Source organism: Pseudomonas sp. Pse35, from assembly GCF_024519715.1.
In the GTDB taxonomy this organism is placed as follows: Bacteria; Pseudomonadota; Gammaproteobacteria; order Pseudomonadales; family Pseudomonadaceae; genus Aquipseudomonas; species Aquipseudomonas paracarnis.
Map to the genome: position 1 here is coordinate 167,629 of NZ_JALJRP010000005.1, position 56,437 is coordinate 224,065.

At 61.3% G+C, this 56,437-nt stretch carries 54 protein-coding genes, 1 pseudogene and 1 riboswitch (2 of these 56 running past the window's edge); of the genes and pseudogenes, 36 read left to right on the forward strand and 19 right to left on the reverse strand.

Going from position 1 to position 56,437, the window contains the following annotated elements; translation table 11 throughout:
• From OC445_RS06520 to madM, 15 genes and pseudogenes are all read left to right on the forward strand, one after another.
• Positions 1-1,328: the 3' portion of a methyl-accepting chemotaxis protein gene (locus OC445_RS06520; protein ID WP_198790984.1), read on the forward strand. Its footprint begins 724 nt before the window's first position; 1,328 of the gene's 2,052 nt are visible here — the last part of the coding sequence; its start codon lies beyond the left edge, outside the window; it ends in the stop codon at positions 1,326-1,328.
• A gap of 175 nt (positions 1,329-1,503) precedes the next feature.
• Positions 1,504-7,323 (forward strand): Hpt domain-containing protein, encoded by a 5,820-nt coding sequence (locus tag OC445_RS06525; protein WP_198790985.1) that lies wholly within the window; start codon positions 1,504-1,506, stop codon positions 7,321-7,323.
• On the forward strand, positions 7,316-7,771 hold the full coding sequence (locus OC445_RS06530; RefSeq protein ID WP_003195048.1) for a chemotaxis protein CheW: 456 nt from the start codon (positions 7,316-7,318) through the stop codon (positions 7,769-7,771). The genes OC445_RS06525 and OC445_RS06530 overlap by 8 nt, the downstream gene beginning before the upstream one ends.
• 288 nt (positions 7,772-8,059) lie before the next feature.
• Positions 8,060-8,443 (forward strand): polymorphic toxin type 44 domain-containing protein, encoded by a 384-nt coding sequence (locus OC445_RS06535; RefSeq protein ID WP_044269533.1) that lies wholly within the window; start codon positions 8,060-8,062, stop codon positions 8,441-8,443.
• Positions 8,421-8,840 carry a hypothetical protein gene (locus OC445_RS06540; RefSeq protein WP_054897569.1) on the forward strand — a complete coding sequence of 140 codons (420 nt, stop codon included), beginning with the start codon at positions 8,421-8,423 and terminating at the stop codon, positions 8,838-8,840. Before OC445_RS06535 ends, OC445_RS06540 begins: the two co-directional genes overlap by 23 nt.
• A 200-nt stretch (positions 8,841-9,040) precedes the next feature.
• A pseudogene (locus OC445_RS06545) lies at positions 9,041-9,277 on the forward strand (DUF6124 family protein); the annotation flags it as partial.
• A gap of 248 nt (positions 9,278-9,525) precedes the next feature.
• Complete coding sequence (mdcA, locus tag OC445_RS06550; protein WP_034128931.1) at positions 9,526-11,196, forward strand: malonate decarboxylase subunit alpha; 1,671 nt, start codon at positions 9,526-9,528, stop codon at positions 11,194-11,196.
• Positions 11,197-12,030, forward strand: coding sequence for a triphosphoribosyl-dephospho-CoA synthase (locus OC445_RS06555; RefSeq protein WP_054897568.1), 834 nt, complete (start codon positions 11,197-11,199; stop codon positions 12,028-12,030). It begins immediately after the preceding gene.
• Positions 12,030-12,329, forward strand: a complete 300-nt coding sequence (locus OC445_RS06560) for a malonate decarboxylase subunit delta (protein ID WP_054897567.1) — start codon at positions 12,030-12,032, stop codon at positions 12,327-12,329. Before OC445_RS06555 ends, OC445_RS06560 begins: the two co-directional genes overlap by 1 nt.
• The gene (locus OC445_RS06565) at positions 12,322-13,164 is read left to right on the forward strand and encodes a biotin-independent malonate decarboxylase subunit beta (RefSeq protein ID WP_198790986.1); all 843 of its coding nucleotides are present in this window, start codon (positions 12,322-12,324) and stop codon (positions 13,162-13,164) included. Before OC445_RS06560 ends, OC445_RS06565 begins: the two co-directional genes overlap by 8 nt.
• Positions 13,161-13,931 (forward strand): biotin-independent malonate decarboxylase subunit gamma, encoded by a 771-nt coding sequence (gene mdcE / locus OC445_RS06570; protein WP_054916897.1) that lies wholly within the window; start codon positions 13,161-13,163, stop codon positions 13,929-13,931. The genes OC445_RS06565 and mdcE overlap by 4 nt, the downstream gene beginning before the upstream one ends.
• Positions 13,925-14,521, forward strand: coding sequence for a malonate decarboxylase holo-ACP synthase (locus OC445_RS06575; protein ID WP_198790987.1), 597 nt, complete (start codon positions 13,925-13,927; stop codon positions 14,519-14,521). The genes mdcE and OC445_RS06575 overlap by 7 nt, the downstream gene beginning before the upstream one ends.
• A complete protein-coding gene (mdcH, locus tag OC445_RS06580; protein WP_198790988.1) occupies positions 14,518-15,417 on the forward strand; it encodes a malonate decarboxylase subunit epsilon in 900 nt (299 codons plus the stop codon). The genes OC445_RS06575 and mdcH overlap by 4 nt, the downstream gene beginning before the upstream one ends.
• 67 nt (positions 15,418-15,484) lie before the next feature.
• The gene (gene madL / locus OC445_RS06585; RefSeq protein ID WP_057976496.1) at positions 15,485-15,877 is read left to right on the forward strand and encodes a malonate transporter subunit MadL; all 393 of its coding nucleotides are present in this window, start codon (positions 15,485-15,487) and stop codon (positions 15,875-15,877) included.
• Between the two features lie 5 nt (positions 15,878-15,882).
• Positions 15,883-16,647 (forward strand): malonate transporter subunit MadM, encoded by a 765-nt coding sequence (madM, locus tag OC445_RS06590; RefSeq protein ID WP_032897715.1) that lies wholly within the window; start codon positions 15,883-15,885, stop codon positions 16,645-16,647.
• A gap of 124 nt (positions 16,648-16,771) precedes the next feature.
• Here the strand turns inward: madM and OC445_RS06595 are convergent, their stop codons facing one another.
• Entirely contained in the window at positions 16,772-17,686 is a 915-nt protein-coding gene (locus tag OC445_RS06595; protein WP_014720307.1) for a LysR substrate-binding domain-containing protein, read from the reverse strand.
• 145 nt (positions 17,687-17,831) lie between these two features.
• Here OC445_RS06595 and trhA point away from each other — a divergent pair, with 145 nt between their 5' ends.
• Positions 17,832-18,449: a PAQR family membrane homeostasis protein TrhA gene (gene trhA, locus OC445_RS06600; RefSeq protein ID WP_003195019.1), complete on the forward strand. Its 618-nt coding sequence runs from the start codon at positions 17,832-17,834 to the stop codon at positions 18,447-18,449.
• Between the two features lie 31 nt (positions 18,450-18,480).
• Here the strand turns inward: trhA and OC445_RS06605 are convergent, their stop codons facing one another.
• Positions 18,481-19,383 carry a LysR family transcriptional regulator gene (locus tag OC445_RS06605; RefSeq protein WP_034128925.1) on the reverse strand — a complete coding sequence of 301 codons (903 nt, stop codon included), beginning with the start codon at positions 19,381-19,383 and terminating at the stop codon, positions 18,481-18,483.
• A gap of 107 nt (positions 19,384-19,490) precedes the next feature.
• On the opposite strand from OC445_RS06605, the gene OC445_RS06610 reads away from it, so the two are divergent.
• Genes OC445_RS06610 through OC445_RS06620 form a run of 3 tightly spaced genes read left to right on the forward strand, consistent with a single transcriptional unit; the run spans position 19,491 to position 22,021 of the window.
• Positions 19,491-20,732 (forward strand): D-amino acid dehydrogenase, encoded by a 1,242-nt coding sequence (locus OC445_RS06610; RefSeq protein ID WP_054922343.1) that lies wholly within the window; start codon positions 19,491-19,493, stop codon positions 20,730-20,732.
• A gap of 10 nt (positions 20,733-20,742) precedes the next feature.
• Entirely contained in the window at positions 20,743-21,093 is a 351-nt protein-coding gene (locus tag OC445_RS06615) for a RidA family protein (RefSeq protein WP_034128923.1), read from the forward strand.
• Between the two features lie 25 nt (positions 21,094-21,118).
• A complete protein-coding gene (locus tag OC445_RS06620; RefSeq protein ID WP_089041465.1) occupies positions 21,119-22,021 on the forward strand; it encodes a transporter substrate-binding domain-containing protein in 903 nt (300 codons plus the stop codon).
• A gap of 135 nt (positions 22,022-22,156) precedes the next feature.
• Here the strand turns inward: OC445_RS06620 and OC445_RS06625 are convergent, their stop codons facing one another.
• Positions 22,157-22,876 carry a 16S rRNA (uracil(1498)-N(3))-methyltransferase gene (locus tag OC445_RS06625; protein ID WP_054897560.1) on the reverse strand — a complete coding sequence of 240 codons (720 nt, stop codon included), beginning with the start codon at positions 22,874-22,876 and terminating at the stop codon, positions 22,157-22,159.
• 137 nt (positions 22,877-23,013) lie between these two features.
• Positions 23,014-24,420 carry an adenosylmethionine--8-amino-7-oxononanoate transaminase gene (locus tag OC445_RS06630; RefSeq protein ID WP_034128920.1) on the reverse strand — a complete coding sequence of 469 codons (1,407 nt, stop codon included), beginning with the start codon at positions 24,418-24,420 and terminating at the stop codon, positions 23,014-23,016.
• A 272-nt stretch (positions 24,421-24,692) separates the two neighbouring features.
• Between OC445_RS06630 and OC445_RS06635 the strand changes: the two genes are divergently transcribed.
• A complete protein-coding gene (locus OC445_RS06635) occupies positions 24,693-25,244 on the forward strand; it encodes a cytochrome b (protein ID WP_014720299.1) in 552 nt (183 codons plus the stop codon).
• A 32-nt stretch (positions 25,245-25,276) separates the two neighbouring features.
• Positions 25,277-25,876, forward strand: coding sequence for a YceI family protein (locus OC445_RS06640; RefSeq protein WP_014720298.1), 600 nt, complete (start codon positions 25,277-25,279; stop codon positions 25,874-25,876).
• Between the two features lie 142 nt (positions 25,877-26,018).
• Here OC445_RS06640 and OC445_RS06645 read toward each other — a convergent pair whose 3' ends face one another.
• From OC445_RS06645 to ahcY, 5 genes are all read right to left on the reverse strand, one after another.
• Positions 26,019-27,902 carry a DEAD/DEAH box helicase gene (locus tag OC445_RS06645; protein WP_054897559.1) on the reverse strand — a complete coding sequence of 628 codons (1,884 nt, stop codon included), beginning with the start codon at positions 27,900-27,902 and terminating at the stop codon, positions 26,019-26,021.
• A 222-nt stretch (positions 27,903-28,124) separates the two neighbouring features.
• Positions 28,125-28,928: a substrate-binding periplasmic protein gene (locus tag OC445_RS06650; protein WP_034128918.1), complete on the reverse strand. Its 804-nt coding sequence runs from the start codon at positions 28,926-28,928 to the stop codon at positions 28,125-28,127.
• A 63-nt stretch (positions 28,929-28,991) separates the two neighbouring features.
• Positions 28,992-30,074, reverse strand: coding sequence for a hypothetical protein (locus OC445_RS06655; protein ID WP_054922347.1), 1,083 nt, complete (start codon positions 30,072-30,074; stop codon positions 28,992-28,994).
• Between the two features lie 79 nt (positions 30,075-30,153).
• Complete coding sequence (gene metF, locus OC445_RS06660; RefSeq protein ID WP_034129073.1) at positions 30,154-30,999, reverse strand: methylenetetrahydrofolate reductase [NAD(P)H]; 846 nt, start codon at positions 30,997-30,999, stop codon at positions 30,154-30,156.
• A 178-nt stretch (positions 31,000-31,177) separates the two neighbouring features.
• The gene (gene ahcY / locus OC445_RS06665; protein WP_034128916.1) at positions 31,178-32,587 is read right to left on the reverse strand and encodes an adenosylhomocysteinase; all 1,410 of its coding nucleotides are present in this window, start codon (positions 32,585-32,587) and stop codon (positions 31,178-31,180) included.
• Between the two features lie 21 nt (positions 32,588-32,608).
• A riboswitch (S-adenosyl-L-homocysteine riboswitch) is annotated at positions 32,609-32,715 on the reverse strand.
• A 198-nt stretch (positions 32,716-32,913) separates the two neighbouring features.
• Between ahcY and OC445_RS06670 the strand changes: the two genes are divergently transcribed.
• Both OC445_RS06670 and OC445_RS06675 read left to right on the forward strand, forming a co-directional pair.
• Positions 32,914-33,318: an acyl-CoA thioesterase gene (locus tag OC445_RS06670; RefSeq protein WP_034128915.1), complete on the forward strand. Its 405-nt coding sequence runs from the start codon at positions 32,914-32,916 to the stop codon at positions 33,316-33,318.
• Between the two features lie 76 nt (positions 33,319-33,394).
• Positions 33,395-34,282: a formate/nitrite transporter family protein gene (locus OC445_RS06675; protein WP_034128914.1), complete on the forward strand. Its 888-nt coding sequence runs from the start codon at positions 33,395-33,397 to the stop codon at positions 34,280-34,282.
• On the opposite strand, the gene OC445_RS06680 is transcribed toward OC445_RS06675, so the two are convergent.
• The gene (locus OC445_RS06680; protein WP_262020025.1) at positions 34,276-35,535 is read right to left on the reverse strand and encodes a cation:proton antiporter; all 1,260 of its coding nucleotides are present in this window, start codon (positions 35,533-35,535) and stop codon (positions 34,276-34,278) included. The two genes, OC445_RS06675 and OC445_RS06680, sit on opposite strands and share 7 nt — an antisense overlap.
• A 103-nt stretch (positions 35,536-35,638) precedes the next feature.
• Between OC445_RS06680 and OC445_RS06685 the strand changes: the two genes are divergently transcribed.
• Positions 35,639-36,472: an EamA family transporter gene (locus OC445_RS06685; protein WP_054899037.1), complete on the forward strand. Its 834-nt coding sequence runs from the start codon at positions 35,639-35,641 to the stop codon at positions 36,470-36,472.
• Between the two features lie 29 nt (positions 36,473-36,501).
• Positions 36,502-36,888: an MAPEG family protein gene (locus OC445_RS06690; protein WP_034128911.1), complete on the forward strand. Its 387-nt coding sequence runs from the start codon at positions 36,502-36,504 to the stop codon at positions 36,886-36,888.
• Positions 36,889-37,012: 124 nt separating this feature from the next.
• Here OC445_RS06690 and OC445_RS06695 read toward each other — a convergent pair whose 3' ends face one another.
• On the reverse strand, positions 37,013-38,206 hold the full coding sequence (locus tag OC445_RS06695) for a murein transglycosylase A (protein WP_054922350.1): 1,194 nt from the start codon (positions 38,204-38,206) through the stop codon (positions 37,013-37,015).
• Positions 38,207-38,334: 128 nt separating this feature from the next.
• On the opposite strand from OC445_RS06695, the gene OC445_RS06700 reads away from it, so the two are divergent.
• Complete coding sequence (locus OC445_RS06700) at positions 38,335-38,784, forward strand: c-type cytochrome (protein ID WP_034128909.1); 450 nt, start codon at positions 38,335-38,337, stop codon at positions 38,782-38,784.
• Positions 38,785-38,790: 6 nt separating this feature from the next.
• On the opposite strand, the gene OC445_RS06705 is transcribed toward OC445_RS06700, so the two are convergent.
• The 5 genes from OC445_RS06705 to OC445_RS06725 form a co-directional block, all read right to left on the reverse strand.
• Positions 38,791-39,186 (reverse strand): DUF1090 domain-containing protein, encoded by a 396-nt coding sequence (locus tag OC445_RS06705; RefSeq protein ID WP_198790990.1) that lies wholly within the window; start codon positions 39,184-39,186, stop codon positions 38,791-38,793.
• A 36-nt stretch (positions 39,187-39,222) separates the two neighbouring features.
• A complete protein-coding gene (gene ligB, locus OC445_RS06710) occupies positions 39,223-40,887 on the reverse strand; it encodes an NAD-dependent DNA ligase LigB (protein ID WP_057976502.1) in 1,665 nt (554 codons plus the stop codon).
• Positions 40,888-40,982: 95 nt separating this feature from the next.
• Positions 40,983-41,333 (reverse strand): DUF1090 family protein, encoded by a 351-nt coding sequence (locus OC445_RS06715; RefSeq protein WP_057976504.1) that lies wholly within the window; start codon positions 41,331-41,333, stop codon positions 40,983-40,985.
• A 212-nt stretch (positions 41,334-41,545) separates the two neighbouring features.
• Entirely contained in the window at positions 41,546-42,736 is a 1,191-nt protein-coding gene (metK, locus tag OC445_RS06720; protein ID WP_003194964.1) for a methionine adenosyltransferase, read from the reverse strand.
• 19 nt (positions 42,737-42,755) lie between these two features.
• Positions 42,756-43,751 (reverse strand): ArsR/SmtB family transcription factor, encoded by a 996-nt coding sequence (locus OC445_RS06725; RefSeq protein WP_054899040.1) that lies wholly within the window; start codon positions 43,749-43,751, stop codon positions 42,756-42,758.
• Between the two features lie 259 nt (positions 43,752-44,010).
• Here OC445_RS06725 and tkt point away from each other — a divergent pair, with 259 nt between their 5' ends.
• From tkt to fba, 6 genes are all read left to right on the forward strand, one after another.
• Positions 44,011-46,008 (forward strand): transketolase, encoded by a 1,998-nt coding sequence (gene tkt, locus OC445_RS06730; protein ID WP_034128906.1) that lies wholly within the window; start codon positions 44,011-44,013, stop codon positions 46,006-46,008.
• 138 nt (positions 46,009-46,146) lie between these two features.
• The gene (gene epd / locus OC445_RS06735; RefSeq protein WP_003194958.1) at positions 46,147-47,202 is read left to right on the forward strand and encodes an erythrose-4-phosphate dehydrogenase; all 1,056 of its coding nucleotides are present in this window, start codon (positions 46,147-46,149) and stop codon (positions 47,200-47,202) included.
• Between the two features lie 17 nt (positions 47,203-47,219).
• Positions 47,220-48,383 (forward strand): phosphoglycerate kinase, encoded by a 1,164-nt coding sequence (locus OC445_RS06740; RefSeq protein WP_054898179.1) that lies wholly within the window; start codon positions 47,220-47,222, stop codon positions 48,381-48,383.
• Positions 48,384-48,414: 31 nt separating this feature from the next.
• Positions 48,415-48,642, forward strand: a complete 228-nt coding sequence (locus tag OC445_RS06745) for a hypothetical protein (protein ID WP_003194953.1) — start codon at positions 48,415-48,417, stop codon at positions 48,640-48,642.
• A 60-nt stretch (positions 48,643-48,702) separates the two neighbouring features.
• A complete protein-coding gene (locus OC445_RS06750) occupies positions 48,703-49,035 on the forward strand; it encodes an MliC family protein (protein ID WP_054898180.1) in 333 nt (110 codons plus the stop codon).
• A gap of 275 nt (positions 49,036-49,310) precedes the next feature.
• A complete protein-coding gene (gene fba / locus OC445_RS06755; protein ID WP_003177554.1) occupies positions 49,311-50,375 on the forward strand; it encodes a class II fructose-bisphosphate aldolase in 1,065 nt (354 codons plus the stop codon).
• A gap of 312 nt (positions 50,376-50,687) precedes the next feature.
• Here the strand turns inward: fba and OC445_RS06760 are convergent, their stop codons facing one another.
• Positions 50,688-51,353, reverse strand: a complete 666-nt coding sequence (locus OC445_RS06760; RefSeq protein ID WP_003194947.1) for a polysaccharide lyase family 7 protein — start codon at positions 51,351-51,353, stop codon at positions 50,688-50,690.
• Positions 51,354-51,665: 312 nt separating this feature from the next.
• Between OC445_RS06760 and OC445_RS06765 the strand changes: the two genes are divergently transcribed.
• The 3 genes from OC445_RS06765 to OC445_RS06775 are packed head-to-tail and all read left to right on the forward strand — an operon-like array spanning position 51,666 to position 54,628.
• Entirely contained in the window at positions 51,666-53,771 is a 2,106-nt protein-coding gene (locus tag OC445_RS06765; RefSeq protein ID WP_054898181.1) for a putative bifunctional diguanylate cyclase/phosphodiesterase, read from the forward strand.
• A gap of 42 nt (positions 53,772-53,813) precedes the next feature.
• Positions 53,814-54,314: a M48 family metallopeptidase gene (locus OC445_RS06770; RefSeq protein ID WP_034128904.1), complete on the forward strand. Its 501-nt coding sequence runs from the start codon at positions 53,814-53,816 to the stop codon at positions 54,312-54,314.
• A 17-nt stretch (positions 54,315-54,331) separates the two neighbouring features.
• Positions 54,332-54,628: a helix-turn-helix domain-containing protein gene (locus OC445_RS06775; protein WP_014720272.1), complete on the forward strand. Its 297-nt coding sequence runs from the start codon at positions 54,332-54,334 to the stop codon at positions 54,626-54,628.
• Between the two features lie 88 nt (positions 54,629-54,716).
• Here OC445_RS06775 and OC445_RS06780 read toward each other — a convergent pair whose 3' ends face one another.
• The gene (locus tag OC445_RS06780) at positions 54,717-55,169 is read right to left on the reverse strand and encodes a GNAT family N-acetyltransferase (protein ID WP_054898182.1); all 453 of its coding nucleotides are present in this window, start codon (positions 55,167-55,169) and stop codon (positions 54,717-54,719) included.
• Between the two features lie 197 nt (positions 55,170-55,366).
• Here OC445_RS06780 and OC445_RS06785 point away from each other — a divergent pair, with 197 nt between their 5' ends.
• Positions 55,367-56,104 (forward strand): substrate-binding periplasmic protein, encoded by a 738-nt coding sequence (locus OC445_RS06785; protein WP_054898183.1) that lies wholly within the window; start codon positions 55,367-55,369, stop codon positions 56,102-56,104.
• A gap of 106 nt (positions 56,105-56,210) precedes the next feature.
• Here OC445_RS06785 and yccS read toward each other — a convergent pair whose 3' ends face one another.
• On the reverse strand, positions 56,211-56,437 hold the end of the coding sequence (yccS, locus tag OC445_RS06790; protein WP_034128901.1) for a YccS family putative transporter. The gene runs 1,957 nt beyond the window's last position; only the last 227 of its 2,184 coding nucleotides appear in the window; its start codon lies beyond the right edge, outside the window; it ends in the stop codon at positions 56,211-56,213.

Here is a 56,437-nt window from a genome sequence, read left to right on the forward strand (position 1 = left end):
ACGCCCGGGCGCGGCTGGCGGACATCGCCGAGCTGTTCGAATTTGTCTCCGGCTCCGTGGATGAAATTCTTGAGACCTCGCCGCAGTTGTTCCAGGTGCGCGCCTCGGCGAGCAATATTTTCAACCTGTCGCAAACCCTGCTCGATGAAGCCTCGCACCTGGCCACGGGTTTTGAAAACCTCGCCAGCGGGCGCAGCTTCGACACCATCGGCGGTTACGTGCTGGGCTTGCTGGCGCTGGCCTCGATCATCCTGATCGGCCTGGTCATGGTGCGCGAGACCAACCGCCAACTGCATGAAACCGCGCAGAAGAACGAGCGCAACCAGAACGCGATCATGCGCCTGCTGGATGAAATCGAAGACCTGGCTGACGGCGACCTCACCGTCACCGCCTCGGTCACCGAAGACTTCACCGGCACCATCGCAGACTCCATCAACTATTCCGTGGACCAACTGCGCGACCTGGTCGCCACCATCAACCTCACTGCCGGGCAGGTCGCCGGTGCGGTGCAGGACACCCAGGCCACCGCCATGCACCTGGCCCAGGCGTCGGAGCATCAGGCCCAGCAGATTGCCGAAGCGTCCACGGCGATCAATCAGATGGCGCAGTCCATCGACCAGGTGTCGGCCAACGCGGCCGAATCCTCGGCGGTAGCTGAACGTTCGGTAGAGATCGCCAACAAAGGCAACGAGGTGGTGCACAACACCATCTACGGCATGGACAACATTCGCGAGCAGATCCAGGACACCGCCAAGCGCATCAAGCGTTTGGGCGAATCGTCCCAGGAGATTGGCGACATCATCAGCCTGATCGACGACATCGCCGACCAGACCAACATCCTCGCTCTCAACGCCGCGATCCAGGCCAGCATGGCCGGTGACGCCGGGCGCGGTTTTGCGGTGGTGGCCGATGAAGTACAACGGTTGGCCGAACGCTCCTCGGCGGCCACCCGGCAGATCGAAACCCTGGTGCGCACCATTCAGGCCGACACCAACGAAGCGGTGATTTCCATGGAGCAGACCACCACCGAAGTGGTACGCGGCGCACGCCTGGCCCAGGACGCCGGGGTGGCGCTGGAAGAGATCGAAGGCGTGTCGAAAACCCTGGCAGCGCTGATCCAGAGTATTTCCAACGCGGCGCAGCAACAGACCTCATCGGCGGGGCAGATTTCCCTGACCATGAACGTGATCCAGCAGATCACCACCCAGACGTCGTCGGGTTCCACCGCCACCGCAGAAAGCATTGGTAACCTGGCGAAGATGGCCAGCCAGTTGCGCAGGTCGGTATCGGGTTTCACCTTGCCGCCGCCCAAGCAGGTCGATGATTGAAATACGACCTGAAGAACACCACAGTCCAACTATGGCAGCTGGCTTGCCTGCGATAGCGGTCTGTCAGATACAGAAATAGTGCTGACCCACCGCTATCGCAGGCAAGCCAGCTCCCCCATTGGATCTCCATTGTTTGTGAGATACCAGCAACTCATGAATTCTAAGCGGAGCAGTTATGGTTGATCGGCACGACTATGTGGCCCTCGAATGGGTCAAGGGCGATATTGCCGAAACCCTGAAGCAGGCCCGGTCGGCCCTGGACGCGTACGTTGAAACCCATGACGACGACGCTCTCAACGAATGCCTGGCCGGTATTCACCAGGTACATGGCGCGCTGCAAATAGTCGAGTTCTACGGCGCGGCGCTGCTGGCCGAAGAGATCGAGGAACTGGCCCTGGCACTACAGGCCGGGCACGTTGGCCAACGCGATGAAGGTATCCGCCTGCTGCAACAAGCCCTCGGCCAACTGCCGCTGTACCTCGACCGCGTGCACAGTGCCCGCCGCGACTTGCCGCTGGTGGTGCTACCGCTGCTCAACGACCTGCGCAGCGCCCGTGGTGAAAGCCTGCTATCGGAAACCAGCCTGTTCAGCCCGCAACTGCTATCGATCGAACCGTTGCCTGAGCAAGCCCTGGCCCAACGGGCCACGCCGGATCTGCATGAGCAGTTGCGCCAATGGCGCCACCTGCTGCAACAAGCCCTCGCCGGATTGCTGCGTGAAGACCACGGCCCCAGCAACCTGGAAGACATGGCGCGGGTGTTCGCACGCCTTGAAGCGCTGTGCCAGGGTGCGCCGCTGCTGCCGTTGTGGCAGGTCACCTCGGCGTTGGTCGAAGGCATGCTCACCGGCGTGGTCGCCAACAGTCCGGCGCTGCGCAGCCTGCTCAAGGCCAGCGACAAGCAACTCAAGCGCTTGCTGGTTCAAGGCATCAATGGCATCAACCAGCCGGCACCGGACGAGTTGCTCAAGAGCCTGTTGTTCTACGTCGCCAAAGTCACCCGGCCGACGCCGCGCATGCAGAGCCTGAAGGAGCGCTACGGCTTGGACGAAGCCTTGCCCGACAGCGCCGTGGTCGATGCTGAACGTGCACGGCTGGCCGGGCCGGATCGCAATGCCATGGGCTCGGTACTCGGGGCGTTGTGTGAGGAACTGGTGCGGGTCAAGGAACGCCTGGATCTGTTCGTGCGCAGTGATCGCCAGCACACCCAGGACCTCGAGCCGTTGCTGGCGCCCTTGCGGCAGATCGCCGATACCCTCGCGGTGTTGGGTTTCGGCCAGCCGCGCAAAGTGATCATCGACCAACTCGCCGTGGTGTTGAGCCTGGTCCAGGGGCAGCGCGAACCCAATGACGCGGTGTTGATGGATGTGGCCGGCGCGTTGCTGTATGTCGAAGCGACGTTGGCCGGGATGATCGGCACCGTCGAACCGCAAAGCCGTGAAGACAGCCGCTTGCCCACCACCGACCTGACCCAGATCCATCAGTTGGTGATTCGTGAATCGTGCCAGTGCCTGCGCCAAGCCAAGGAGCTGGTGATCGACTGCATTGAGGCTGATTGGGATCGTCAGCGCCTGGAGTCCTTGCCCGAGCTACTGAGCCAGGTGCGTGGTGCCCTGGCGATGATTCCCTTGCCGCGTGCGGCGAGCCTGATGCGCGGTTGCACCGATTACGTCGACGAGCAATTGATAATCAACGAGGCCGCCCCTTCGGCGACACAACTGGCGCATTTCGCCGAGGTGGTCAGCAGCCTGGAGTACTACCTCGAGCGCATGCTTCAAGACCCTGACGCGGCAGGGGAAAAAGTGCTGGAGTTGGCCACCCAGGGCTTGAATGCATTGGGCTACCTGCCGGTGGAAAAACCCTGGCGGCAGGCCCTGGCTGCGCCCGAGGGGGCGCTGTCCACCGAGGCTGCGCCAAACCAATCCCAGTTCGATGCCTTGGCCAGCCCTGCATCACGTCTCAACCCTCCAGCCTTGCAGCGTCCCGGTAGCCTGTTGCCGCCGCCGGCCGGTGAAGAACCGATTGACGATGAACTGCGCGAAGTCTTCCTTGAAGAAACCGATGAAGTCCTCGACGTGTTGCATCGCTACCTGCCCGACAGCGCGGACAAAGCCGCCCAGGGCGAAATGCGCCGGGCTTTCCATACCCTCAAGGGCAGCGGCCGCATGGTGCGCGCCCTGGTGCTGGCCGAGCTGGCCTGGGCCGTGGAGAACCTGCTCAATCGCGTGCTGGAACGCAGTGTAGTCCTTGGCCCTGAGGTGCGGCAGGTGTTGGATGAGGCCGTGGCCCTGCTGCCGGAGCTGATCGCCGATTTCGCTAGCGACGACCAGCGCCAGCGCGATGAAGTCGACGCCTTGGCCGCCCGTGCCCATGCCCTGGCCAGTGGCGCTGCAACATCGACCACCGAGCCCCATGACCCAATGCTGCTGGAGATCTTTCGCAACGAAGCCCAGGGCCATCTGGACAGCCTCGACCACTTCCTGCAACAGGCCGCCGAGCAGGTGCCGCTGCAGGTCAGTGATGAACTGCAACGCGCCTTGCACACCCTCAAGGGCAGCGCCTACATGGCCGGCGTGTTGCCCATTGCCGAACTGGCGCGCCCGCTGGATCACCTCACCCGTGAGTACAAGGCCCACCGCGTGCCGCTGGACAAGGACGAAGTGGCGTTGTTGCTTGAGGCACAAGGGCTGTTCCAGCGCGGGGTGCGTGACCTGGACAACAATCCCCTGGCGCCGATCCACGGCGCGGCCAGCGTGATCAGCCGCACCCAACACCTGCTGGAGCATCAACTGGCCGCCTTGCTCGACGCCCCCACGGCCGGCCTGCGCGTCAAGCGTGACCCGCACTTGATCACCAACTTCCTGGCCCAGGGCATGGACATCCTGCTCGACGCCGAAAGCCTGCTGCGTCGCTGGCAGCAACACCCCGGCGACCGTCAGGAACTCACGGCGTTGCTGGACGAACTGACCACCCTGGGCGAGGGTGCGCACCTTGCCGACCTGCATCCTATCGACGCGTTGTGCGAAGCCTTGCTCGACCTGTATGGCGCGGTAGAGGAAAGCAGCCTGGCGGTCAGCGCCCGGTTCTTCCAAGAGGCTGAACAGGCCCACGACGCGCTGATCAACATGCTCGACCAGTTGGCCGCCGGCCAGGAAATCAGCCCCGCGCCTGCACGGCTGCAGGCGTTACGCGCGTTGCTGGACGAAGCCTTGGACCCGTCCGCCACAGGCCTGATCAAAAGCGACGGCAGCCGCGCCCTGAGTATCTCCGAGTTGGGCGCGGCCACTGCGCAGCTGGATCACGCCACCGCGATGGACGACGAGATTGTTGAGATCTTCCTTGAGGAGGCCGTAGACATCCTCGACAGCGCCGGCCAGTCGCTCAAGCGATGGTTACTGGAGCCCGACAGCGCTGCGCCCTTGTCCTCGTTGCAGCGGGATCTGCACACCCTCAAGGGCGGCGCGCGCATGGCCGAAATCGACCCGGTGGGCGACTTGGCCCACGAGCTGGAATGCGTTTATGAGGGGCTGGTGGACCGCCGCTATAGCTACTCTGTCGAGCTATCCCAGGCACTGATGGCCAGCCACGAACGCTTGGCTCAACAATTGGAAGAGCTGCAACAACAGCAACCCCTGAGTGACGGCGCCGAACTGGTCGAAAGGCTGCGGGAATTGCGCCAGGCCAGCAGCCCGGCAGCGCCGGCTGCGGTGGCGCCAGCCTCGGGTGCCGACCCGGAATTGCTGGATATATTCCTCGAAGAAGCAGCTGATATCCTCGACAGCTCAGGCAGCGCGCTTTTGCGCTGGCAGGACGAGCCGGGCAATCGCCAGGAAGTGGAAACCCTGCTGCGTGACCTGCACACCCTCAAGGGTGGTGCACGCATGGTCGAGATCGGGCCGATCGGCGATCTGGCCCATGAGCTGGAGTTTCTTTACGAAGGGCTTTCCGCCGGTTTGCTCGCGCCGACCCCTGAGTTGTTCGCACTGCTGCAAGGTTGCCATGATCGCCTGGCGCAAATGATCGACGCCGTGGCCGAGGGATTGCCGGTGGGTTCGGTGGATAAACTCATCGAGCGCATCAAGAGCCTGGTGCACCCCAGTGATGAGCCGGTCACACCGGTGGCGCTGCCGGCGGGCAAGGCCGAAGCGGTCGCCGACCCGGCCGCCGACATGGTGAAAATCTCTGCCGACTTGCTCGATGACCTGGTCAACCTGGCCGGCGAAACTTCGATCTTCCGTGGGCGTATCGAGCAGCAAGTCAAGGATGCGCGCATTGCCTTGAGTGAGATGGAAACCACCATCGAGCGCATGCGCGACCAATTGCGCCGGCTCGACAGCGAAACCCAGGGCCGCCTCTTGAGCCGCCAGCAAGCCGAGGCCGAACGCCTGGGCTACGAAGAGTTCGACCCGCTGGAAATGGACCGCCACTCGCAGCTGCAACAGCTGGCCCGTGCGCTGTCCGAATCTGCCTCCGACCTGCTCGATCTCAAAGAGACCCTTGAGCGTCGCAACCAGGATGCCTACAACCTGCTGCAGCAACAGGCACGCATCAACACCGAATTGCAGGAAGGCCTGATGCGCACGCGCATGGTGCCTTTCGAGCGCATGTTGCCACGCCTCAAGCGCATCGTGCGGCAAGTGGCGGGCGAGTTGGGCAAGGACGTGGAGTTTATCGTCGGCAATGCCGAAGGCGAGATGGACCGCAATGTGCTGGAACGCATGGCGGCCCCCTTGGAGCATATGCTGCGCAACGCGGTCGACCACGGCCTGGAGTCCCGCGAAGTGCGGCTGGCTGCGGGTAAACCGGAGAAGGGCCGCATCACCCTGGACCTGACCCACGAAGGCGGCGACATCGTCTTCGACATGCGTGACGACGGCGCGGGTGTGCCCCTCGAAGCGGTGCGACGCAAGGCGATCAAGCGCGGCCTGCTCGCCCCCCATCAAGAGATCAGCGACCGTGACGTGTTGCAGTTCATCCTGCAACCGGGCTTTTCCACTGCCGAAAAAATCACCCAGATTTCCGGGCGCGGCGTGGGCATGGACGTGGTGCATGAGGAAGTGCGCCAGCTCGGCGGCTCGATGGTGATCGACTCGACGCCGGGCATGGGCGTGCATTTTCGCATTCGCCTGCCGTTTACCGTGTCGGTCAATCGTGCGCTGATGGTGCACTGCGCGGACGACCAATACGCGATCCCGCTCAACACCATCGAAGGCTTGGTGCGCGTGCTGCCCCACGAATTGGCGGGGCACTACCAGCAAGACCCGCCGCACTATGAATACGCCGGCCAGCGCTACGAGTTGTTCTACCTCGGTGACCTGCTGCACACCGCCAGCCGCCCTAAACTGCTGGGCCAGTACCAGCCGGTGCCGGTGCTGCTGGTGCACTGCAATGAACGCCGCGTGGCGGTACACGTGGATGCCATGGCCGGAACCCGCGAGATCGTGGTCAAGGGCCTGGGGCCGCAGTTCTCCGGGGTGCAGGGCGTGACCGGCGCGACCATCCTGGGCGACGGCCATGTGGTGCTGATCATCGACCTGCTGGCGCACATCCGCGCTCGGCAACCGGCCTTGCCGGCCCAGGCAGTGGATGCGCCGCTGATCCTCAACGACCCACTGAAAAAACGCCCGCTGCTGGTGCTGGTGGTGGACGACTCGGTCACCGTACGCAAAGTCACCAGCCGCCTGCTGGAGCGCAACGGCATGAACGTGCTTACCGCCAAGGACGGTATCGACGCCCTCGCCATCCTGGAAGAACACACCCCGGACCTGATGCTGCTCGACATCGAAATGCCGCGCATGGACGGCTTCGAAGTGGCCATTCAGATACGCAATGACCCGCGCCTGATGCGCTTGCCGATCATCATGATCACCTCACGCACCGGCCAGAAACACCGCGACCGCGCCATGGCCATTGGCGTCAACGACTACCTCGGCAAGCCGTACCAAGAGTCGGTGCTGCTGGAGAGCATCGCCTACTGGAGCAAGTCCCATGCTTGAACACCGCACCAGCCAACTCACCGGCCTGCTGCTGCCCCTGGCCGACCGCCACTTGGTGCTGCCCAACGTTGCCGTGGCCGAACTGATCGATTTCCAGCGTGGCGAACCGGCCAGCGATGCGCCGCCGTGGTATCTGCGGCAAGTGACCTGGCGCGATCGGCAAATTCCGTTGATCAGTTTTGAGGCTGCCTGCGGTGAAGCCAGCATGACGGGAGAACGCTCACGCATCGTGGTGTTGAATGCACTGGGCGGGCGACCGACCTTAAAGTTCATTGCCCTGGTGATCCAGGGTATTCCCCGCTCGTACAAGCTCGACAGCGAATTGAGCTACGTGGACGTCCCCCTGTGCCCGCTGGAACTGGCGGCAGTGCAAGTGGGGGAGCAGGTGGCGAAGGTGCCGGACTTGATGGGCCTTGAAGCGCTGCTGGTAGAGTCCGGCCTGGCCTGATCCTGAGCCCTATGAAGATCTACTGTGGGAGCTGGCTTGCCTGCGATAGCTGTGTTTCAGTCACTGCATCAAACACTGACCCAACGCCATCGCAGGCAAGCCAGCTCCCACACTGAGCTGCGCTCATCTCCAGGTCAATCAATCCGCACAAACCGCTCAATTACTGGGTGATATGTGTGAATAGGATGGAGTTGCTGTAGGCGGGTTCTGAATTTGGAATAGGCGGGTTTTCAGGCCGGAGTGGAGTCGCTAGGTTCTGCACTCCTCACTGCCAGCAAGGACTCGCAAATGGCCGTACCGTTAATGCCGCCCGGTGTTTCAATTCTTGAAAACATGGCGATCTCCAACTGCAAGCGCATTCATCTCAAGCCCGGCTCGGCATTCGCCTATTCCTGGTTTTACTCCCAGGTCCGTGCGGCCGGCCCTTGGAACTACAAGAAGCAGGGGCGTCAGTACGAAGCTTTTGGTAACTTCAATTACGGTGCCACGGGCACGGTGCTGGGCATTCCCGAAAATGTGTTGCTGCGAGCCGCCGGTGTGGCTCAAACCGTCGCCAGAACGACTCGTCCGGATTTTGGATCATGGTGGGGCGGTGAGCCTTTTGGTGATGACCCACGGGACCAATATTGGATAAGAAGAGGTATCGAATATGCCATTTCGCAAGGTCACTAAGCCCCTCATACCTGTTCTGAGTAATTGCCTGCTTGTGATCTGCCTGATCTATATCGGCGGCAGTTGGGTCCTGTCGCCCGGAACACCGGACCTGGATGAAGTGGTGTTGAAGCATTCCCTGGGCAACGGTATGTCGATCTATGGTGCGCGAGATGGCCAAGGTGGCGCGACGGTGGGGTTTTCCTACAGGTACTACGTGCATAAGGATTTGGGAAGTGATCAGGAAATACTCAGCGCATTAGTGTCGGCCCCTCCTTTTCTCAAAACAAAAGAGCCCGATGTTCAAGTCAATAATGAGGGTGGTGCCCTGCACCTGGTTATTCAGGGAGAAGTGTATGAGTACCACAGCTATGCGCTGGAGGGCCTGGGGAAGGTCAATGTGATGATGGTGTTGTGATGGGCTAGTGCTCAGACTTTTCCTGCAAGCGGGCGCTTTTTATGCCTGCTGTACTCGTTATGGCGGCTGTGCGTGGGAGATTCTTCGGAGTCTGCCGGGGTCCGATATGCCCGGTCTTGCACACCTGCGTACAGCTGCCACCTTCATTCGCGTGCAAGCGGAGAGAGGACAGCCTCCATCACATATCGGAGTTGTAAATCATGGTCAAACCTACGCCCAATCCACCCCTTTTCACCGTAAACCCCCACCAAGACAACGAAACCCTGCTGGTCAATGCCAGCGAAACCCTGTCCTCGCTCAATGCGCTCACCTGCAACCTGGCCTTCGACCTGGACACTTCCCAGCGCGCCATCATGCTGGGGATCCAGCAAATGGCCGAGTTGGGGCAGTTGCTGATCGATAGCGCATTGGAGCAAGTCAGCCCGTCCCCAGCTTCTTCAAACGGCCCCAATCAGGGACCGCTATCTAGCCAACACCACCGACCCATGTGGGAGCTGGCTTGCCTGCGATATCGGCCTGTCAGTCAACATCTCAGTAGCTGACCTACCGCCATCGCAGGCAAGCCAGCTCCCACAGTTTGATCTTCGTTACTCCAGGCGTAACGGTTCGTCCTCCAGCTTGATTGATGCCTTAACGCTTCACTCCTAAGGTAAGCCCCACGACAGCAACCCCCCGTGGAGCGACCATGACAACAACCATCACCCCCGACTCGCGCTGGACGCGGCGGCGCGACGAGAAGCAGCGGCGGCTCGGGCTGGTCAAAAAATACGCAGACGGGGCGGTGTTGCCCAGTGACAAGATCGTCGAGGCCCTTGAAGCCTTGATCCTCCCCGGCGACCGCGTAGTGCTGGAGGGCAACAACCAGAAGCAGGCCGACTTCCTCTCGCGCTCCCTGGCCCAGGCCGACCCCGCCAAGCTCCACGATTTGCACATGATCATGCCCAGCGTGGGCCGTTCCGAGCACCTGGACCTGTTTGAAAAGGGCATTGCCCGCAAGCTGGATTTCTCTTTCGCTGGCACCCAATCCCTGCGCATCAGCCAGTTGCTGGAAGACGGCATGCTGGAGATCGGCGCGATTCATACCTACATCGAGCTCTATGCGCGGCTGGTGGTGGATCTGATCCCCAACGTGGTGCTCTCCGCTGGTTTCATGGCCGACCGTGCCGGTAACATTTACACCGGCGCCAGCACCGAAGACACCCCGGCGCTGATCGAGCCCGCCGCCTTCAGCGATGGCATCGTCATCGTGCAAGTCAACCAGTTGGTGGATGACGTCACCGACTTGCCCCGCGTCGACATCCCCGCAAGCTGGGTCGATTTCGTGGTGGTGGCGGACAAGCCGTTCTACATCGAGCCGCTGTTCACCCGCGACCCGCGCCATATCAAGCCGGTGCATGTGCTGATGGCGATGATGGCGATCCGTGGCATCTACGAAAAACACAATGTGCAGTCGCTCAACCATGGCATCGGCTTCAACACTGCTGCCATCGAATTGATCCTGCCCACCTACGGCGAATCCCTCGGCCTCAAAGGCAAGATCTGCCGCAACTGGACCCTCAACCCGCACCCCACATTGATCCCGGCGATTGAAAGCGGTTGGGTAGAAAGCGTGCATTGCTTCGGCACCGAACTGGGCATGGAAAACTATATTGCCGCACGCCCGGATGTGTTCTTCACCGGCCGCGATGGCTCGATGCGCTCCAACCGCATGTTCTGCCAACTCGCCGGCCAATACGCCGTGGACCTGTTTATCGGCGCCACCCTGCAAGTGGATGGCGACGGGCATTCCAGCACCGTGACCCGTGGCCGCCTCGCCGGTTTCGGTGGCGCGCCGAACATGGGCCACGACCCACGCGGCCGCCGTCATGGCACACCGGCCTGGCTGGATATGCGCCACGACGATGCGCCTGAGGCCTTGCTTGAACGCGGCAAAAAACTCGTGGTGCAAATGGTCGAGACCTTCCAGGAAGGCGGCAAACCCACTTTCGTCGACACCCTGGACGCGGTGGAAGTGGCCCGCAAAAGCGGCATGCCCCTGGCGCCCATCATGATCTACGGCGACGACGTTACCCATTTGCTCACCGAAGAAGGCATCGCCTACCTGTACAAGGCACGCTCCCTGGAAGAACGTCAGGCGATGATCGCCGCCGTCGCCGGGGTGACCGCCATCGGTATGCGCCACAACCCCAAGGACACTGCGCGCATGCGCCGCGAAGGCTTGATTGCCTTGCCCGAAGACTTGGGTATTCGCCGCACCGACGCCACCCGCGAGTTGTTGGCCGCCAAGAGCGTGGCCGACCTGGTGGACTGGTCTGGTGGCCTCTACAACCCGCCCGCCAAATTCAGGAGCTGGTAAATGCGCGCGCTCAAACAGCATGAACTGAGCCTGGCCGATCGCCTGGCGGATATGGCCGTGGATGCGCTGATCGACGAAGCGGATTTGTCGCCCAAACCCGCCTTGGTAGACCGGCGCGGCAACGGCGCCCACAGCGATTTGCACCTGGGGTTGATGCACGCCTCGGCGCTGTCGCTGTGGCCGATGTTCAAGGAAATGGCCGAGGCCGCGCTCGACATCGGCGAAGTCGGCCTGCCCCTGCGCGAAGCGCTCGGGCGTATTGGCCGGGAAGGTGAGCAGGCCATGCTCGCCACCACCCAGGGCGTGAACACCCATCGCGGTGCGATCTGGGCCCTGGGGTTGCTTACCGCTGCGGCGGCCCTGGAGCCCCGCACCATAACCCTGACCGCCGCCAAGCTGGCCCTGCTCAACGACCGCTTCTCCCCGCAGCCCATGAGCCATGGCGCCCAGGTCGCCCAACGCTACGGCGCACGTGGTGCCCGTGAAGAGGCGCAGCTTGGCTTCCCCTCGGTGACCCAACGCGGCCTGCCGCAACTGCACAAGAGCCGCCGCGAAAACGCCGGTGAGCAGAACGCCCGGCTGGATGCTTTGCTGGCGATCATGACGGACCTGGCAGACACCTGCGTGCTCTACCGCGCCGGTACCGAAGGCCTGGCCACCATGCAACAGGGCGCCCAGGCTGTGCTCGACGCCGGTGGCAGCGCAAACCTGGCCGGACGCCGCCAACTGCATGAACTGGACCTGCAACTGCTGGCCTTGAATGCCTCCCCCGGCGGCGCCGCCGACCTGTTGGCCGCCTGCCTGTTTATCGACCGCCTCGACGGAGCGTTGTGATGGAAACCTTATCCTTTGAATTCCCCGCCGGGCAGCCCCCCAAAGGCCGTGCGCTGGTGGGTTGCGTCGGCTCGGGCGACCTGGAAGTGCTGCTGGAGCCGGGCACGCCCGGCACCTTGACCATCCAGGTGCAAACCTCGGTCAATGGCGCGCAGCAACGCTGGCAGCACCTGTTCGAACGCATCTTCCAGGAGCAGACGCCACCGGCCCTGAACATTGATATCCACGACTTCGGTGCCACGCCCGGTGTGGTGCGCTTGCGATTGGAGCAAGGTTTCGAGGAGGTCGGCCATGACTGACTTACTCGCTAAACACAGCTTTGTCGAACTTGGCGCTCGACAGCGCGCCAAGGCGCTGTTGGATGCAGGCACCTTCCGCGAGTTGATCGACCCGTTCCAGCGGGTCATGTCGCCGTGGCTCAGCCGCCAAGGCGTGGTGTCCCAGGCCGATGATGGTGTGGTGATCGCCAAGGGCAGCATCGGCGCCAAGCCTGTGGTGATTGCCGCGATCGAAGGTAATTTCCAGGGCGGCAGCCTGGGTGAAGTTGGCGGTGCGAAAATCGCGGGCGCCTTGGAACTGGCCGCCGAAGACAACCGCAACGGCGTCCCCACCTGCGCGGTGCTACTGCTGGAAACGGGCGGCGTGCGCTTGCAGGAAGCCAACCTGGGCTTGGCTGCCATTGCCGACATTCACGCGGCGATTGTCGACCTGCGCCAGTACCAGCCAGTGATCGGCGTGGTGGCCGGCAGTGTCGGTTGCTTTGGGGGCATGTCCATCGCGGCTGGCTTGTGCAGCTACCTGGTGATGACTCGCGAAGCACGTCTGGGCTTGAATGGCCCGCAAGTGATCGAGCAGGAGGCTGGCCTGGAGGAATACGACTCCCGCGACCGCCCGTTTATCTGGAGCCTTACCGGTGGCGAGCAGCGCTTCAACAGTGGCTTGGCCGACCGTTATGTGGCCGACGATGTGGCGCAGATCCAGCAGACTGTCAGCGCACTGCTGCAGCAGGGCGTGCCCACACAACCGCGCAGCCGGCGCGCTGATTTTTACCTGGCGCGCCTGGCCGAACTGGACGCGAGCGCGCAAATCGAGCCGGCGACTGTTCGCGCGCTGTATCAGGGAGAACGCTCATGAGAGGCTTGCAGTGGTTCAACGCGTTGAGCGCCAACGCAACGCCGGTCGAAGGTTTGCCGGGCTCATTGAAAGTGGCGGATGGTGTGTTGGGTGAACAGGCGGTGCGCTACATCGCCGTGGTCCCCGACCCGCACAACCGCTTCCCCCGCGCCCGCAATGGCGAAGTCGGCCTACTGGAAGGCTGGGGCTTGGCCAAGGCGGTGGACGAAGCCATCGCCCGGGGTGACAAGCGCCCCATCATCGCTATCGTCGACGTACCCAGCCAAGCCTATGGTCGTCGCGAAGAAGCCCTTGGCATTCATCAGGCCTTGGCCGCCGCCGCTGACAGCTACGCTCGCGCTCGGCTCGCCGGCCACCCGGTGATCGCCCTGTTGGTGGGCAAGGCCATGTCGGGGGCGTTCCTCGCCCACGGCTACCAGGCCAATCGCCTGATCGCCCTGCGCGACCCTGGCGTGATGGTGCATGCCATGGGCAAGGCCTCGGCGGCACGGGTGACCTTGCGTAGCGTCGAAGAATTGGAAACCCTGGCCGCCAGCGTGCCGCCGATGGCCTATGACATCGACAGCTATGCCAGCCTGGGATTGCTGTGGGAGACGTTGTCAGTCACCCGGATTGAACAACCCACGACGGATGACGTGGCGCGAGTCAGCGATTGCCTGGTGCAGGCAGTCAAGGATATCGGCAGTACCGACTTGAGCTCACGCCTTGGCGCCACCAACCGAGCCGCCTCCAGCCGAGTGCGCCAGCTGTTGCGGGAGCAATGGTGAACGCCCACGACTTACTCTGGGGCATGACCCTGGCGCATCTGCCTGCCGATGCCCCGGCCTGGGTGCGGGACGCGATCCGTGCCGGGCATCCGGTAGTGGTGCGGCGTGCCATCGCCGAGCCGGGCCATGTGGCGGTCGGTGTGCGTGGGCGTTTGCGTGAGCAGCGTTTTGCCGCCCAGATGCCCGTGGCGGCGGTGCAACGGCGGGTGGCGCCGCAAGCTTTGCGAGCGGCGGTCTCACCACGGGATTTACCGGCGCTGCGGGCCCTCGATCAACTGCGGCCGGTGCTGGCGCCGCAAGATTGGGGCGTCAGCGGCAGTGCCGGGTTTGAATTGGCCAGTGGCATTGAAGCGCTGCATGCCAACAGTGACCTGGATTTGATCCTGTGCACGCCCAAGCCCCTGGATCGTAGCGAGGCGCGAGCGCTGTTGGCGATCCTGGACACCGCGCCCTGCGCCGTCGACCTGCAACTGCAAACCCCTTTCGGTGCCGTCGCGTTGCGCGAATGGGCCGGCCCCTCACGCCGTGTACTGCTCAAGACCTTCAGCGGTGCGCACCTTGTGCTCGACCCTTGGCAGGCCGTGGCATGAGTAGCCTTCTGGTGTTTCCGGGGCAGGGCGCCCAACGCAGCGGCATGCTCCAGGCGTTGCCGGCCGCCATTGTGCAAGAGGCCAGTGATGCCCTGGGTGAAGACGTTCGTCGGCTCGACTCGGCGCAGGCTCTGGAATCGACGCGGGCTGTGCAACTGTGCCTGGTGATCGCCGGCGTGGCCCATGCCCGGCGATTAGAGTGCACGCCGGATTATGTAGCGGGCCTGTCCATCGGCGCCTACCCAGCCGCGGTGATGGCCGGGGCCCTGGACTTCGCTGATGCGATAAAACTGGTCAGCCTGCGGGGCGAACTGATGCAGCAGGCTTATCCACAGGGCTATGGCATGACGGCGCTGATCGGCCCTGATCTTTCCAGCGTCGAGGCCTTGCTGGCGGATATCCACAGCCCGCAAACGCCGGTGTACCTGGCCAATATCAATGCCGACAACCAGACCGTCATCGCCGGCAGCAACGAGGCGATGAAGCGAGTTGCCGAACGCATCAAAGGCAACGGTTTCGCCAAGCGCCTGGCCGTCAGCGTGCCGTCTCACTGCCCGTTGCTGGAGCAACCCGCCCAGGCTCTGTTCCAAGCCTTCGTCCCACTCAAGGCGCCGCGCATCACTTACCTGAGCAGCACCCGCGCGCGACCTATCCACAACCCCGAACAACTGCGTGACGACCTGGCCTTCAATATGTGCCGCGTTGTCGATTGGCGCGGCACGGTGCAGAGCGCCTACGAGCGCGGTGTGCGCCTGCAAATCGAGCTGCCTCCGGGCGCGGTGCTCACCGGTCTGTCACGCCGTGTTTTTGAACAAGGCACGGTGATCGCCTGCGAAGGCGCCCGCCTGGACACCTTGCAGGCCCTGCTGCAAGAGGAGGAACGCCGCCACCGATAACGCAGTACCCAAGGCTTTCGAAGCACAAAAACAACAATTTCGAACGAGCACTTTGAGGACAACAACCATGATTATCTACGGTGTGGCTTTTTTGGCGTTCTGCACGTTGGCAGGGCTGTTTGTGGGTGAGCTGCTGGGCAAGCTGCTGGGTATCCCGGCCAACGTCGGCGGCGTGGGTATCGCCATGCTGCTGTTGATCGGCCTGGGCAGCTACCTGAGCAAACGCGGCCTGTTTACCGGCAAGTCAGAGCAAGGCGTGAGTTTCTGGGCTGCGATCTATATCCCGATTGTGGTGGCGATGGCTGCCCAGCAAAACGTGTATGGCGCGATCAGCGGTGGGCCTATGGCGATTCTGGCCGGGACCCTCGCCGTGGTGCTTGGCTTTGCCCTGGTGCCCGTGCTGGTGCGTATCGGTAACCGCGAGCCGGTTGCGGTTGCTCCCACTAAAGAAGCGGGGTGATCGCCATGTACGAATCGATGATGAAAGTGATCACCGGCTACGGCTTGATCAGTGGTTTCGCCGTAATCGGCCTGACCATGTGGGTGTCTTATTGGATCTCCGATACCTTCACCAAGGGCCGCCTGCATGGTTCGGCCATTGCCATTTTGCTGGGGTTGGCGCTGTCGTATGTGGGCGGTGCGTTTACGGGTGGTTCCAAGGGCGTGGTGGATATTCCACTGTTGTCGGGCATCGGCCTGCTGGGCGGTGCGATGCTGCGCGACTTTGCCATTGTCGCCACGGCCTTTGGCGTGAGTGTCGATGAGCTCAAACGCGCCGGCTTCGTGGGGGTGCTGGCGCTGTTTGTCGGCGTGGGCTCGTCGTTCGTTGCCGGGGTAGGGGTGGCGATGGCGTTCGGGTACACCGATGCGGTGAGCCTCACCACCATCGGCGCCGGGGCCGTGACCTATATCGTCGGCCCGGTGACCGGCGCGGCGATTGGGGCCAGCTCCGAGGTGATGGCGCTGTCCATTGCCGCGGGGTTGATCAAGGCCATTCTGGTAATGGTGATGACGCCGTTCGTGGCGCCGCTGATCGGGCTGAACAACCCACGCAGCGCGGTGATCTTCGGTGGCTTGATGGGCACCTCCAGCGGTGTGGCGGGCGGCCTGGCGGCGACTGATCCGAAGCTGGTGCCTTATGGGTGTTTGACGGCGGCGTTCTATACGGCGCTGGGGTGTTTGTTGGGGCCGTCGTTGTTGTTTTTGCTGATGCGTGGGTTGGTGGGCTGATAGGGGATGATCGTTCCCACGCTCCGCGTGGGAACGCCTCTTGTGACGCTCTGCGTCACGGTCAAAAAGCGGACGCGGAGCTTCCTAAGCTGCGCTCCCACGCAGAGCGTGGGAGCGATCGTCCTCAGCTTTGACGATTGGCGTACATCCGACACTCCGCCAACAACGCCAGCAAGTTCGGATCGCGCTCCTTGGCTTTCAGGAACACCACACCGATCTGCTGTTGCAAGCGATACCTGGGCTGCAACGGTATCAGCTTCACGCGGTTCTCATACACCGCTGCGATACGTCCTGGCAGCAGCGCATAACCCACCCCTGAACTGACCATGCTCAGCAAGGTGAAGATATCGTTCACCTGCATCGCCACCTTCGGCTCGAACCCGGCCTGATGGAACACCCGGTTGCCGTCCTGATGCGTGGCGAAGCCCTGGGTGAGGGTGATGAAGGTGGCATCGCGCACGTCGGCCAGGTCGATTTCCTGATCGCGGTCCAGGGGCGAATCGGCCGGGGTGGCGAGGAAGATGTCATCGCTGAACAGCGCGATCTGCTCGCAGTCGGGGTCGTGGGCGTGTTCGTCGAGGGAGATGAGGATCGCGTCCACTTCCATGTTCTTGAGCTTATAGAGCAGGTCGAAGTTGGAGCCCAGGATCAGGTCGATATTCAGTTCGCTGCGCCGGATTTTCAGGCCCATGATCAACTGTGGCACGGTCTTGACCGTCAGCGAATACAGCGAGCCGAGCTTGAAACGTTCGGCCGAGAACCCAGCGGCTTCGCGGGTCAGGCGCACGCTGTCGACCACGTCGGCCACCAGTTTCTGCGCACGCTCTTCGAGCACGTAGGCGCTTTCCAGCGGAGTGAGGTTGCGCCCCTCGTGTTTGAACAGCGGGCAGCGCAGGGCACTTTCCAGGGAGTGAATGGCGCGGTGCACGCTGACATTGCTGGTTTGCAGCTCGGCGGCCGCGCGGGCCAGGTTGCCGGTGCGCATGAACGCCAGGAAGATCTCCAGCTTCTTGAGGGTGAATTCTTCGTCGATCAGCATGGCCTTGGGCTCTTGTTCGATTGCACTCGATTGTGCCCGTAAACGCGGCTGTCGTCGCCGGAACGTCACGTGCCGCTTGCACTCTGATGCGCAAGGCTGGACGCTTGTCCGCCTGTTCTTGAGGGTTACGGGAGGTCAGTGACAGATGTACCACGGGGAACGATTCAACGCCTGGAGCCATTTGCTCGGTGCAGTCGCGGCCTGTATTGGCGCCGTGTGGATGTTGGTAGTGGCGAGCCTGGACGGCAGCCCCTGGAAGATCGTCAGCGTGGCGATTTATGGCTTTACCCTGATGGTGCTTTACAGCGCGTCGACGGTGTACCACAGCGTGCGAGGCCGGCGAAAAGCGATCATGCAGAAGGTCGATCACTTTTCCATTTACCTGTTGATAGCCGGCAGTTATACGCCATTCTGCCTGGTGACCCTGCGCGGGCCGTGGGGCTGGACGTTGTTCGGGATTGTGTGGGGGCTGGCGGTGATCGGCATCCTGCAGGAGATCAAGCCGCGTTCGGAGGCGCGGATTTTGTCCATCGTGATCTACGCCGTGATGGGCTGGATCGTACTGGTAGCGGTCAAGCCGCTGATGGCGGCGTTGGGTACGGCAGGGTTTATCTGGTTGGCGTCCGGTGGGGTGCTGTACACCGTAGGCATTATCTTTTTTGCCCTGGAGGATCGCTTGCGCCATTCCCACGGCATCTGGCATTTGTTTGTGATTGGCGGCAGCCTGCTGCATTTCGTGGCGATCATGCATTACGTGCTCTGATTGTGGGAGGGGGCAAGCCCGGCTCCCACACTTAAAGGCGTTCCAGTAGCACCTGGGCGCGGCGACCAAAAATCTCTAGCAACTTGGCCAGCATATGCGGTGGAGGTTCGTTGGCACGGGTCAGCGCGTAGAGGGTGATCGGCAGCGGCGGGGTGAGCGTTCGGATATGGGTGGTGGCCGTTGAAGCACCCAATGCTGTGAACGGATCGATCACGGTCAGGCCCGCGCCGGATTCGACCATCGCGCGGGCCAGTGAATAGGTCTGCACCGAGATCGTCACGCGTGGTGGCGGGTCGACGCTTTCCAGATAACTCTCCAGCTTGGCGGCCAGCGGGTCAGCGCTGGAGAGGCCGATCAAGGGCGCGCCGGCCAGTTCGGCCAACGGCAGGGGCTGATGCCGTTCGGCATCGGGCCAATAGCCTTTGGACGCCAATGCCACCAACACCCCGTTGGCCAATACTTGAGTGGTAAGCCCCGGATGCCCGGAAAAGTTGAGCGTCAGCGCCAGGTCGATCTCGCGCATCAACAGCTTTTGCACCAGCTCGTGGCTATGGTCACTGGACAGTTCACAGGCAATGTCCGGGTAATCGCGCTTCCATTCCAGGACCGCCGGCGGTAGCAGCGCCAGCGCCAGCGCCGGGATTGCGCCGATGCGAATGCTTTGTCCCGGTTCGCGGCGCAAACTTTTCGCCAGGCGCCGCACGCCTTGCAGGCTTGCGCTGACTTTCTCGACTTCGCGTTCCAGCGCCAGGGCTTCCGGGGTGGGTTGCAATTTACCCCGTACCCGCAGGAATAACGCAAAGCCCAACTGCAGCTCGGCGTGCTGCAGCACTTTGGTCACCGCCGGTTGCGAGACGTGCAGCAACTGCGCGGCGGCACTGATGGAGCCGGTCTGACGGATGGCCTGGAAGATTTCGATATGACGCAAGCGCATGGCGAGTCCCATAACCTTTGTTTATAGGTGAGCCATCTTTATTCATTGTCGGTGACCTGTCACCTGGCTCTACGCTGAGCGCTCTTAATCAACGGTTGGGGGCTGGGATGGCCAGGCAGGTTTGCATCATCGGCGGTGGGGTTATCGGCTTGGCCAGCGCTTATGCGTTGGTGCGGGCTGGCCATGAGGTCACGCTGATCGATGCCCGTGGCACCTTGGGCAGCGAAACCAGTTTTGCCAACGGTGGGCAACTGTCCTATCGCTATGTTGCGCCACTGGCCGACGCGGGCGTGCCCTTGCAGGCAATCGGGTGGTTGCTGCGGGGCGACTCGCCCTTGAAGTTGCGACCCCGCCTCGACCCACAGCAATGGCGCTGGATGGCGGCCTTTATCGGCGCTTGCCGAGGTTCGGTCAACACGCGTAACGGTGCCCATCTTCTGCGCTTGGCTACCCTGAGTCAGGGCACGTTACAGCAGTGGCGCGAGGATGATCGCCTGGGCGGCTTCGACTGGCGGCGCAACGGCAAGCTGGTGATGTTTCGCAGTACCAGCACCTTCGAACATGCCCGCGCCAAGGTCACAAATTTCCTGCAGCAACAGGTGTTGTCGTCTGTTGAGTGCGCTCGCCTGGAGCCCGCACTGGCGGCCGGTGGCTTTGTCGGCGGCATCTACACGCCGAACGAGGAAGTGGGGGATTGTCACGCTTTTTGCCGGCAATTGGCGGCCCGGCTTGAGGCGTCGGGGCGTTGCAGGTTCTTGCTCGGGCGCAAGGTCACCGGGCTGCGCCATGCTGGCGGTGCGGTGCAGGCCATCGAACTGGGTGATGAGGTGATGCCAGTCGAGCAACTGGTCCTGGCGGCCGGTTATCGCAGCGCTGAGTTGGCACTGCCGGGGCTGTCACTGCCCTTATACCCGCTCAAGGGCTACAGCTTGAGCGCACCGATTGGCCCGCAACACAAGGCGCCGAATGTGAGCATCACCGACTACGACCGCAAGATCGTCTACGCGCGCCTCGGCGAGCAACTACGGGTCGCGGCCATGGTGGATATTGTGGGATTCGATGCCGGCCTTGAGCCTTCGCGCCTGGCGTTGATAAAGCGCCAGGCAGTAGAGACATTTCCCCATGCAGCTGACTACGTACACGCGCTCGAATGGGCTGGCATGCGCCCGGCCACGCCAACGGGCGTGCCGCTGATTGGCGCCAGTCGCTATCGCAACCTGTGGCTGAACCTAGGCCACGGCGCGCTTGGCTTTACCCTGGCCTGCGGCAGCGGCCAATTGCTGGCCGAATTGATCGACCAGCGCACCCCTTCCATTGATATGCAGGGCCTGACGCCCCGCGCCGCTTGAGGATGCAGCCGTGACCATTACCCGAATCAACAGCAACGAACGACTCAGCGGTGCCGTGACGTTCAAGGAACTGGTGTTCCTTTCGGGCCAGGTGCCGGGCGACGGCCTGGATGTGGCTACCCAGACCCGGGAAGTGCTTGCCAGAATCGACACGCTGTTGGCCGAGGCGGGCAGCGATAAGGACCACTTGCTCAACGCGACGATCTACCTGAAGGACATCGCTGCCGGTTTTACGCCGATGAATGAAGTCTGGTCCGCATGGCTCTCGCCAGGCATGGCGCCCACGCGCACTACCTTGCAAGCAGAGCTGGCGCGGCCGAGTGTGCTGGTGGAAATCAGCGTGATTGCAGTCCGTAAATAACCTCAAAGACCCACGGAGAATAACAATGAAAACAATCCTGTTGACCGGCTGCGCGCTGGGGCTTTTGTTGAGCGCACAGGCCCATGCAACCGAAGCGCCACTGGAGGGCACTTTGAGCAAGATCGCCAGCGCCAAGTCCATCACCCTTGGCTACCGCGATGCGTCGGTGCCGTTTTCCTATGTGGGGGATAACAGTGGTAAACCGATGGGCTACTCGGTGGACCTGGCAAACAGGATTGTCGAGCGTATTCAGCAGAAAACCGCAGTGGGCGACCTCAAGGTGAAGTACAACCTGGTGACGTCCCAAACCCGCATCCCGCTGGTGCAGAACGGCACTGTCGACCTGGAGTGCGGCTCCACCGGCGTGACGGCTGAGCGCCAGAAGCAGGTGGCATTCTCCTACGGGTTTATCTATGTAAAGGGCCAGTTGCTCACGGCCAAGGACAGTGGGATCAAAGGCTTTGCCGACCTTGCGGGCAAGAATGTGGTGACCACTGCCGGCACCACCAATGAGCGCTTTCTCAAAAGTTATAACGCTGAACACAAAGCCAATATGTTCGTGATCAGCGCCAAGGACCATGGCGAAGCGTTCAAGATGCTCGAGACTGGCCGGGCCGTAGCGTTCTATATGGACGACGCGTTGCTCTACGGCGAGCGCGCCAAGGCCAAGGACCCGCATCACTGGGTGGTCGTCGGCGAGGAGCAGTCGCGGGAGATCTATAGCTGCATGGTGCGCAAGGATGACCCGCAGTTTCTGGCTGTGGTCAACGAAACCCTGGGCGATCTGTACCGCTCGGGAGAGATCAACGGGATTTACCAGCGCTGGTTCGAGCAGCCGATTCCGCCCAAGGGCTTGAACCTGGAGTTCCCGATGACCAGCGAGTTGAAAGCGATCATCGCCAAGCCGGTGAGTGACCCAGTGGAGTAAGCCTGGGGTGACCCGATAAAACTGTAGGAGCTGGCTTGCCTGCGATAGCGGTGGTTCAGGCAGTTAATTTACAACTGACAGACCGCTATCGCAGGCAAGCCAGCTCCCACAGTTGATTGGGTTTACAGGGTGAGGTCAGAAGTCGCCCCAGAGTTGTTGGGCGACGGATAGTGCGACGACGGGCGCGGTCTCGGTACGCAACACCCGCGGGCCGAGGCGAGCGGCGTGGTAGCCGGCGCCCTGGGCGGTCTCGACTTCATTGTCGGTGAGCCCACCCTCGGGGCCGATCAAGAACGCCAGGCTCGATGGCTTGGCGTGGCTGATCATCGGTTCTGCCACCGGGTGCAGCACCAGCTTCAAATCCGCCTCGGTTTGCTTGAGCCAGTCTGCCAGCAAGAGCGGGGGATGAATCACCGGCACCGTCGAACGCCCACATTGCTCACACGCACTGATTGCCACCTGGCGCCAGTGCAGCAAGCGCTTGTCGGCGCGTTCGTCTTTGAGGCGCACTTCGCAGCGCTCGCTGAAGATCGGTGTGATGGCATTGACGCCCAGTTCAGTGGCCTTCTGGATCGCCCAATCCATGCGCTCGCCCCGGGACAGGCCCTGGCCGAGGTGAATATGCAGGGGCGATTCGGCCTGGCCGGCAAAGCTATCCGTGAGTTGCACGGTGACGCGTTTTTTACCGACTTCCAGCAAGGTGCCACGAAACTCCTGGCCGGAGCCGTCGAACAATTGCACGGCATCGCCTTCACTCATGCGCAGCACACGGCTGATGTAATGCGCCTGGGCTTCGGGCAGTTCGTGGTCACCGAGACTCAGCGGGGTGTCGGTGAAAAAGCGGGACAGTCTCATGTCTGTTCTCTGAAGAGGTTGTTTATGTAGGAGCGAGGGGGACGCCTAGTTCTTGCTCGCGAAAAATGTACATCCGACGCAGCGGTGCGCCTGGAATGCCTTCGCGAGCAAGCTCGCTCCTACAAGGATTTCGGCAATCAACCCGGATCACGGAAGCCCGGGTGAAAATCTTTGGGCACCGCCACACTGACCTTGCTGTTGGTGGCGATATCTATCCCCTCGCTGGCCACCTCGGCCAGAAAGTCGATCTGCTCCGGGGTAATCACATACGGCGGCAGGAAATACACCACGCTGCCCAGTGGCCGCAACAGCGCCCCGCGCTCCAGCGCGTGCTCGAAGACCTTCAGGCCACGGCGCTCCTGCCACGGGTAGGCGGCCTTGGTGGCTTTGTCCTGCACCATCTCGATGGCCAGCACCATGCCGGTCTGGCGCACTTCGGACACGTGAGGATGGTCGACCAAGTGCGCGGTGGCGGTCGCCATGCGCTGGGCCAGGGCCTTGTTGTTTTCGATGACGTTGTCTTCTTCAAAGATATCCAGCGTCGCCAACGCTGCCGCACAGGCCAGCGGGTTGCCTGTGTAGCTGTGGGAGTGCAGGAAGGCACGCAGGGTCGGGTAGTCGTCGTAGAAGGCGCTGTAGACCTCTTCGGTGGTGACCACGGCGGCCAGTGGCAGGTAACCGCCGGTGAGCGCCTTGGACAGGCACAGGAAGTCCGGGCGGATGCCGGCCTGTTCACAGGCGAACATGCTGCCGGTGCGGCCAAAGCCCACGGCGATCTCGTCGTGGATCAAGTGCACGCCATAGCGGTCGCAGGCTTCGCGCAGCAGCTTGAGGTACACGGGGTGGTACATGCGCATGCCACCGGCACCCTGGATCAGCGGCTCGACGATCACGGCAGCGACGGTGTCGTGATGCTCGGCCAGGGTCTGCTCCATCGCCAGGAACATGTTGCGCGAGTGTTCTTCCCAGCTCATGCCTTCGGGGCGCAGGTAGCAGTCCGGGCTCGGCACCTTGATAGTGTCGAGCAGCAACGCCTTGTAGGTCTCGGTAAACAGCGGCACGTCGCCCACCGACATCGCGGCGATGGTTTCGCCGTGGTAGCTGTTGGTGAGGGTGACGAAGCGCTTTTTGTTCGGCTGGCCGCGGTTGAGCCAGTAGTGGAAGCTCATCTTCAGCGCCACTTCGATGCAGGACGAACCGTTATCGGCGTAGAAGCAGCGGGTCAGCCCTTCGGGCGTCATCGCGACCAGGCGTTCGGACAGCTCGATCACCGGTTGATGGCTGAAACCGGCGAGGATCACGTGCTCCAGCTGATCGACCTGATCCTTGATACGCTGGTTGATCCGCGGGTTGGCGTGGCCGAATACGTTGACCCACCAGGAACTGACGGCATCGAGGTAGCGCTTGCCTTCGAAGTCTTCCAGCCATACGCCTTCACCGCGCTTGATGGGCACCAGGGGCAATTGCTGGTGGTCTTTCATCTGGGTGCAGGGATGCCACAGCACCGCGAGGTCGCGTTGCATCCACTGGTTATTCAAGCCCATCGGTGATCTCCTCGAAGCGGTCCTGCGGCGGGCGCAGGCGAAACAATCGCGCAAGCCTATGCAATGGTGGCTTGGGTCACAAGCCATTGTGGGGAAATTCGCGGTAAATGCAGGACGGTCTGTCACGTTTCCCAGGGATAGTCTTAATCCCTTGTTAATTTATGATGCCTAGCCTCGTTATCGTATTTTTCGATATTTCAAAGCAAAATTTTCCGCTTTAATTCGATAGGTAAAGCGCTAGTCTTGGGCACAGTTCTTACGGGATTAAGTACATGCAGCTACGTAATTCGCCGGCCCGCTATGGTTGGGTCAGCATGGTTCTGCACTGGGGCGTAGCCCTGGTGGTGTTCGGTTTATTTGCCCTGGGCTTGTGGATGGTCGGACTCGATTACTACAGCGCCTGGCGCAAAGATGCGCCCGACTTGCACAAGAGCATTGGCATCACGCTGTTCGCCATCATGCTGGTGCGGATCGTCTGGCGCCTGGTCAGCCCGCCGCCGCCACCACTGGCCAGCTATAGCCGCATGACGCGGATCGGCGCCGCGTTTGGGCACGCGTTCCTTTATGTCGGGCTGTTTGCCGTGATGATTGCCGGTTACCTGATTTCCACCGCAGACGGTGTCGGTATCCCGGTGTTTGGCCTGTTTGAAATTCCTGCCGTGGTTTCCGGTCTACCGGACCAGGCAGATACCGCCGGTTGGGTGCATCTGTACCTGGCCTGGGTGCTGGTGGTTTTCGCCGGCTTGCACGGTGTGGCGGCACTGAAACACCATTTTATCGATCGTGATGCGACCCTTGCGCGAATGCTGGGACGCAAAGCCTGATGTTCAACCTCGACTCACAAGGAATAGAAAGCATGTTGAAAAAAACACTCGCTGCGCTGGCAATCGGTTCTGCCCTGCTGTCCGCAGGTTCGGCGATGGCCGCTGACTACGTGATCGACAAGGAAGGCCAGCACGCCTTCGTCGATTTCAAAATCAGCCACCTGGGTTACAGCTACATCACCGGTACCTTCAAGGACCTGGATGGCAAGTTCAGCTTTGACGCCGCCAAGCCCGAAGACGCCAAGATTGAAGTCAACGTGCGTACTGCCAGCGTGTTCTCCAACCACGCCGAGCGCGACAAGCACGTCAACAGCAAGGACTTCCTGGAGTCGGGCAAATTCCCTGATGCCAAGTTCGTTTCCACCAGCGTCAAGCCAACTGGCAAAAATGCTGATGGCAAGCTGACTGCTGATGTGACCGGGGACCTGACCTTCCACGGCGTGACCAAGCCGATCCTGGTCAAAGCCACGTTCCTGGGCGAAGGCAAGGATCCATGGGGCGGCTACCGTGCCGGCTTCGAAGGCACCACCAACATCAGCCGCAAGGAATTCAACAAAGACGGCATGGACGTAGGTCCACAGTCTGACAACGTGCAGTTGTACATCACGTTTGAAGGTGTGAAAGCGAAGTAATGCTTCGTATGTAGGAGCGAGCTTGCTCGCGAAGGCCGCAAGGACACCGCGTTAAACCAGGATGCCCGCGTTATCGTTGACGACCTTCGCGAGCTAGCTCCTACAGGCAAAAAAAACCCGTATCTCACGATACGGGTTTTTTTTATGCTTCGCGGTTGCGAGTCAGCAGCGCTGGTTTCTCACCACGAGGGCGGCCTGGCAGTTGATCCAACTGCTCAGGTGTCGGGAAGCGATCCGCTTTCGACTCCTTGTGGATGATCTTCGGCGCCGGGCCACCCCGTGGGTTTTGTACTGCAGGCTCGGACGAGCGAGGCTGATCGTCACGGGCAGGGCGGCGGTTGTTGCTGCGTGAATCTTCGCGACGGGCCTGGCCGTCACGCGGTGCGCCATTGCGCGGGCCGCTGCGCTTGGCAGGCGGGGTACCGGTGGTGCCGCCGCTGCTGTTGCGCGGGGCGTTCTGGCGACCGCCCTGTGGCTGGCCGCTACGTGGAGCGCCTGCGCCCTGGGCAGGAGCCCCTGGGCGACGGCCACGGCCCTGGGCCGGTTTGGCCTGGGGCACGTAGTCGACGCGGTTACCGAAGTTATCGATATCGTCGTCAAGGAACTCGTCCGGGGCGCGGTCGGCCGCGGCGCGTGGCGGCTGGCTCGGCTGGCGCTGTTCGCGGGCCGGGGTGCCTTCACGGGGCTTCTGCTCACGGGCCGGGCGTTCGCCACGGCTGCTGGTCGCGGATTTTTCCTTGCCCTTGTCCTTGCCTTTGTCGCGACGACCACCGCCACCACCGCCGCCGTTCGGGCCATCGCCCTTCGGACCACGTGGGTTGCGCGGGTTGCGCACATCCGGACGCTCGCGCGCTTCTGGCTTCTCGGCCTCCACGGCGCTGGCATCGAAGCCCATCAGGTCGCCATCGGCGATTTTCTGCTTGGTCATGCGCTCGATGCTTTTCAGCAGTTTTTCTTCGTCCGGCGCGACCAGCGAAATGGCCTCGCCCGAACGACCGGCACGGCCCGTACGGCCGATACGGTGCACATAGTCTTCATCGACGTTTGGCAGCTCGAAGTTGACCACGTGTGGTAACTGGTCGATATCCAGGCCGCGTGCGGCGATATCGGTGGCCACCAGGATACGCACGCTGCCGGCCTTGAAGTCGGCCAGGGCTTTGGTGCGCGCGTTCTGGCTCTTGTTGCCGTGGATGGCGACGGCGGTGAGGCCGTGCTTGTCCAGGTACTCGGCCAGGCGGTTGGCGCCGTGCTTGGTGCGGGTGAACACCAGCACCTGTTCCCAGGCACCCTGGGTGATCAGGTGCGCCAGCAGCGAGCGCTTGTGGCTGGCGGCAAGGCGGAACACGCGTTGCTCGATACGCTCGACCGTGGTGTTGGGCGGCGTGACTTCGATGCGCTCCGGGTTGTGCAGCAGCTTGCCGGCCAGGGCGGTGATGTCGTTGGAGAACGTTGCCGAGAACAGCAGGTTCTGACGTTTGGCCGGCAGGCGGGCGAGGACCTTTTTCACGTCATGGACAAAGCCCATGTCGAGCATGCGGTCGGCTTCGTCCAGCACGAGGATTTCCACGTGGGACAAATCGACGCTGCCTTGGCCGCACAGGTCGAGCAAGCGACCCGGGCAGGCCACCAGTACATCGACGCCACGGGACATGGCCTGAACCTGAGGGTTCATGCCGACGCCGCCGAAGATGCAGGCGCTGACGAACTTCAAGTCGCGGGCATACAGCTTGAAGCTGTCGTGCACCTGAGCGGCGAGTTCGCGGGTTGGGGTCAGGACCAGTACACGCGGTTGGCGCGGGCCGTGACGTTGGGATTTGTCCGGGTGACCGTTGGGAAACAACCGCTCCAGGATCGGGAGGGCGAAACCGCCGGTTTTACCAGTACCTGTCTGAGCCGCGACCATCAGGTCGCGACCTTGCAACACGGCGGGAATGGCCCGCTGTTGCACCGGAGTAGGCTCGGTATAGCCCGCTGCCTCGATGGCGCGGACTAAAGCCTCGGAGAGACCGAGGGAAGCAAAGGACATGAGTAATCCTGTTTTAGTTAGGGCTTGGCCCAAAGGGATAATCTTGCCGGGCGTGAATGGCGCTTAGGGGAGCGCAACCCCGTCCGGTCCTGCTGCGTCTGGCGGGCACTCCACCGGCTCGCGCGGGCTGCAAAGCTGCGCAGTAGCTGGGTTGGGTGCCGTTTTCAAGACCCGAGCGGCCGGGCGTAAGCCTGGCGGAAAGGCCGCAGTATAACAGAGCAATCACTGCGCGCTGCTTTCCTGCTGCTCAACGGCGTGTTCGGGGGCTGGTATGGGTGCCGTTTGCTCGTGCATCCGGCCATATTTGGCGCTCAATGTGGCATAGGCGGGCTCTTGCTTGAAGCGCTTGAGCTCGGCGGCAAAGCGTTGCACCAGCAGGTCCATGCCTGCGCCACGGCGTACCGCAAGAAATTGCTGCTGGCGGCTGACCACCACCGATGCCTGGCTGACTTTACCTTCCAGGCCCAGGGCCTTGAGCACGTGGTGCCCCACGCGCCGGTCAGTCACCACCATATCGACGCGCCCCAGCATGAGTTTGCCAAAGTTGGCTTCATGGCTGGGGGCGGGTTCGCGCTGGAAGGTGTTGGACTTACTGAACGCGTCGCCATAAAGGTAGCCAGGGGAAACGCCAACGGTCAGGCCGCGCAGGTCGTCGAGCGTGGCGGCGGGGTGAGGGCGTTCGTTGGCATAGAACAAGACAAATTCGACTTCCGACAACGGCTCGCTGGGATAGAGCAGCAACGCGTCGCGCTCCTGGCTGTGAAAGATATCCAGCGCGCCGTCGGCGTGGCCCTGCTCGAGCATCGCCAAGCAGCGCTTCCAGGGCAGGAACTGCCATTGCACCTCCACCCCCAGGCGCTGGAACACGATCAGGGTGGTTTCATAATCCAGGCCGGCCATGGTGCCGTTGTCTTCGTAGACATAGGGCGCCCAGGGTTCGGTGACAATGCGCAGTTTCTCGCCATGAGCGGCCAGGCTCAGGCAAGAAAACAGCACAGCGGTCAACAGCTTGAAGAGGACGGGCATACCCTGAGGTTACGACGCTCCCCGAAGAAAGAGAAGCTCTGGCACGCGCATTGGCGGGCGGTCTTACTTCGCGGGAGCGTTCAGCAGGTGTTCGTGGATCGCGGCCCGGCGCTCACCCAGAATCAAACGCACCACGGGGTTGGCGAACCAGTGTTCCAACTGGTGGGCATCAATCGGGCGCTTCTGGCGTTCTTCCTGGTTTTGTCGGGCCTTGTCCCACCAAACCGGGCCGCACGCCTGGTCGAACTCGTTTTCGTGTTCGTAGCAGCCGTAGAGAATCTCGCGGATGAACTGTTGCTGATGCTTGGGCAGCAGCAGGGTGATCAGCTTGTACATCAAACGCTGCAAACGCGGCGGGCGCGGCAGGTGCGAGGAGACTTGGCGCGTATCGGCCAGGGCTTGCACACTGGTGGGCGCGCTGGCGTGCTTGGCGATCCACGCCTTGACCTTGGCCCGGAACAGCTGTTTGCGGCTCCAGTAATGGTGGATCAGGTCCGGGCACTCGCGCACCTTGAGGGTACGGTAGGCGGCGATGGACAGGCAGAACTCTTCCAGGGTGTAGGCGCCCTGGGCGTGGGGGAACAGTTCATCCATCAATTCGATGGAGCGGTCGAGGATGTGCGCATCCTGTTGGGTCAGGCCCATGACGCCGGAGTTGAGGGTCATCATGTCATCGTCGGCCACGCCCATGTCCAGCAGGCGCTGGCGCAAGGCGGTGTAGAGGATGCTTTCGTGATTGTCGCCGTACTTGGTGTAGAAAGCGTTGCACAGCAGGGTGCCGGGCTGTACGCGTTCGAACAGGGCCATGGGCGAATGATGGAAGAAGGTGTCGGTGTCGATGAGCAGTGCTACCGGGGATTCTTGCAGCACCTGGCGCAGCACCACGTGTTTGGTACGAAAGTGATAGCCGTGGGGCTCGCTCCAGCGTTTGCGGGTGGCCTCGTCCAGCGGGCGGACGCGCACCGGCAGCAAGCGATAGGGTTCGGGGTTGTCGCTGAATACCTGAATGTCGATGTTCGCGTCCGGCGTGTCCTGCAGGAATGCCAGTGCGCTGGCGATGCTGAATACGGCTTCCTGATGGTAGGTGTCGGCGCCGAAGACCAGGTAGACCAGTTGCGGGCGGGACGTCGAGGGCACTGTATTCATGGACTGCGGGGTTCCGTGGGTAACGTAAAACGACAAAGGCCCTCGTCAGAACGAGGGCCTTGGTACAACCGGTCAAGCGTTAACGTGGCAGCTTGAGGTTGTTCCAGATGGCAAGGCTGGGTTCAGCCTGGTTCAGGGTATAGAAATGCAACCCTGGTGCACCACCTTGCAACAATTGCTCACACATCTCGGTGATGACCTGCTCGCCGAACGCCTGGATGCTTTTGACGTCATCGCCATAGGCTTCCAGTTGCTTGCGCACCCAGCGCGGGATCTCGGCACCGCAGGCGTCGGAGAAGCGCGCCAGCTTGCTGTAATTGGTGATCGGCATGATGCCCGGCACGATCGGGATGTTCACGCCCATCGCCCGTACACGCTCGACGAAGTAGAAGTAGCTGTCGGCGTTGAAGAAATACTGGGTGATCGCACTATCGGCGCCGGCATTGGCCTTGCGCACGAAGTTCTGCAAATCGTCTTCGAAATTGCGCGCCTGGGGGTGCATCTCCGGATAAGCGGCTACTTCGACATGGAAGTGATCGCCACTTTCTTCGCGGATGAAGCTCACCAGATCGTTGGCGTAGCGCAGCTCACCGCTGGCCATGCCCATACCCGATGGCAGGTCGCCACGCAGGGCAACGATGCGCTTGATGCCGGCGGCTTTGTATTGGGTCAGCAGGCTACGCAGGTCGGCCTTGCTGTCGCCCACGCAGGACAAATGCGGAGCGGCGGGAACTTTGACTTCACTTTCAAGCTGCAACACGGTGTTGATCGTGCGATCACGGGTCGAACCGCCAGCGCCGTAGGTGCAGGAGAAGAAGTCAGGGCTGAAGCTGGCCAACTGCTTGGCAGTTGCCATCAGTTTTTCATGCCCAGCATCGGTCTTGGTCGGGAAGAACTCGAAGCTGTAGCGACGGTCTTGGGACATGGTCATACCCTTGGAAACTCGAAAGCCTGGAAGGCATACACAATCGATGCGGGTGCCTGGCTTTCTGTGGGAGCTGGCTTGCCTGCGATAGCATCCGCTCGGTGTTACTGGAACACCGAGGCGTCTGCATCGCGGGCAAGCCCGGCTCCCACAGAAGAGCCGGCGCCAGCAAGGCCGATCAGTAGCGGTAAGCGTGCGGCTTGAACGGGCCTTCAACCGTCACGCCGATGTAGTCGGCCTGGGTCTTGGTCAGTTGAGTCACCACGCCGCCGAAGCCGCGGACCATTTCCAGGGCCACTTCTTCGTCGAGTTTCTTCGGCAGTACTTCCACAGTCAGGCGCTCGGCTTTCTGGGCTGGCGACAGGTCGGCGTACTTCTGTTCGAACAGGAAGATCTGCGCCAGCACCTGGTTGGCGAACGAGCCATCCATGATGCGGCTTGGATGACCAGTGGCGTTGCCCAGGTTCACCAGGCGGCCTTCGGCCAGCAGGATCAGGTAGTCATCGTTCTGTGGGTCGAAATCACCAGCGCCGGTACGGTGAACCTTGTGTACCTGCGGCTTCACTTCTTCCCATGCCCAGTTCTTGCGCATGAAAGCGGTGTCGATCTCATTGTCGAAGTGACCGATGTTGCAGACAACGGCGCGCTTCTTCAGGGCCTTGAGCATGTTCGCATCGCACACATTCACGTTACCGGTGGTGGTGACGATCAGGTCGATCTTGCCCAGCAGGGCTTTGTCGATGCTGGCTTCGGTGCCGTCGTTCTGGCCGTTGATGAACGGCGAAACCACTTCGAAACCGTCCATGCAGGCTTGCATGGCGCAGATCGGGTCGACTTCGGAGACCTTGACGATCATGCCTTCCTGACGCAGGGACTGGGACGAGCCCTTGCCCACGTCACCGTAGCCGATCACCAGGGCTTGCTTGCCCGACAGCAGGTGGTCGGTGCCGCGCTTGATCGCATCGTTCAGGCTGTGACGGCAGCCGTACTTGTTGTCGTTCTTGCTCTTGGTCACCGAGTCGTTGACGTTGATGGCCGGGATTTTCAGCTCGCCCTTGGCCAGCATGTCCAGCAGGCGGTGTACGCCGGTGGTGGTCTCTTCGGTCACGCCGTGGACGCGGTCGAGGATCTGCGGGTATTTCTTGTGCAGCAACTCGGTGAGGTCGCCGCCGTCGTCAAGGATCATGTTGGCATCCCAAGGCGCGCCATCTTTGAGGATGGTTTGCTCCAGGCACCACTCGTACTCTTCTTCGGTCTCGCCTTTCCAGGCGAATACCGGGATACCGGCAGCAGCGATAGCGGCAGCGGCCTGGTCTTGAGTCGAGAAGATATTGCAGGACGACCAACGCACTTCGGCACCCAGAGCAACCAGGGTTTCGATCAGCACGGCAGTCTGGATGGTCATGTGGATGCAGCCGAGAATCTTGGCGCCCTTGAGCGGCTGCTCAGCGGCGTACTTGCGGCGCAGGCCCATCAGGGCTGGCATTTCGGATTCGGCGATAAAGGTTTCGCGACGGCCCCAGGCAGCAAGGGACATGTCGGCGACTTTGTAGTCGTTGAAATCTGCAGGCGTCATTACAGCGCTCATAGAGAGCCTCCATTCGTAGTGTGCGAATGGGCGCCGTTGTGCGTTTAGTATCAGGCCAGGGCAACCAGGCCGGACAACGCCCCATCCGAGCCTGACAGGTTGAACCTGCTGCAGCGCCCCTCGGACAGGTGGCGGGAGAACGGTATCAATCGAAGATGACCGTTTTGAAGCGGAGGCGATTATAGCCGTGTAAGCGGCACTTCCCAAGCCTTTCTGTCGGCGGCATGAAGATCGTTCATGGGCTTGATAGCTAATGGTTCATAGAGCTTGGGTCCTTGCTCTGCCATGATGTTGCCTATCATTTGGCAAGACGCTTTGGAGTGACCATGAACTTCCACACCCGCAAATGGGTAAAACCCGAAGACCTCAACCCCAACGGCACACTGTTCGGCGGCAGTCTGTTGCGCTGGATCGACGAAGAAGCGGCCATCTACGCCATTGTCCAACTCGGCAACCAGCGCGTGGTCACCAAGTACATCTCGGAAATCAACTTTGTCAGCGCCTCGCGCCAGGGCGACATCATCGAGCTGGGGATCACGGCCACCGAGTTTGGTCGTACCTCTATTACCCTGACCTGTGAAGTGCGTAACAAGATCACGCGCAAAAGCATCCTGACGGTAGAAAAAATGGTCTTCGTCAACCTCGGCGAAGACGGTTTGCCCGCGCCTCACGGCCGTACAGAGATCAAGTACGTCAAGGATCAGTTCCAGGAAGACGGCCTCAGCGAGTAATCCCGCGCAGGACCAGTGAACGCTCTTCATCAACCATAGGTCGTACCTGAACATCGCCCCCCGTTCAGGTATCACCATGGCTACGCAAGAAGACGGCAAGACCCCCAACCTGTCCCAGGAAGAGCAGCAGGACGTCGACAAGAACCAGCCGCCCCGCGCAGCGGTATTGCACGAAATCATTCGTACCCAGGGCGACCAGGAGCTGGAGCGCAGTGTCGCCGCGTTGTGGTGGTCGGCATTGGCAGCCGGGCTGACCATGGGTTTGTCACTGATGGCCATGGGGCTGCTCAATTCACGCCTGCCTGAGGGCGAAGCCTTCAAGGTAATTGCCAGCTTCGGCTACTGCGCGGGCTTCCTCGCGGTGATCCTGGCACGCCAGCAACTGTTTACCGAAAACACCCTGACCGCCGTGCTACCGGTGATGAGCAAGCCAACCCTGGCGAATGCCGGGCGTCTGTTGCGGCTGTGGTCAGTGGTGCTGGTGGGCAACCTGTGTGGCACCTTGCTGGTGGCATACGTGATGCTGCACCTGCCGATCTTCGATACCAAGACCGACCTGGCCTTCCTCGAGATCGGGCGCAAGGTCATGGAGAACGACCCCGCGCAGATGTTCGCCAAGGGCATCGTCTCCGGTTGGATGATCGCCACCATGGTCTGGATGATCCCGTCGATGGAGAGTGCCAAGCTGTGGATCATCATTCTGATCACCTACTTCATGGCTCTGGGTGACTTCACCCATATCGTCGTCGGTTCAGCCGAAGTGTCCTACCTGGTATTTGCCGGCGAGTTGCCATGGAAGGATTTCTGGCTGGTCTTCGCCGGGCCGACCCTGGCCGGCAACATCATCGGCGGCAGTTTCATCTTCGCGTTGATCAGCCATGCGCAGGTTCGCAGCGAAAGCAGCCTGCCAGGTAAAAAGGCTGCGGACCCGAGGCATCCGCAGCAGATCAACAAGGATCAGTGATGCTCAGGCGTGGCCTGGAGTTCGTCCCGGGTCACGTGCTTGACCAGCTTGCCGATGCTCAACCCCTGCAACAGGATCGAAGACAGCACCACGATGTAGGTGATGCTCAGCAACAAGTCACGCTCCGGGCCCAGAGGCAGGGCCAAGGCCAGTGCCACCGAAACCCCGCCGCGCAAGCCACCCCAGGTAAGGATACGGATAGTGCCGCGCGGTACCGTGCGCCAACGGCGCAGCAACAGGATCGCCGGGGCCACGGTCAGCAGGCGCGAGAGCAGGATCGCCACTGCCAGCAGGCTGGCCGCGAACACGTGCAGCCAGTTGAATGGCAATAGCAGCAGCTCCATGCCGATCAGCGCAAACAGCAAGGCATTGAGCATGTCATCGAGCAGTTCCCAGAAACCATCCAGGTAGCGACGCGTCATGTCGTTCATCGCCAGTTTGCGCCCCAGGTTGCCGATGATCAGCCCCGCGACCACCATCGCAATCGGTGCGGACACATGCAGCTCCGAGGCCATGGCCGAGCCGCCGATCACCAGGGCGAGGGTCAGCATGACTTCGATCTGGTGCTGTTCGATGCTCTTGATCATCAGGTACACGAGATAGCCGATCAGCCCGCCAAACAGCACGCCGCCAATGGCTTCGTGGGCAAACAGCATGGCCGTGGCGCTCACGGTGGGCGTCTCACCCAACTGCGCGATACCCAGCAGCACGGTAAACACCACCACGGCGGTGCCGTCATTGAACAGCGATTCGCCGACGATGGTGGTTTTCAGCGGTTTGGAGGCATTGGCGGTCCGTAGCACGCCGAGCACCGCAATGGGATCGGTAGGGGATATCAGGGCACCGAACAGCAGGCAGTAAAGGAAACTCACGTGCCAGCCAAACAGGGCGAAGATGTAGTACGCCAGGCTGCCGATGACCACGGTGGCGATCAATACGCCAAAGGTTGCCAGCAGGCCGATGGGCCAGCGGTAGCTGCGCAAGTCGTTCAAGTTGACGTGCAAGGCGCCGGCGAACAGCAGGAACGACAGCATCCAGTTCATCAGCAAATCGCCGAAGTCGATCTGGCCGATCAACTGCTGGATACGTTCTTCCAGGCCTGGGTAGCCGAGCACGCTCAGGCCTTGCAGGATCAGCGAGAACAACAGTGCGGTGACCATCACGCCAATGGTGGGCGGCAGGCCGATGAAGCGGAAGTTCACATAAGTGAGCAGGGTGGTGAGGCAGATGAAGGCGGCGACAAGTTCAAGCATCCGGGGTCCTTGGAGCAGGGAAATATAGGCGCACGGGGTGCGTCGAATCGGTAGTTAGTATAAACAGGTGCTGTTACATGACGTATCAATTAAGGAGGTTCTGGTGGTAGCGACAGCCCTGGTGCTGGTAGCGGCGCTGTTGCATGCGACGTGGAACACCTTGATCAAGTTCAGTGGCGAGCGCCTTTTAGTCATTGCCTGCATGGACAGTGTGGCACTGCTGTTCGTGGTGTTCGCGGTGGGCTTCGTGTCCTGGCCGCCGCTGGACATCTGGCCGTGGATCATTGCTTCTGCGTTGTTTGAGTTGCTCTATCGCTATTTGTTGATCCAGGCCTATCGGGTGGGTGACCTGGGCCTGGTGTATCCGTTGATGCGCGGTTTGTCGCCGCTGGTGGTGCTGGTGCTGACCCTGGTGTTTGCCGGCGAAGTATTGAATACCCAGCAGATTCTGGGGATTCTGCTGATTCCGTTCGGCATGGTGTGCCTGCTGTGGCAGGGCGGCGGCGGTGACCGGTTGCCCTGGTCGATGCTACCGGTGGTGGTATTGATTGGTCTGTGCATCGGCTGCTACACCTTTCTGGACGGGCAGGCGCTGCGGCGCTGGTCGCATCCGCTGGATTATCTGGTGTGGCTGACGCTGATCAGCGCCTGGCCGTTTCCGTTGCTGGCGCTGGTGCGCAAGCGTGCGGCCTTCAGCCTGTTCTGGCGCACCCAGTGGCGGTTGGGCTTGAGCGTGGGGCTGTGCGTGTTGTTGAGCTACGCTTTGGTACTTTGGGCCATGCAGTTGGGCTCGATTGCCGAAGCCGCCGCGCTGCGCGAAGTCAGTGTGATTCTGGTGGTGCTGTTCGGCATGCGTTACTTGAAAGAACCTTTTGGCCGTCCACGGCTCATAGCCTGTGGGTTGGTGTTGATTGGCATGTTGGTGATGAAACTCTAACCGTCGGATAAAACTAAAAGGAATCGGTGATGACAGTCGCTTTATGGTGTGTATTGATCGCAATCTTTCTGCCGTACATTTGCACCGGTGTGGCCAAATTCAGCACAGGCAAGTTCGGGCCACGGGATAACCACGACCCGCGTGCCTTCCTCGATAGCCTGGAAGGCGTCGCCAAGCGTGCTCATAGCGCGCAACTCAACAGTTTCGAAGTGACCCCGGCGTTTGCCGCTGCAGTCATCATTGCGCACCTGGCCGGCAACGCCGAACTGGTGACGATCAACGTGCTGGCAGTGCTGTTTATCACCAGCCGCCTGCTGTACATCATTTGCTACCTGGCGGACTGGGCGATCTTGCGTTCGCTGGTGTGGGCCGTGGGTATGGCGTTGATTGCGAGTTTCTTCTTCGTTTCGATGTAAGGGGTGTTGTAGGAACGAGCTTGCTCGCGAAGAACGTCAACGATAACGCGTGCTTCCTGAGTAAGCGCGGCGCCTGTGCGTTTTTCGCGAGCAAGCTCGCTCCTACAAAAAGCGCCAGCGATTGTCAGGTTCCGGCAGGCGCATCCGGCACCTGGGGCAACGCTGCGCCTTTGGGCCACAGCATCCAGATCTGCCCTTGCTGTTTCATATTCCCCGCCAACTCGCCTGCGGCATTGCCTGTGCCCCAGAACAGATCTGCGCGTACTTCTCCGGTGATTGCGCCGCCGGTATCCTGCGCGGCGACAGGGCGTGCCAGTGGCGTGCCGTCTGGTTTGGTGGTCGACAACCACAACAGGCTGCCCAGCGGAATCACCTTGCGATCCACTGCCACACTGTAGCCGGCGGTCAATGGCACGTTCAGCGAACCGCGTGGGCCTTCGTTGCTGTCGGGGCGGGCGCTGAAGAATACGTAGCTGGGGTTGCTCGCCAGCAGTTCTGGAATGCGCTGCGGATGGGCCTTGGCCCAGGCGCTGATGGCGCCCATGGTCACGTCTTCTTTTTTCAGTTCGCCTTGTTCCACCAGCCAACGGCCAATAGGGCGGTATGGGTAGCCGTTCTGGTCGCCGTAACCCACACGCAGTTGACGCCCGCCGGCCAGTTGAATACGCCCCGAGCCCTGAATTTGCAGGAACTGCAGGTCCATCGGGTCGGTCAGCCAGGCGATCGGCTTGGCGGTAGAGCCTTGGCTGTTGAGAGTGCTGGCGTCGTCATACGGCTTGAGCACACGGCCTTCCAGGCGCCCGCGCAGGCGCTTGCCCTTGAGCTCCGGGTAGATGCTGTCGAGGTTGACGACAATCAGGTCGTCCGGCACGCCGTATACCGGCACGTGGGCGGTGGTGGTCTTGGTCAGGCTGCCGGGGTAGACCGGCTCGTAATAACCCGTGATCAAGCCGTTTGGCGTGTTGTTGGCCGAACGCAGGCCGAAGACATCCAGGTGTTCCTTGAGAAAGCTACGAACCGCTACGGCATCGCCCGGTACGCTAGCCGCTGTCGCGCAGGTCGGGCCCCAGATCGGGTCGGCCTTGAGGCGCTGGCAGGCGCTGCGCCAGGATTCAAACCCGGCGAGCAAGTCGCTGTCGGAAACGCTCGGCAGGGCTTCCCACGGTGCGCTCACATAGGTGGCAACGGCGTGAGGTTTTGTTGGCTCCTGGGCAACTTCTTTATCGGTGTCTTTACCGGCATCGCAGCCGGCCAGTAGCGCGAACATTGGCAGAGCCCAAGCCAGGCGGCGGCCCCAGGGTTTGAAGGTGACATTCATGCAAGCAATTCCTGAAACGATTGCCCGCGCTTCACTGCATCCGGGCAACCTTATTATTAATAGGGCTATTGGTCTTTGTGGGCGGTGCGAGGATACTGGCCGCCGTTTCCCGTGACCTTGAAGCCATGATGATGTTAAAAAAACTGACCGTTGTATTGCTGGCCTGCCTGGCTTTGTCTGCCTGTGGCGGTGTTGATCCCAATTCCCCCCTGGGCCAGCGCAAGGCGATCTTCAAGCAGATGCTCAAGACCGGTGAAGACCTGGGCGGCATGCTGCGCGGACGTATCCCATTTGATGGCGCCAAGTTCGCCGAGGGTGCGGTCAAGCTGGATGCGTTGTCCCATGAACCGTGGAAACATTTCCCGAGCGTACGCGAAGAAGACCACACCAGTGCCAAAGATGATGTGTGGCAAAAACAGGCGCAGTTCCAGCAACTGGCCCGCGAACTTGAGGCGGCCACCGGTGAATTGGTGATCGCTAGCCAGGTGCAACCTTATAAAGCCAGTAGCCTTCAACCTGCGGTGCAAAAAGTTGAAGATGCCTGTAGCGCCTGCCATAAACAGTTCCGCGATCATTGATCGGTTTTACTGGTCGAGTTCTTCCACTGCGTCCTGCAGCTCTTTACGCGAGTCGGCCAGTTTCTCCTTACGCTTGTTGATCTTGTCCGGGTCGCCTTTTTTCATGGCTTTGTCGAGGTCGGCCTGACGGCGGCTGACTTCGTGCTTGGCGTCGAGCACCTTGTTTTCACGTTCTTTCTTCAAGCCGGCATCGGTGCAGTGGGCGGTAACTTCGGCCAGGGCTTTTTCCAGGCCAGCCTGTTGCGCGCTGTTGCCGTGGGCCTTGGCTTGTTTGATCTGGCTGCTGATGGCCTGGCGCTTGGCGGCGCAGCCGGTGAGGGGTTGTGCGTCTTCGGCGGCCAACAGCGGCGTGGCCATGAAGCTCGCGAAGGTCAGCAAGGCAAAGGGGGCGAGAAATTTCATATAAGACTCCAGGTTCGCAATCAGGTGGCGGAGGGATCAAAACCCATCTATCCCGGCTCCGCGTAATGTTTCAGCCAAGGCTTGTACCTGCGGGTCGCGAAAAAAAGCGCTGAGTTGCGCCGCGCGTCCCGGGCCGATGCCATCTGAGGCCAGCCAGGCTTGAGTGTCTTTGGCGACCAGCGTCTGCCAGTCTCCTTCCAGGTTGTTGCGCGCCGCCGGCGGCACGCCTAAGGCCTTGAGCCATAGTGAAAAAGGGCGTTGCCGGGCGCTTTGAATACTGTCGAGCACCCGCGCACGGGTACGCTCGCCTAAGCCCTCAATGGTAGCAAGCTCGGCCGCATCAAGTGTCAACCAATCGAGAAAGCCTGCGATTAGACCGGCCTGGATCAATACGTTCCAGGTTTCGCGCCCCATGTGGGGCAAGGCCAGGCCGTGTTTACCGCTCAGCCAGGTGAGGCGGGCGAGCAGTTGGTCTTCGCAGCCAGGGTCCAGTTGCCAGCAGCTCAAGGCGTGGAAGTCTTGAGCGTTGGGTACCTGCACGTCCACGCGTGTCTCGTTGCGCAGGATCACCTCGTCCAGTCGCGGTATGACCTGGCCCGCCAGGCTGATCGACACATGATCGCCAGGGCGGATATCCAGGGCTTGCCAGCGTTTCAGGGAGCCGACGCTCACTCGGCTGATCTGCCGATCATCCAGCCGTACGGGCTCCAATTCGAGGATAGGTGTAATACGCCCGGTACGTCCCACCCTGAACTCGACCTTGCGCACCAGGGCCAGTGCCTTGATAGCCGGGTACTTCCAGGCAACCGACCAGTAGGGCGCGCTGGCTTGCCAGCGCTCGGCGGGCGCTCGCGCAGCCTGGTGCAGCACCACGCCGTCGCTGGCGAAGGGTAATGGCGCGTTGTACCAATGCGTGCGCCAATGCGCAGCTTCGCTGATGGTGCTGACGGGTTGGCTGTACTGTTGGCTATCGGTGAAGCCCCAGCGCGCCAAGGTGGCAAGGTGTTCGGTGAAGTCCGTCGGGCCGTCTGGCCACGCCCAGACGAACAGGCCGATCCCGGCAGCCTCGGCATCGCTCAACCGACGACGGTTCATCAGGCCAGCCACTTTGCTGCGTGCATTGAGCCCGCCCTTGAGCGATTGCACATGGTGGTTGAGGCGCCAATAGAGTTCGCCTTGCAGCACCACATCAACCGCGTCGGGCAACTGTTGGACAATGCCGGGGATCTTGACGGCGGAGGCTGACCAATCGTGGCCAAGCAGGCCGTCGCCCCGACTGATGAGCTGATGCAAGCGGCCCTGGCGATACACCAGTGTCACCGCAACGCCATCGACCTTGGGTTGGACCCAGACATCCTGTCGAGTGCTGAGCCAGTCACTGACGGCCGGCTCGCTCGGCAGCTTTTGCAGGCCAGTGTGTGCGGCCGGGTGAGGTAAGGTACCGCGCGCACTGGCCAGCGGGTTATCAGGCTTGGGTGTCTGCTCGCGAGTGCATTCTTGCCAATGCGCCAGGCGTCTGCGGGCCTGGTCGTAGAGCTCATCGCTGATCAGGGCTTGGCCCTGTCGATGGTAGCTGTCGTCCCACTGCTGGATTTGCCTGGACAGGGTTTCCAGCTGTGAGTGAACGTCATCGGGGCAGGTTTCGGCCCAGGCCCAGGCGGGTGCGGCGCTTATGAGAACAGCCAGTAATACGTGCATCATGAGCATCCTTGCTCGAAAAGGGGGGCCAGCCTAAGTGATCCGCGCGCCCACAAAAAAGCCCCGACCGAGCGGGGCTTTTTACCGGGTGTTTCTGTTTACTTGAACAGGCCGCCCAAGGCCTTCACAGCATCATTGTTTTCAGCCTTGGCCTGCTGCTTCTGCTGCTTGGCGTCGACTTTTGCCTGGCTGTCGGCGAGTTTGTTGCAAGCTTTGTTGACCTGCTCCAACGCAGTCTCATACGCCCGCACTTTCAGCAGATCGTTCTTGGCATTGGCCGCGTCGATCTTGGCTTGCAGGTCTTTGGGTTGCTGCTGGCAGTCGCCGGCATTGCCGCCACCGAGCTGGGCACTCAGGGCACCGCTCAAAGCGTTCAGGTCAGCGGCCTGGGCCGACAGGGTGAACAGGCTGAGCAGAAGGGCGGCAGGGGCGAGCGTGGAAATGCGCATGAAAACCTCAATGTTCGATTGCCTGCGCGCTTATCCATCCCGGGCGGGCGCAGTGCAATATCCAAATAAGGTGAAGGGCCCGAGAGGGCGCGGATTCTAGTGGGCCATCATTTGGCCTGCAAGCCTTGGATCCAAAAAAGCCCGAAGTGGTCCTGCAGGCAACAAAAAGCCCCGCCAGGCAGACCTGGCGGGGCTCTATTTGCCGCGAACGATTACAGGCCGGCGGCGGTACGCAGGTCGTTGGCGCGGTCGGTTTTTTCCCAGGTGAAGGTGCTGAAGGTGTCATCACCCACAGTCTTCTGCGCCGGGGTGCGGCCGAAGTGGCCGTAGGCTGCGGTTTCCTGGTACATCGGGTGCAGCAGGTCGAGCATGGTGGTGATTGCGTAAGGGCGCAGGTCGAAGATCTCACGCACCAGCTTGACGATCTTGTCATCGCTGATCTTGCCGGTGCCGAAGGTGTTCAGCGAGATCGACGTAGGCTGGGCCACGCCAATGGCGTAGGAAACCTGGATTTCGCAGCGCTCGGCCAGGCCGGCAGCCACGATGTTCTTGGCCACATAACGACCGGCGTAAGCCGCAGAACGGTCAACCTTGGAAGGGTCCTTGCCGGAGAATGCACCACCGCCGTGACGGGCCATGCCGCCGTAGCTGTCGACGATGATCTTGCGGCCGGTCAGGCCGCAGTCGCCCACGGGGCCACCGATGATGAACTGGCCGGTCGGGTTGATGTGGAACTGGGTGTCCTTGGTCAGCAGTTCGGCAGGCAACACATGCTTGACGATCAGCTCCATCACGCCTTCACGCAGGTCGGCGTAGGACACGTCCGGGTTGTGCTGGGTCGACAGTACGACGGCGTCGATGCCCACGACTTTGCCGCCTTCGTAGCGGCAGGTCACCTGGGACTTGGCGTCAGGGCGCAGCCATGGCAGTACGCCGGATTTACGCGCCTCGGCCTGGCGTTGTACCAGCTGGTGCGAGAAGGTAATCGGCGCGGGCATCAGTACGTCGGTTTCGTTGCTGGCGTAGCCGAACATCAGGCCCTGGTCGCCGGCGCCCTGGTCTTCAGGCTTGGCCCGGTCAACGCCCTGGTTGATGTCCGGGGACTGCTTGCCGATGATGTTCATCACACCGCAGGTTGCGCCGTCAAAGCCGACGTCGGAGCTGTTGTAGCCAATGTCGGTGATTACGTCACGCACGATCTGCTCCAGGTCGACCCAGGCAGTGGTGGTAACTTCGCCGGCGATGATCGCCACGCCCGTTTTCACCAGCGTCTCGCACGCCACACGGGCGAACTTGTCTTCAGCGATGATAGCGTCCAGCACCGCGTCAGAAATCTGGTCGGCGATTTTGTCCGGATGCCCTTCAGACACGGACTCGGAGGTGAAAAGGGAGTATTCGCTCATCTCGATGTTTTCCTGATATTTACCGATGGTGAGTGTCGCCAGCCGGTCGCTGAAAATGGCGGACCTGAATCTGGAAACCATTACGTAAACCTACATAGAGGCTTTCCCCGGGAACGAGTCCCGCAGCGGTGGCCCAACGGGCCAGATCGTCCTGTTCAAAACCCAGCCAGAGATCACCGCAGGCCTCCTTGGCCCAATTCTGGTTGTGGCTGCATAAATCCGTAACCAGGAGGCTACCGCCGGGGTGCAGCAACCCGGCCATTTGCTTGAGAGCTTCTGCCGGTGCGGCGAAATGGTGCAAGACCATGTTCAGCACCACGCAATCGGCTCGCAGGCCGGTGTCACTCAGGGCGTCGGCCAACTGCAGGCGCACATTTCCCAAGGCTTCGCGCTCACAGAGTTGGCGCGCCAGTTCAAGCATCGCCGGGCTGTTATCCAGCGCGGTCACCTGCTCGAAGCGGCGCGCCAGTTCGGGCAGGAAACCGCCGTCGCCAGGGCCGACTTCCAAGGCCGTGGCCTCTTCACTGAAGCTCAGCTTGTCCAGCAGCGCCAGTACGCTTTCGCGGTACTGTGCCAAGCCGGCGATCAGATCCTGCTGGGCGCGAAACTTATCGGCCACCCGTGAGAAAAAATCCTGGCTGGCGGCGGCGCGTTGCCCGTGCACCTGGCCGATACGCGATTGCACATCGCCGGGCAGGCACAAGTTATCCACTTCTTCGAGCAGGGCAGCGTGTAATTTGCCGCCAAGCAGTTCGGTATGGGGCAGTGCACGCCGGTAGAAAATCGCATTACCTTCGCGACGGGTGGCCACCAGGTCGGCCTGGGCCAGCACCTTCAAATGGTGGCTCATGCCGGACTGGCCGATGGCGAAGATCTGCGCCAGCTCCAGTACTCCGAAAGAATCGTTGGCCAGTGCGCGCAGTACGTTCAAGCGCAACGGATCGCCAGCGGCCTTGCACAAGGCAGCCAGTTCATCGCCGTCGTCAGGACGCAGGGAGGGCACGGGTAGGTTCATAAGGCCAGCAGTCTAGTGACGGGTGTAGATCCTCGCAAGGCCAATATCAAAAAGTTTTGATATTGAACGATAAGTGGCGGTTATAAGCCGTCGCTATAACCTTAAGACGAACCGGTTAAAGGTTTCTGCAAGGGATTGATGCCCAAAGCACAGGAAAAACGCCCTCAAGTGACTATCTGTCATTGCCCGCAGGCGGTGGCTGAGGGAAAATGCCGGTCCTTTTTTCCGTTTCTTTTCAGCAAACTCCAGGAGATCAGCGATGCCCAGCCGTCGTGAGCGTGCCAACGCCATTCGTGCCCTCAGCATGGATGCCGTGCAAAAAGCCAACAGCGGCCATCCCGGTGCCCCGATGGGCATGGCGGATATCGCCGAGGTACTTTGGCGTGACTACCTGAAACACAACCCGAGCAACCCGTCGTTCGCCGACCGTGACCGCTTCGTGCTGTCCAACGGCCACGGCTCGATGCTGATTTATTCGCTGCTGCACCTGACCGGCTACGATGTCACCATCGACGACCTCAAGAGCTTCCGTCAGCTGCACAGCCGCACCCCGGGCCACCCGGAATTCGGCTACACCCCGGGCGTCGAGACCACCACCGGTCCCCTGGGCCAAGGCCTGGCCAATGCGGTTGGTTTCGCCCTGGCGGAAAAAGTCCTGGGCGCGCAGTTCAACCGCCCCGGCCACGACATCGTTGACCACCACACCTACGTATTCCTGGGTGATGGCTGCATGATGGAAGGCATCTCCCACGAAGTCGCTTCCCTGGCCGGTACCCTGGGCCTGGGCAAGCTGATTGCCTTCTACGATGACAACGGCATCTCCATCGACGGTGAAGTCGAAGGCTGGTTCACCGACGACACGCCAAAGCGTTTCGAAGCCTACAACTGGCAGGTGATCCGCAACGTCGACGGCCACGATCCGGAAGAAATCAAGATCGCCATCGACACCGCTCGCAAGAGCGCGCAGCCAACCCTGATCTGCTGCAAGACCACCATCGGTTTCGGCTCGCCGAACAAGCAAGGTAAAGAAGATTGCCACGGCGCCCCGCTGGGTGACGCGGAAATCGCCCTGACCCGCGAAGCGCTGAAGTGGAACCACGGCCCGTTCGAAATCCCGGCCGACATCTACGCCGAATGGGATGCCAAGGAAAAAGGCCTGGCGGCTGAATCCGAGTGGGACCAGCGTTTCGCTGCGTACTCCGCCGAATTCCCTGAATTGGCCAACGAGCTGGTACGCCGCCTGGCCGGTGACCTGCCTGCCGACTTCTCGGAAAAGGCCTCGGCCTACATCGCTGAAGTCGCGGCCAAGGGCGAGACCATCGCCAGCCGTAAAGCCAGCCAGAACACCCTGAACGCCTTTGGCCCGTTGCTGCCTGAGTTCCTCGGCGGTTCGGCTGACCTGGCCGGTTCCAACCTGACCCTGTGGAAGGGTTGCAAAGGTGTCTCGGCCGAAGACGCCAGCGGCAACTACATGTACTACGGCGTGCGCGAGTTCGGCATGAGCGCCATCATGAACGGCGTGTCCTTGCACGGCGGCCTGGTGCCATACGGCGCAACCTTCCTGATGTTCATGGAATACGCACGTAACGCCGTACGTATGGCGGCGCTGATGAAGAAGCGCGTGATCCACGTCTACACCCACGACTCCATCGGCCTGGGCGAAGACGGCCCGACGCACCAGCCGGTCGAGCAATTGACCAGCCTGCGCACCACGCCGAACCTGGATTGCTGGCGCCCAGCCGACGCCGTGGAATCCGCCGTGGCCTGGAAGCACGCCATCGAGCGCAAGGACGGCCCTTCGGCGCTGATCTTCTCGCGTCAGAACCTGCAGCACCAGGTGCGTACCGACGCGCAGATCGCCGACATCAGCCGTGGCGGTTATGTGCTCAAGGACTGCATCGGCGAGCCGGAGCTGATCCTGATCTCCACCGGTTCCGAAGTGGGCCTGACCGTTCAGGCGTACGACAAGCTGACCGAGCAAGGCCGCAACGTTCGCGTTGTGTCCATGCCGTGCACCAGCGTGTTCGAAGCCCAGGACGCCGGCTACAAGCAATCGGTGTTGCCGTTGCAGGTCAGTGCGCGTATCGCCATCGAGGCGGCTCACGCCGACTACTGGTACAAGTACGTGGGCCTGGAAGGCCGTGTGATCGGCATGACCACCTACGGTGAGTCGGCGCCGGCGCCAGCGTTGTTCGAAGAGTTCGGTTTCACCCTGGAAAACATCCTGGGTCAGGCTGAAGAGTTGCTGGAAGACTAAGTCAGTCTGCGTTGTCTGTACTGGCGCCATCGCGGGCAAGCCCGCTCCCACATTTGGATCACGGTCCACTGTGGGAGCGGGCTTGCCCGCGATGGCGCCAGTACATTCATCACTGAACTAACCTTGATCGAGAACCCCATGCCCCAACCGCGTCCCTACAAAGTTGCACTCAACGGCTACGGCCGCATTGGTCGTTGCGTCTTGCGTGCTCTGTTCGAGCGAGGGGCGGCGGCCGGGTTTGAAATTGTCGCGATCAATGATTTGGCCGACATGGCCAGCATCGAATACCTGACACGCTTTGACTCCACCCACGGCCGCTTCCCTGGCGAAGTGCGGGTTGAAGGCGATTGTCTGCATATCAATGGCAACTGCGTGCAAGTGTTGCGCAGTGCCACCCCCGAAGGCATCGACTGGAAAGCACTGGGCGTCGACCTGGTGCTGGAATGCTCCGGTGTCTATCACACCCGTGCCGATGGCCAGCGTTTTCTCGACGCCGGCGCACCGCGTGTGCTGTTTTCCCAGCCGATGGCCAGCGAGGCGGATGTCGACGCCACCATCGTCTACGGCATCAACCAGGATTGCCTGACCGGCGATGAGCTGCTGGTGTCCAACGCGTCGTGTACCACCAACTGCAGCGTGCCGTTGTTACGCCTGCTGGACCAGGCGATCGGCCTGGATTACGTGTCGATCACCACGATTCACTCGGCGATGAACGACCAGCCGGTCATCGACGCCTATCACCACGAAGACCTGCGCCGCACGCGTTCGGCGTTTCAGTCAGTGATTCCGGTGTCCACCGGCCTGGCGCGCGGCATCGAGCGACTGCTGCCGGAACTTGCCGGGCGAATCCAGGCCAAAGCCGTACGGGTGCCGACGGTGAATGTGTCTTGCCTGGATATCACCATGCAAACCGTCAGTGACACTGACGCGGCCGAGGTCAACCGAATCCTGCGCGACGCCGCCACCAGCGGCCCGCTCAAAGGTCTGTTGGCCTACACCGAGTTGCCCCACGCCAGTTGCGATTTCAACCATGACCCGCATTCGGCGATTGTCGATGCCAGCCAGACCCGCGTTTCCGGCCCCAGGCTGGTGAACATCCTGGCCTGGTTCGACAACGAATGGGGCTTTGCCAACCGCATGCTGGATGTTGCCGAACACTATCTGCACATCGCTTCTAAACAACCTCAACAGTAATTCAGGAACTGCGACCCATGACCGTGTTGAAGATGACCGACCTCGATCTGCAAGGTAAGCGCGTACTGATCCGCGAAGACCTCAACGTCCCCGTCAAGGACGGTGTTGTCACCAGCGATGCGCGAATCCTGGCCTCGCTGCCGACCATCAAGCTGGCCCTGGAAAAAGGCGCGGCCGTGATGGTCTGCTCCCACCTGGGTCGCCCGACCGAAGGTGAGTTCTCCGCCGAAAACAGCCTCAAGCCGGTCGCCGAGTACCTGAGCAAGGCCCTGGGCCGTGACGTGCCATTGGTCGCAGACTACCTGGGCGGCGTGGACGTGAAAGCCGGCGATATCGTGTTGTTCGAAAACGTGCGCTTCAACAAGGGCGAGAAAAAGAACAGCGACGAACTGGCCCAGCAATACGCCGCCCTGTGCGACGTGTTTGTGATGGACGCGTTCGGCACCGCCCACCGCGCCGAAGGTTCGACCCACGGCGTGGCCAAGTTCGCCAAGGTCGCCGCGGCGGGCCCGTTGTTGGCTGCCGAGCTGGATGCGCTGGGCAAGGCCCTGGGCGCTCCGGCCCAACCGATGGCGGCCATTGTTGCCGGCTCCAAGGTATCCACCAAACTGGACGTGCTCAACAGCCTGAGCCAGATCTGCAACCAACTGATCGTCGGCGGCGGCATTGCCAATACCTTCCTGGCCGCTGCCGGCCACCCGGTGGGCAAGTCCCTGTACGAGCCAGACCTGCTCGACACCGCCCGCGCCATCGCCGCAAAGGTCAGCGTGCCGTTGCCGGTGGACGTGGTGGTTGCCAAGGAATTCGCGGAAAGCGCCGCGGCGACCGTCAAGCTTATCGCTGACGTGGCCGACGACGACATGATCCTGGACATCGGCCCACAAACGGCGGCCAACTTCGCCGAGCTGCTCAAGGCATCCCAGACTATCCTGTGGAATGGCCCGGTGGGCGTATTCGAGTTCGAGCAATTTGGCAACGGCACCAAAGTGCTGGCTAAAGCGATCGCTGAAAGCTCGGCGTTCTCCATCGCTGGCGGTGGCGATACCCTGGCGGCTATCGATAAATATGGTGTGGCTGATCAGATCTCCTACATTTCTACCGGTGGCGGCGCTTTCCTCGAGTTCGTCGAGGGCAAGGTGTTGCCAGCCGTGGAAGTGCTGGAAACCCGAGCCAAAGGTTAAGGCTCGCGTGATCAGGAAAAGGAGCGTTCCCATGATCAAGTCGTTGGCACTGGTGATCGCAGCGGGCCTGTTGGCCGGCTGCGGCAGCACACCCAGCGCGGCGCCGGAGGCGGATAACGCCAAGGCACCGTTGAGAAAAAGCTGTTACCAGGCTGACTGGCAAGCCGAGACCATGCCGGTGATCAACAAGCGCATCGGCAACGAACGGCTGGAGAAATACGACTCCGCGCCCAACGGTCAGGAACAGGGTTGCCCATGACGGGTCTGATCCACTAACCGATAGCAACGGTGGCCCCAGGTCGCCCTGCGAGGATTGGCAATGAAAGGCGTTTTCGCCCTGGCAGCCCTGGCCCTGTTGGCCGGCTGCAGCAGCATGAACCTGTTCGACAAGGCAGAGCCAGCCGACAAATGGACCACCTGGACCTGCGACAGCAAAGCCGAGGTCAACTGGCGCTTTGCCAACCAGGCCCGCTCCGAAGTGGATGTTCGCCTCGGCGGTTCGGACCAGGTTTATCGGCTCAAGCAAGAGGTAGCCGCTTCGGGCGTGCTGTACAGCGACGGCCAGTTGGCGTTTCACACCAAAGGTGAGGAAGGCCTGGTTTACTGGGTAGCGACGGATGATTTGATTGGGCGCGGCTGCAAAGCCAACTGAGAATACGATCTGAAGTCCAATGAGATCAAAATGTGGGAGCTGGCTTGCCTGCGATTGCGGTGGGTCAGCAAAGCCAATATCGACTGGTTCTCCGCCATCGCAGGCAAGCCAGCTCCCACATTGACCTGCTTCACAGTGGCACTAGCGCTAAGCCACACCAGCAATAACGATTCAGCAGCTCAAGCTCAACCCCTTGATCTGCAATAACTTGAATAGCAGCCGCCGCTACGGCAGGCTTGCACGATTAACGACCCTCGACCGGGAGAGACAACACAATGGCACTTATCAGCATGCGTCAAATGCTGGACCACGCAGCCGAGTTCGGCTACGGCGTCCCAGCCTTTAACGTCAACAACCTTGAGCAGATGCGCGCCATCATGGAGGCCGCTGACAAGACCGACTCCCCTGTGATCGTCCAGGCTTCGGCCGGTGCGCGCAAATACGCTGGCGCCCCGTTCCTGCGTCACCTGATCCTCGCCGCCATCGAAGAATTCCCGCACATCCCGGTGTGCATGCACCAGGACCACGGCACCAGCCCTGACGTGTGCCAGCGCTCGATCCAACTGGGCTTCAGCTCGGTGATGATGGACGGTTCCCTCGGCGAAGACGGCAAGACCCCAACCGACTACGAGTACAACGTACGCGTCACCCAACAAACCGTGGCCATGGCGCACGCCTGCGGCGTTTCGGTTGAAGGCGAGCTGGGCTGCCTGGGTTCGCTTGAAACTGGCATGGCCGGCGAAGAAGACGGCATCGGCGCCGAAGGCGTGCTGGACCATAGCCAGATGCTGACCGACCCGGAAGAAGCCGCCGATTTCGTCAAGAAGACCCAGGTCGACGCCCTGGCCATCGCCATCGGCACCAGCCACGGCGCCTACAAGTTCACCAAGCCACCTACCGGCGACGTGTTGGCCATCGACCGCATCAAGGAAATCCACAAGCGCATCCCCAACACCCACCTGGTGATGCACGGTTCTTCCTCGGTACCGCAAGAGTGGCTGGCGATCATCAACCAGTACGGCGGCGACATCAAAGAAACCTACGGCGTACCGGTTGAAGAAATTGTCGAAGGCATCAAGTACGGCGTGCGCAAGGTCAACATCGACACCGACCTGCGCCTGGCATCCACCGGTGCGATGCGTCGCCTGATGGCCACCAACCCGAGCGAGTTCGACCCACGTAAATTCTTCGGCGCCACTGTGACGGCGATGCGTGATGTGTGTATTGCGCGTTATGAAGCCTTTGGTACTGCGGGTAATGCTTCGAAGATCAAGCCGATCTCGTTGGAAGCGATGTACCAGCGGTATTTGAAAGGTGAGTTGAACGCTAAGGTGAACTAAGCCTCAAGTGTTAATAAAAGCCCGCAGCGATGCGGGCTTTTTTATGGACACCATTTAATCAACTTGCAGATGAAGCGCCGAAACCACGGCGTTCTTTGGCTTGTCGCAACGGTGCTGTAGCACCCACACCGGACCTTTAGCCGACGCACGGTCAATGTGGGAGCCGGGCTTGCCCGCGATGGCAGTGTGTCAGGCGCCGAGGATATTGGCTGATACGCCGCCATCGCGGGCAAGCCCGGCTCCCACAGGGTGCAACGGTGTGTTTAAGACTTTGGGTTTATCTGGGAAAAATCCTGTGTCTCACGGGACGATTCACTCGTGATCAATATCCAATTTCGCAAACGTCACCCGCGCACCCTCATTGGTGTCGCCCGTATTGTCCTGCACATACACCCCCGCCTTGAAGTACAACGGCTTGTCGCCCCATGCCGCGCCAATCCGTTCATTCCACTCACTGTCAGCGGCATACACGCTCAGCAGCCCGGCTTTGTTGAGGTTGATCACGTAGGTGAAGCTCTTCTGCAGTGGCACATTGGAGGCGACGATGATCACCTGGCTTTCGGCCTCGTCCGGGCGCATGCGCACTTTGGCGACGATGTTGCCGGTCTGGGTTTTCTCCTTGAATTGGTACTCCAGCTTGATCAGCGGTTTCTGGCTGTCGTAGGCATGGATCTGGCCGATCACGATCTTGCCGGAGGAGGGCACCTGGTTGACGGTGAGGGTGGCGCGCAGGAAGTTGTCGGCCTCGGGGTAGGTCCAGTTACGCAGGCGGCCGTCGGCGTAGGTTTCGCGCAGTTCGCTGCGTGGGTAGATGGCGTTTTCGGTGCGCGAGCCCGTCACAGGTGTCCAGAACTGCACGTCGCTGCCTTCGGCCTGGAAGTATTGATCGTTGAAGCCGCTCAGCAGCCTTGGCGTTTCAATGGTCGTGGGTGGGGAGCCGACCGGAATGCTCAGGTTCCAGGTGGAAAGGTCGATCATGGTGTTGGCCTTTTTACAGAGGGTGTAGGCATTGGCCCAAAGGGCCTTCCAGGTTCTTTATAGGCCGTGCTGGTGAGATTGTTAAACAATTGCTGGCAATTTATTGGCGTCAGCTAAATGTCAAAAAGCCATGTCGCCCGTGAACCGCGGGCTACAGGGCCTTACCGTTAGTCGGCTTCCTGGCCTTTGGCACAATGAGGGCACCCACGTCACTTCTGCTTTTTTGGCCGCGCGGCTAGAGTGAGCCCTCAGTGTTTATCCGGCCTTGGTAGCAAAAGTGACCGGTGTAGCTCCCTAAGGAAGAGACGTAGCATGGATGGCGCTCCACAACACGACGATGCAATTTCGGTTCTGTTGGTGGTCGATGACTACCCGGAAAACCTCGTCAGCATGCGTGCGCTGTTGCAGCGTGACGACTGGCGGGTGATAACCGCCGCGTCTGGCCTGGAAGCCTTGGAGTTACTGCTGGCCCACGAGGTCGACCTGGTGCTGCTGGACGTGCGCATGCCGGGCATGGACGGTTTCGAGGTGGCGCGCCTGATGCGTGGCAGCCAGCGTACGCGCATGACGCCGATTATCTTTCTGACGGCCACCGCCCATTCGCCCGACGCGGTGCTGGAAGGCTACGCCAGTGGTGCGATCGACTACCTGTTCAAGCCCTTTGACCCGCACATCCTCAAGCCCAAGGTGCAGGCCTTGCTCGAGCACCAGCGCAATCGCCGTGCCTTGCAGCGCCTGAGCCATGACCTGGAATTGGCCCGCGCTTTTAATGCCTCGGTGCTGGATAACGCCGCCGAGGGCATTCTGGTGGTGAGCGAAAACAGTGTGATCGAGTATGCCAACCCGGCCATTTCCCGGCTGTTGAATGCAACGATGGCTGAGTTGCAGGGCGAAAGTTTCCTCAGTTTCCTGCAAAAGCCCCATGTGCCAGCCTGGTTGGGCTTTCCCATGTACGAGGCATATCGCCGGGGCGAGACGTGGCGCCAACACGATGCCATTTTGCGCACCGGTCGGGGCCAGCAAGTGCCGGTAGCGTTGTCCTGCGCGCCTTTGCCTGCGGAGCAGAAGGCAATGGTGGTGACGGTGCTGGACATGTCTGAAGTGCGTCACCTGCATCAGCAACTGGAATTCCAGGCCGTGACCGACCCGCTGACCGGGCTGCTGAACCGGCGCGGTTTCCATCAGGCGATGGAGAATACGTTGCTGCGCAGCGAACGTAGCGAGCAGGCGCTGGTATTGCTGTACCTGGACCTGGATGGCTTCAAGCGGGTCAACGATACGTTGGGCCATGACGCCGGGGATCGCGTGCTGCGTTGGGTTTCGGAGCAGATGCAAGCATGCCTGCGTTCCTACGACATTCTCGGGCGCATGGGTGGGGATGAATTCACCGCGTTGCTGGAGCTGGAGTTTCCCGAGCAGGCCGCGAAGATCGCGGAAAAGCTCATCGAGCGGGTATCGGTGTGCCAGCAGGTCGATGGTCTGGAGGTGATGCTTGGGGTCAGTATTGGCATCGCGACGTTCCCGGATTGCGGCTCGGACTTGAGCGGCCTGCTACGGGCCGCGGACATTGCCATGTACGAAGCCAAGCGCGCCGGCCGTCAGCAGTATCGTTACTACGACCAGGAAATGAACGGCCGCGCCCGCTCGCGGTTGATGCTGGAAGACAGTGTACGTACCGCCATCGCCAACAAGGATTTCACCTTGGTGTACCAGCCTCAGGTCTCTCTGGAAGACGGGCGTTTGCGCGGCGTCGAAGCGCTGTTGCGCTGGCAGCATCCCAGCGTCGGCGATGTGCCGCCGGGCCTGTTCTTGCCACTGCTGGAAGAGGCGCGGTTGATCAACCAGTTGAGTGCCTGGATCTACCAGCAAGTCGCCGCCCAGCGCCAGGCCTGGCAAGCCACCTTCGACCCCGAACTGGTGTTGAGCGTGAGCCTGAGCAGCAGCCAGTTCAACATGCCCAACCTGGCCAACCAACTGCAGCAGATGCTGGAGCGACATGGGTTACAGGCGCGACAACTGGAGGTGGAAATCGGCGAAGACTGCTTGATGAGCAATCTCGCCGAGTCCACCAAGCAACTCCAGTTACTGCGCCGGATAGGGGTGCGGATTGCCCTGGACGATTTTGGCTGCGGCCAGTGCTCCCTGGCCCATTTGCGCGACTTGGCGTTCGACACCCTCAAGCTCGACCCTCAACTGGTGGCCCGCCTGCCTGGCTCGGTGCGGGATGCGGCGATGGCGCGCAGCATCATCCAACTGTGTGAGCATTTTGGTGTGCTGGTGATCGCCGAAGGCGTGGAGACCCTTGAGCAAACCCAGTGGCTCAAGGCCAATGGCTGCGCCCATATCCAGGGGCCGTGGGCTGCGCTGCCGTTGATGGCCGAGGACGTTGCCGGCTGGTCGTACCCTCGCGCGCTTTGAATTCGCTACACTGGCGCCCGTCCCAATTGCGTTGCAGAGCCCATGACCGCGTTGAAATACCTCCAGGCATACCCCGCCGCGCTCCAGGAGCAAGTGCGCCAACTGATCGCCAAGGACCAGTTGGGGGCTTACCTGGACCAGCGTTACCCCGAACGCCATGCGGTGCAGAGCGACAAGGCCCTGTACGCCTATGCCCTGGCCTTGAAGCAGGAGCACCTGCGCAACGCGCCGTCTATCGACAAAGTGCTGTTCGACAACCGCCTGGACCTGACCCATCGTGCCTTGGGTTTACACACCACGATTTCCCGGGTGCAGGGCGGTAATCTCAAATCCAAGAAAGAGATCCGCATCGCTTCGCTGTTCAAGGAGGCGGCCCCGGAGTTTCTGCGCATGATCGTGGTGCACGAGCTGGCGCACTTCAAGGAATCGGACCACAACAAGGCGTTCTATAAACTCTGCCAATACATGATGCCGGGCTACCATCAGGTGGAATTCGACCTGCGTGTGTACCTCACCTGGCGCGATTTGCAGGGTAAGCCCTAACCCCAAGGCGACTGACCATGGATGTGAGCAAGACCAAAAGCAGCTTCTACCGCCGCCTGTACGTGGCGTACTTGATCGACAGCCAACTGGCCAGCAGCGTCCCGGCGCTGACCGAGGCCACCGGTATGCCTCGGCGTACCGCCCAGGACACCATTGCGGCGTTGGCCGACCTGGATATTGTGTGTGAGTTCGAGCAGGAGGACGGTGCGCGTCACCATGCCGGGCGCTATCGGATTCGGGACTGGGGGGCGATTGATCGGGGGTGGATCGAGGCTAATCTGGCGTCGATCAAGCAGGTGTTGGGCTATCCCTGAAGGTCGGCTTAGGCAGGACTGACGCTATCGCGGGCAAGCCCGGCTCCCACAGTCCAATGTGGGAGCTGGCTTGCCTGCGATGGCGCCCTCAGATGCGCCGCATACCAATATGTGGAATATCATCTTCCAGGTATTCCTCACCCGCCACCACAAACCCATATCGCCCGTAATACCCCTGCAAATGCGCCTGGGCCGAGAGAAAAATCGGCGTTTGCGGCCAGATATCCTCAATGCGCTCAAGCGCCTCCTCCATCATGTGATGCCCCAGCCCGGTGCCCCGTGCCGCTGGCGAAACGATGACGCGACCAATCACCACATCGCCGCCCTGGGACTCCGGGTCCAGCAGGCGCAGGTAAGCCAATAGCTCATTATCTTGCCAGGCCATCAGGTGATGGGTGTCACCCGCCAGGTCCTGCCCGTCGATGTCCTGATACGCGCATTTCTGCTCGACGACGAATACCTCGCTGCGCAAGCGCAGGACGGCATACAGCTGGTCCTTGCCCAAGTCGTCGTGATGTTTGCAAATCCAATCAACCGTCATGATGTGTGCTCTTGTAAAGACGTGCCTGGATAGTAAGCGCGGCGGGCGCTGCTGTCTAAAATTGGCAAATGTGTGAATGGCGTCAATTTGCCATCATTGAGTGCGTGCGCTGCTGGCTGCTTTGTGTAATCTGCAATGCAGGCTCATTGATGAGCTACTGTTATCAGGCCACCGCCTGCCCGCCAAGGACTTTGAGCATGCCGAGATTGACTCGTGCCGTTGCTTTGATCGCAGTGCTGCTGCTGGCCCAGCCGGTGCTGGCACAGCGTCTGCGTTTGGTGGCGGATGGCTGGCCGCCCTTCACCGATGCCACCTTGATCAATGGCGGTTTGGCCACGGATATCGTCAGCACGGCCCTGGCCCGTGCGGGGTACGCCAGTGACTTTGAGCAGGTGCCCTGGGCCCGTGCGCTCAAGGGCGTGGGCGATGGGCGCTACGATGTGCTGATCAACGCCTGGTACGACGAGGCCCGCACGCAGTTTGGCCAGTTTTCTGCTGAGTACCTGCTTAACCGTGTGCGCTTTCTCAAGCGCAGCGACGATGACATTGTTTATCACAGCCTGGCCCGACTGCGCGACGAGACCATCGCCGTGGTACGCGGTTACGCTTACTCGGCGGCGTTCGATCAAGACTCCCAGCTACAGAAAGTACCCGTGCACAACTTCGCCATGGCGGTGCGCATGCTCGCTGCGCGGCGTGTGCGGTTGACGCTGGAGGACGAATACGTAGCGCGTTATTACCTGGCTCGGGAGTCGCCGCGGGTGCGCAATGCGGTGGCGTTTGTGGGCAAGCCGTTGAGCGAGAACAGCCTGCACATTCTGGTCAGTTTGAAGAACCCCGAGCACGCGCAGATTGTCGCCAGCTTTGATCGGGAGATTGCCAGGATGAAGGCTGATGGCAGTTATGCGCGCTTGATGAAGGCGCATGGGATGTAGCGTGCTTGCGGGCCTCATCGCGGGCAAGCCGGGCTCCCACATTTTGCCCGCATTCTTATGTTGGAACTCGGTCAAATGTGGGAACTGGCTTGCCTGCGATAGCGGTCTAAGCCGCACCGGTATCCTTGATCAGATGCGCCGCCAACGTACGCAACGGCCCCAACTGCCGGCAGATCAACGCCAACTGCGTCTGCACCAACCGCTGCGCCTCATCGATCTCATCGGGCATTTGCTCCAGCTCGGCTGCCAACCCCTCCTCGGCATCACTCTGGATCGCAATCGACTGTTTGTTGGCCAGGCCCGTAGCAATCTCATCGATACTCGCCGCCAGGC

Coding starts and splice junctions, on each gene's coding strand:
- OC445_RS06525 (WP_198790985.1), top strand. CDS start 1,504: ATGGTTGATCGGCACGACTATGTGGCCCTCGAATGGGTCAAGGGCGAT.
- OC445_RS06530 (WP_003195048.1), top strand. CDS start 7,316: ATGCTTGAACACCGCACCAGCCAACTCACCGGCCTGCTGCTGCCCCTG.
- OC445_RS06535 (WP_044269533.1), top strand. CDS start 8,060: ATGGCCGTACCGTTAATGCCGCCCGGTGTTTCAATTCTTGAAAACATG.
- OC445_RS06540 (WP_054897569.1), top strand. CDS start 8,421: ATGCCATTTCGCAAGGTCACTAAGCCCCTCATACCTGTTCTGAGTAAT.
- mdcA (WP_034128931.1), top strand. CDS start 9,526: ATGACAACAACCATCACCCCCGACTCGCGCTGGACGCGGCGGCGCGAC.
- OC445_RS06555 (WP_054897568.1), top strand. CDS start 11,197: ATGCGCGCGCTCAAACAGCATGAACTGAGCCTGGCCGATCGCCTGGCG.
- OC445_RS06560 (WP_054897567.1), top strand. CDS start 12,030: ATGGAAACCTTATCCTTTGAATTCCCCGCCGGGCAGCCCCCCAAAGGC.
- OC445_RS06565 (WP_198790986.1), top strand. CDS start 12,322: ATGACTGACTTACTCGCTAAACACAGCTTTGTCGAACTTGGCGCTCGA.
- mdcE (WP_054916897.1), top strand. CDS start 13,161: ATGAGAGGCTTGCAGTGGTTCAACGCGTTGAGCGCCAACGCAACGCCG.
- OC445_RS06575 (WP_198790987.1), top strand. CDS start 13,925: ATGGTGAACGCCCACGACTTACTCTGGGGCATGACCCTGGCGCATCTG.
- mdcH (WP_198790988.1), top strand. CDS start 14,518: ATGAGTAGCCTTCTGGTGTTTCCGGGGCAGGGCGCCCAACGCAGCGGC.
- madL (WP_057976496.1), top strand. CDS start 15,485: ATGATTATCTACGGTGTGGCTTTTTTGGCGTTCTGCACGTTGGCAGGG.
- madM (WP_032897715.1), top strand. CDS start 15,883: ATGTACGAATCGATGATGAAAGTGATCACCGGCTACGGCTTGATCAGT.
- OC445_RS06595 (WP_014720307.1), bottom strand. CDS start 17,686: ATGCTGATCGACGAAGAATTCACCCTCAAGAAGCTGGAGATCTTCCTG.
- trhA (WP_003195019.1), top strand. CDS start 17,832: ATGTACCACGGGGAACGATTCAACGCCTGGAGCCATTTGCTCGGTGCA.
- OC445_RS06605 (WP_034128925.1), bottom strand. CDS start 19,383: ATGCGCTTGCGTCATATCGAAATCTTCCAGGCCATCCGTCAGACCGGC.
- OC445_RS06610 (WP_054922343.1), top strand. CDS start 19,491: ATGGCCAGGCAGGTTTGCATCATCGGCGGTGGGGTTATCGGCTTGGCC.
- OC445_RS06620 (WP_089041465.1), top strand. CDS start 21,119: ATGAAAACAATCCTGTTGACCGGCTGCGCGCTGGGGCTTTTGTTGAGC.
- OC445_RS06625 (WP_054897560.1), bottom strand. CDS start 22,876: ATGAGACTGTCCCGCTTTTTCACCGACACCCCGCTGAGTCTCGGTGAC.
- OC445_RS06630 (WP_034128920.1), bottom strand. CDS start 24,420: ATGGGCTTGAATAACCAGTGGATGCAACGCGACCTCGCGGTGCTGTGG.
- OC445_RS06635 (WP_014720299.1), top strand. CDS start 24,693: ATGCAGCTACGTAATTCGCCGGCCCGCTATGGTTGGGTCAGCATGGTT.
- OC445_RS06640 (WP_014720298.1), top strand. CDS start 25,277: ATGTTGAAAAAAACACTCGCTGCGCTGGCAATCGGTTCTGCCCTGCTG.
- OC445_RS06645 (WP_054897559.1), bottom strand. CDS start 27,902: ATGTCCTTTGCTTCCCTCGGTCTCTCCGAGGCTTTAGTCCGCGCCATC.
- OC445_RS06650 (WP_034128918.1), bottom strand. CDS start 28,928: ATGCCCGTCCTCTTCAAGCTGTTGACCGCTGTGCTGTTTTCTTGCCTG.
- OC445_RS06655 (WP_054922347.1), bottom strand. CDS start 30,074: ATGAATACAGTGCCCTCGACGTCCCGCCCGCAACTGGTCTACCTGGTC.
- metF (WP_034129073.1), bottom strand. CDS start 30,999: ATGTCCCAAGACCGTCGCTACAGCTTCGAGTTCTTCCCGACCAAGACC.
- ahcY (WP_034128916.1), bottom strand. CDS start 32,587: ATGAGCGCTGTAATGACGCCTGCAGATTTCAACGACTACAAAGTCGCC.
- OC445_RS06670 (WP_034128915.1), top strand. CDS start 32,914: ATGAACTTCCACACCCGCAAATGGGTAAAACCCGAAGACCTCAACCCC.
- OC445_RS06675 (WP_034128914.1), top strand. CDS start 33,395: ATGGCTACGCAAGAAGACGGCAAGACCCCCAACCTGTCCCAGGAAGAG.
- OC445_RS06680 (WP_262020025.1), bottom strand. CDS start 35,535: ATGCTTGAACTTGTCGCCGCCTTCATCTGCCTCACCACCCTGCTCACT.
- OC445_RS06690 (WP_034128911.1), top strand. CDS start 36,502: ATGACAGTCGCTTTATGGTGTGTATTGATCGCAATCTTTCTGCCGTAC.
- OC445_RS06695 (WP_054922350.1), bottom strand. CDS start 38,206: ATGAATGTCACCTTCAAACCCTGGGGCCGCCGCCTGGCTTGGGCTCTG.
- OC445_RS06700 (WP_034128909.1), top strand. CDS start 38,335: ATGATGTTAAAAAAACTGACCGTTGTATTGCTGGCCTGCCTGGCTTTG.
- OC445_RS06705 (WP_198790990.1), bottom strand. CDS start 39,186: ATGAAATTTCTCGCCCCCTTTGCCTTGCTGACCTTCGCGAGCTTCATG.
- ligB (WP_057976502.1), bottom strand. CDS start 40,887: ATGATGCACGTATTACTGGCTGTTCTCATAAGCGCCGCACCCGCCTGG.
- OC445_RS06715 (WP_057976504.1), bottom strand. CDS start 41,333: ATGCGCATTTCCACGCTCGCCCCTGCCGCCCTTCTGCTCAGCCTGTTC.
- metK (WP_003194964.1), bottom strand. CDS start 42,736: ATGAGCGAATACTCCCTTTTCACCTCCGAGTCCGTGTCTGAAGGGCAT.
- OC445_RS06725 (WP_054899040.1), bottom strand. CDS start 43,751: ATGAACCTACCCGTGCCCTCCCTGCGTCCTGACGACGGCGATGAACTG.
- tkt (WP_034128906.1), top strand. CDS start 44,011: ATGCCCAGCCGTCGTGAGCGTGCCAACGCCATTCGTGCCCTCAGCATG.
- epd (WP_003194958.1), top strand. CDS start 46,147: ATGCCCCAACCGCGTCCCTACAAAGTTGCACTCAACGGCTACGGCCGC.
- OC445_RS06740 (WP_054898179.1), top strand. CDS start 47,220: ATGACCGTGTTGAAGATGACCGACCTCGATCTGCAAGGTAAGCGCGTA.
- OC445_RS06745 (WP_003194953.1), top strand. CDS start 48,415: ATGATCAAGTCGTTGGCACTGGTGATCGCAGCGGGCCTGTTGGCCGGC.
- OC445_RS06750 (WP_054898180.1), top strand. CDS start 48,703: ATGAAAGGCGTTTTCGCCCTGGCAGCCCTGGCCCTGTTGGCCGGCTGC.
- fba (WP_003177554.1), top strand. CDS start 49,311: ATGGCACTTATCAGCATGCGTCAAATGCTGGACCACGCAGCCGAGTTC.
- OC445_RS06760 (WP_003194947.1), bottom strand. CDS start 51,353: ATGATCGACCTTTCCACCTGGAACCTGAGCATTCCGGTCGGCTCCCCA.
- OC445_RS06765 (WP_054898181.1), top strand. CDS start 51,666: ATGGATGGCGCTCCACAACACGACGATGCAATTTCGGTTCTGTTGGTG.
- OC445_RS06770 (WP_034128904.1), top strand. CDS start 53,814: ATGACCGCGTTGAAATACCTCCAGGCATACCCCGCCGCGCTCCAGGAG.
- OC445_RS06775 (WP_014720272.1), top strand. CDS start 54,332: ATGGATGTGAGCAAGACCAAAAGCAGCTTCTACCGCCGCCTGTACGTG.
- OC445_RS06780 (WP_054898182.1), bottom strand. CDS start 55,169: ATGACGGTTGATTGGATTTGCAAACATCACGACGACTTGGGCAAGGAC.
- OC445_RS06785 (WP_054898183.1), top strand. CDS start 55,367: ATGCCGAGATTGACTCGTGCCGTTGCTTTGATCGCAGTGCTGCTGCTG.